Source organism: Providencia sp. PROV205, from assembly GCF_028479505.1.
Taxonomy (GTDB): domain Bacteria; phylum Pseudomonadota; class Gammaproteobacteria; order Enterobacterales; family Enterobacteriaceae; genus Providencia; species Providencia huaxiensis.
Genome location: NZ_JAMPNU010000004.1, coordinates 1 through 57,671, shown reverse-complemented (window position 1 = coordinate 57,671; position 57,671 = coordinate 1). Strand labels below are relative to the sequence as shown.

The window sequence follows — 57,671 nt, the reverse complement described above, 5'->3', positions numbered from 1 at the left end:
GTGACAGTTTATCGAGCTCCTCAATATTACTGACTATCATCCCTTCATATTCGCTAACACTGCGCGAACGCTGAAGTGTTATTTCATTTTGTACCCGGATCGCATTAATTGGGGTTCTCAGCTCATGCGCCAAGTCATCGGCAAATTGAGTAAGTTTGACAAAATCATGCTTTAACCGCTGGCGCATCGTATTCATTGATTCGCCCAACTCTTTCAACTCCTGTGGTAACTGGTCAATATCAATTGGATCATTTAATGCGTGAACGTCTGTTTTGACCGTTATCTGGCTCAATGCTTGAATGTCGGATAATCCTTTTTTCAACAGCCATAAGCTGAGTAGCCCCATCAGCAAAATTGAGAAAATAGAAATCACTACGCTTTGGATGAGATATTGAGTCAACACGCCACTACGGTCGACAGAAACTTTACCAAGAACGACATGGAGCGGCCCTATTGGGGAATTCATCGAGAAATAAACCGCAGAAATAGGGATACCTTGAGCAGTTTGCCAATGGTTAATGGCATTGATATTTAGCTGCTCAAGGTTGACTAACTGAAGAGGTTGGGAGCCCAATAACTCTTGTTTGGTAGTAACCAGTATTTTCCCTGCTGCATCAGAAATTTGGATCAAGTCTTGACGCATGTCCATCATGCTTTGGAAATACATGGGAAGTGTTTTGATATCAATACCACCAGCGATGAGCTTAGCAAGTTGCTCCGCACGGTTAACCAGTAAATTATTATCTTGTTCAGATAGTTCATTTTTGAGTGAATGATACAAAACCCATGTCACCACCCCAGCATTAGTAACCATAAGAACGATAAACAGAGAAATAAGTTTGAATCGAAGTGACTTCTTTTTCATTCTATAGGCCTATTTAAACGGTATCCCATCCCTCGAATGGTTTCGATGAGTTTAACGTCAAACTCATCATCGATTTTTTTTCTCAACCGACGGATAGCCACATCAATAATATTCGTGTCACTTTCAAAATCAATGCCCCAAACTTCGCTAGCAATTAAAGTTCTAGGTAAAATTTCATCGCAATGTAGAACGAAGAATAGCAATAAGGAAAACTCTTGCCGCGTTAAGGTGATTTTCTTTCCCGCACGCTCAACATCATGGCGAGTTAAGTCGATTTTTAAATCCGCAATAGTCATGGTGGTTGAGGCTGGTTGGTTAACTTTTAATTGGTTTTTAACCCTAGCTAATAATTCAGAAAACGAAAACGGCTTAACCAGATAGTCATTGGCACCAAGCTCTAAACCTTTAATTCTGTCATCAACGGCATCCCGCGCAGTGAGGCAAATTACCGGTATGTTTTTAGCTGTACGTAAGATTTTTAAAATTTCCCAGCCATTCATACCAGGCAGCATGATATCGAGGATCACCAACTGATAACTGTTTTCTAAGGCAAAATAGAGACCATCGCGACCATCATTAGTCACATCAACGAGAAAACCCGCTTCTTCTAACCCATTTTTGACCCACACTTGGGTTTTTAGGTGATCTTCAATTAATAGTATTCTCATGGAAACCTAACAGTGACTTTATTTGACTTAATTTCATTTCATCTTAAAGAAATTTTTCTTTTAAAGAAACGGGTAGGAATTAAACTCAACAGGAAATATCTCGACTTTTAGTCGCTTGTTATTTGTCGCAATATCTCGAACGTAGTTCTTGCTTAATTTATATGTGCTTTATACAGGGTCTAAGGGCAAGTGAATGCAACAGGCTTATATGAAGCATTCTGTTTACTAAAGGAACCTCTATTTAAACCGATTTCATCCCAACGAGCGAAACGTAATTCACTGGAACGAATAAAGACTAATAAGGTGAGTTTGACTGCAAGTTTAGTTAACGGTCTTCCCTTATAATCATCGATGCGTTGTAAGAACTCAGGTAAGCGTTTAAGTTCTAATGCAGCTCTATGGACTCGTTTACCAGTGGCAACTGCGCCAGCCATATCTTGTGCTGGGTTATAGTCGATTAAACCACTTTGTACGGCATAACGCATAATGCCAGTCACGCGCTGTTGTAAACGTGCTGCCACTTCAAGACGTCCAGACATCTCTACGGCTTTAATCGGTTCGAGGAGATCGCGGGTTTTCAATTCGGCAATATTACATTTACCAATAGCAGCAAAGATATTGTCTTCAAGGCTTTTGAGCACTCTATGGCTATGGCCTTCTGACCACTTCTTTGCGTTTTTCTCTGGGATCAATACCATTTGCTATTAACTTTCTACCCGCATCTCTTTTCTTTCTGTCTTCTGCACATAAAATATCAAGGTAAACACCAATAATTAAACCAACAGTAGGTACTTGATGTGGGTTGACCTTAGTATACTTGGGAAGACTGAAAAGTGGGGAAAAGCCTTGTAAAACTGGGATTTCAGATACAAAAAAAGACGTCGGTTGACGTCTCTTGATGTTCTTATGGTGCGAATGCCGGACTCGCAAAACAACACTAAAAACATGAAATTTAAGTAATATGTTTTTATTGTTTATTTTTATACCCGCAAATGTACCCTCAGTGTAAATTTACTGGGTATATTCATAACGCATCAACTGTAAATAAAGACTTTAATAATCATTAAAAACAAACCATTATCTAGGGTAAACTTATAAACTCATTGTAACTCTCTATAACGAAAAAGAGTAAAGTTACAAAAAGGTCAAGATACACTATAATACCACAACATATTAAACAAAAGGAATTCAGTAATGGATTGGAAAAAACTGTTATCATCAAATAGATTACGTTCTTCAATTTCATCTTTTAATTTAGAAGATGATAGAAATCAATATGAAAGTGACTTAGGCCGAGTCATATTTAGTCCTGCGCTACGAAGAATGCATGATAAAACTCAGGTTTTTCCATTAAATACAAATGATAATATTCACACTAGGCTAACTCACTCTATGGAAGTTATGTCTGTCGGATATTCGCTAGGAATTGGCGCCTGTAATAATAAAAAAATCCAAGATAAAATCAGTTCAATAAGTGATGATTTCAATAAAAACATCTACAGAATTATTCCTGTAATATTAAAAAGTAGTTGTTTACTACACGATATTGGAAACCCTCCTTTTGGTCACTTTGGTGAAACTGTAATACAAAATTATTTTAGAAAATTATTTGCAGATAATATATTTGAGGAATTATCCATTGAACAAAAAAATGATTTTATTCATTTTGATGGTAATGCACAGGGATTTAGAGTTATAACAAAACTTCAGGCACTCGATGATTTATATGGTCTTAATTTGACTTTTTCGACACTAGCATCTTATTTAAAATATCCAAATTCAGATCATCCAAATAAAGAAAAAATAGAATCAAAGAAAACTGGCGTTTTCCACTCAGAAAAAAAATACCTAGAAGAAATATATCATCATTGTGGTTTAATGGATAAATACAAAAAACCTTTGCGTCATCCTTTAAGTTATTTAATGGAGGCCGCCGATTCTATTTGTTATTCTGTTATTGATATAGAAGATGCATTTAATAAAGGAATAATTACTCTTAATAACATCCTTCAGCACTTTGAAAAAGGTACTCAAGAAACTGAAAATAATGAATCTCTAGCGTTAATGACAGAAGTTACCCTAAAAATTAAAAACACTATCGAAAAAAACTGTACAGAAAATAAAAAAATAGTTGAAATAAGAACTTATTTGATAGGTATTTTTGTTGAAAAATCACTTGAGAATTTCATCCATAATTTAGATAGAATTGAAATGGGGAAATATAATAAAGAGTTAATTGAAGATGGTAAACTAACTGAATTAACAAAAACATTACAAAGCATTGCTTGTAATATAATTTTTCCATATAGAGAAATCGTCTCTTTAGAATTAGCTGGAGATGCTGTCTTAAAAGGTTTATTCGATTATTACATTGGATTATTATTTTATAAACCTACAGGTTTCGGTAATGACAAAAAGGCTATTAGAAAAATGCAAGAAAAATATGCAAGTAAAGCTGAATCAATGATATCATCAAGTTTAGTAAATGTTGTTAAAAAAGAACATATAGAAGAATCTAAGCAAAAAATAGATATTTCCGACCTTCATATAGTTGATTTATCGACATACTTTAAGCTAAAATTGATTGTAGATTTCGTTTCTGGTATGACAGATTTATTTGCAATTAATCATTATCAAAAACTTAGTGGACAAAAAATTTAAATATTATGAAGAAAGACATCATTAATACTCAAGCAAATACGTTTAATGATTACCTAGCGGATAGGTTCCCTAAGTTCGCCAAGCAAATAATCAACGTGCTGTTGGAAGAAAAAAATGATGTTTTTCTCTTTAGTGGCATTATTAGGGATTATTTTTTATATAAAGATAAATTATCAAATTTTAACGTAAGAGATATTGATATTGTTGTATCTGATATTGATAAATTTCATTCAACTTTTAAAAATATAGTAAAATATAATAAAAACTCGTTTGGTGGCTTAAAGTTATATTTTAATGATATTAACATTGATGTCTGGCAAGCTAATTCAACATGGGGTTTAAATCGAGTCCTCCCAAAAGACAAAAACCAGTCTAATATAATAAATATACTTCCGAAAACTGTTTTCTTTAATTGCTCATCCATTCTATTTGATTTCCAAAATAAAAAATTCATCGAGAATGATGATAATAGCTTCCAGTTTTTTCTAAATAACAGAGTATTAGATATCGTTCTGGAAGATAATCCATTACCAGAGTTATGCGTTTTAAATACAATTTATTACACAAAAAAATATGATTTAAAAATTAGTTCAAAATTAGAGTGTTATGTGAAAGATAAATTTTCAAAAATAGAGATGGATAGATTTATAAAAATTCAAATAAAACATTTCAATAAATTAATATTTGAAAAAAATGAATTAGAGAACGAGGTAAAAAAACTATCTAGCCTAATAAGATAAGTTCAATACATTTATTTTTTACTCTTTTTATAATCCACAGAATATTTTAACTTAATAATATTCTGTGGTAATTTTTTATATTCAATCTCTTCTAGAAAAATGCTCATACATCTTTTCAGTCATTACCCACAGTACTTTGTTCAATTTAATATCCCCATCGATGCCATTCACTGAACGAGTGCGAGCTCGCTTGCCTTTTGCATTTCTGCCCGATAGTCCCCCTTTGATTAAATTCTCCTGCAAGTGTTGATATACCGTCCACAGATCATCTTTCTTATCCTCCCAGCGGCGAGTCTGTAATACCTGTTCTTCGGTAAAACTGGTCAACGGATGTGGTAGTTGAAGTGATGGAACCTTAAGAGATTATCGCTCCCGACACATTGTCGGGAGCGATTGTATGTTATTTCTTTTTACGTGGAGCTTTTTTACTACCGCTGGCAGCGCGTTCGGCCTTAATTTTCTCCAGCAGAGCCGCAGCACTATTTTCACCACTGATCAGTTCCGGGTTTTCTGCTCGCCATTGGGCGGTTAGTTCACCTCGGAATGCCTTCGCCAAGATAGACTGGGTGAGATTGTTGACGCGGGTTAAGGCATTGTTGACCTGTTTTTCAATAGTATCAGCGTAGGCGAAGAGTTGTTCGACGCGGCGGACAATTTCAATTTGTTCTTTTTCTGGTGGTATATTTACAGTAGCCTTTTTGACCAATTCACTTCTTATATTTTGAACAACCCCACCAACAGCTAAATTTGAGAACTGTGTTTGGAGTTCCGATGACGACAAAAGATAATAAAAATAATTTTTATCAATATTTTTAGGCAAACGTAAAATAAACCACCCATCATGAACACAGCCTTCAATTTCAACTATATACGCCCTACCAAGAGACATTGAATTTGAAAGTATAAAATCACCAGGAATTACTCTTCTAGATTGTTTAGAACCCTCTTTTGTTATTCTTTCTTTAGTTGAGCGTATATATTTCTCGCCTTCTCGCGCATCGCCTATTTTTATCCAATTAACGCCATTCTCAGAGGTGGTGATATAATTCTTAATTGGTCTTGGTGAACTGCCTCGATCTATAGTTACTAATTCTCCAAGAGTGTAAGATGTCCATATCGTATGTAAATCAGTTAATTTTCTCCATTCATCCGTCAACCTACCACTAATTGCGGCAGTCAAAACAGCCTGCCGAAAACGTTTCAGGATTTGTGGGACTTGCTCAAGACGTGCTTTGGTGCTATCTACCTGTGCCAGCAGCGTATCGAGTTTTTCAGCGATGATTTTTTGTTCTACCCATCCGGGTAAATTAATTTCCAATTCTTTGAAATATTTGAAATGGCGTGAGTAGCCTTTGTCAGGAATATTTAAAGCACACAAGCTATAGTAAGCATACCGTGGGTGAATGAAGGCTTTTGGTTTTAGTAACTTAGTCCCATCAGCGCCAGGAACAAAATCATATGTTACCCATTTTACTATTCTAGTGTGATCGCCAAATATGCATATAGGAGTATCAACTTTGATAAGCTTGCTTTTATCGTTGATGTATCCAGAGATAAAAATTTGACCTTGATCAATTACAGGATATAGTCCCTTAGACAAGCAGTCTCTGCTCTTCACTTTGTTTTTTATCGTTGATATTTGATCAAAGCAATTAATTGCTAACTTTGACAGCCAATTCTCTGGCTGTATTTTGCTATTCATTACAATACCTCACCAAACGCTTCTTTCAGCAACTGGCGCTGCGCATCGGCCTCATCCCCCGCACCCAGCTCACGCATCAAAGTATCCAGCTCTCCCAACGCCTGTACCAGCTCAGCCATCGCCTCTGCCGCTAACACATCCGGTTCTGGCAGGTTATCGGCATCGATGCTGTCCTTATCCTTTAGCCAGGAGATATCCAGCGAATCAGATTTGGCGGTACGAATCCACTCGCGGCTGAACTTGCGCCAACGGCTGGTGGCTTGGTGCTGATCAGTGTTCTTATTCTCTTCGCTATCGGCGATATCACTCTCTTCGGCATTAAAGCTCCATTCACCCTCTGTACGCGGGCTTAAGCCATGCGGATCTTCACCGTAAACGGTTTCAAACGGCTGCAGATGTTGCTCGATAAATGGCGTGCGCTTACCAAAGCTTGGCATATTGGTCCGCAGATCATACACCCAGACGTCATCTGTGCAGTTCTTATCCTGGTTAGGATTTGCCACAGTACCTTTAGTAAAGAACAGCACGTTGGTTTTTACGCCCTGAGCATAAAAAATACCTGTCGGTAGACGCAGAATGGTGTGCAAATGGCACTTGTCCATCAGGTCTCGACGGATATCGGTACCCTTGCCACCTTCAAACAACACGTTATCCGGCACAACAACTGCGGCACGACCGCCAGGATGCAATGTTTCGATAATGTGCTGCATAAAGCACAGCTGTTTGTTGCTGGTTGGATGAACAAAGGTGCGGGTAATGTTAGTCCCTGCGGCATTACCGAACGGTGGGTTGGTCATCACCACATGAGCCGGCGGCAGGTTTTCACCGTCGCTACCCAGCGTGTTACCCAAACGGATGGCACCGCCGTGATCGAGGTTGCCTTCAATATCGTGTAGCAGGCAGTTCATCAATGCCAGACGGCGGGTGCCTGGTACCAGCTCAAGGCCGATAAAGGCACGGTGGATCTGGAAATCCTGTGTATAACCGTCAAGATCGTCCAGATCGTTAGTTTGCGATTTTACGTAGCGGTCAGCTTCAATCAAAAAGCCTGCCGTGCCCGCTGCTGGATCCTGGATAATTTCACGCGGCTGTGGCTTCAGCAGATGAACGATAGTTTTAATCAATGGACGTGGGGTGAAGTACTGACCAGCGCCAGATTTTGTTTCGTTGGCGTTTTTCTGTAATAGCCCTTCGTACATATCGCCGAAGTCATCGCGAGATTTGCCATCACTGCCGTTATACCAGTCAAGTGAATCCATATTGCTGACTAGCTCAGTCAATTGTTTAGGCTGGGTGATCGTGGTATTAACGTTCTGGAATACCGCTTGTACGAGCTTCTGTTCATCTGCGCCCAAGTGGACTAGCAGGTTACGGTAGAACTGTAATTGCTCCTGACCAATACGGGATTTCAGATCATCCCAGCGATAACCCTCCGGCAGGTAATCGTCTTCCTGACCGGTCTCTTTACACATTTTCAAAAACAGCAGCGAGGCGAGCTCATTGACATAGTTTTGATAAGAAACGCCACCATCGCGCAAGTTATCACAGAGTTTCCATAACTTAGCGACCAGATCGTTATTATTCATGTTTAATTCCCTAAAAAGCAGCGGCCCTTATTTAGGACCGCAGAATATTTAATTGCCGTAGATGATAACGCGTCAAGCCAGCTGGTCCCAAATATAATCACTGAATTTGTCCAGTACGCTGTCGAGACCATAATCAAAGGCGCGTTGCAACATCACCTTGCCACCGCGACGGTGGAAATTACCGGTTTTAAACACATCGTCATCAAGCACGATTTTCTCTTTCAATGCGGTAGCTAAACGGTCAAGCCAGGCCTTCTGCTCGCTGTTCCAGTCGTTTTCACCTTTAATCCGTTCCAAAGCATGATCGACCCGTTCATCAAACGGCTTTAACGCATCGCCGACGGCTACACGACGAATATGGCCAATAAGTCTTGCGGCGATGTCCTCATTACGAGTCTCTTTCCACGCACTACGTAATGATGACTCTTCGAAGTGCTGGCGGTCAAACCATTCCTGAAGTTCAACAAGCCCTTTGCGGGTGAGATCCCTTGGGTGATTGATGACAGCCTGAAGCGCAGGCTGAGCATTAGGGGCTAGTTTGGCTTGTTCGACCAGTTCATCAAACGCCTCCAGAAAGTCCTGCGGCGTGTCGTAATCACCGTATAAGGATTTCACGCTGATCACCTCATCATCAATATCAAGGAAGATGGGTGCATCGCGCAGAGCATTAATTTCAGCCTTCAATTTTTCCAACCGGGGGATAAATCCCGGTATCTTGTTAAATACTTCTGCACTCCACTGCGGCCCCTTTTCACGCAAGCGCATTGCCAGGCTACAGAAACCGACTCCTGCAGCATCCTGACAGAGTTCATCCAGCCGGCGAATCTGCTTATCCACTGATTCACTTCGGTCACGGTTATACATTGCCAGACTGATAATACGCTGCAATTTGGCGATCAACTGTTCATGGCTGTGCTCGGCATAGCTGCGACCATCTGCTTCGGTGATTTTGTATGTTTCGGAATCAGTGATTTCGTTGACCAGCGTTTTCAATTCCACCTTCGGGCGAATAACCACTGGGCGCATCGTGTCTACACTTTCCAGAGTACTGTAGATGTCTACACAGTCAAAAATCTTGAAGCTGGTTTTATCCACTGCCGGACAAAGACGAGTCGCACGCCCTTTCATTTGCTCGTAAAGGATGCGGCTTTTTACCTTACGCATAAACACGATATTGCAGATCGACGGAATATCTACTCCAGTACTGAGCAGATCAACTGTGACGACAATATTTGGCAATCGCTCTTTATTGAAGCGTGTGATCATCGTTTGTACTTTCTTCGCATCTTTGTCGGCGTCGCCCGTGATCTTGATGATTGCATCATGTTCCAACTGCGGGTGCTGTTTTTTAAATGCTGTACGTAGCTCTTCTACTACCATATCTGCGTGGCTGTTGGTGACACAGAAGATCAGTGTTTTTTGTTGACCCGTCGGGTCCAAGTATTTAGTCAGCTCACCGCAAACTGCGCGGTTAAAAGCAGGGATAACCAGACCCCGGTTAAAATCTGCGACTTCAAAATCCTGATCGTCTGCTAGTGTGTCGTTAATCACTTCACCTTGCGGATCCAAACGCTCCACTTGTTCACCTTTCGCCAAATACACACCATCCTGAGCATTGCGGGTAGTAATTTTAATCGGTGGATCCTGATCGATAAGATAACCATCGATCACAGCAGTACGGTAGGTATAGCGATAAACAGGTTCGCCGAAGATATCGACTGTATGTATGGCTGGGGTGGCGGTAAGGGCAATTTTTACCGCATCGAAATGATCGAGAATACGACGATAGGCAGATACATAATCTAGCTGACTGCGGAACTGCAGTTCACCTTCAGTTTGTTCCTTATCGAGAACGTAGCCTCGATGCGCTTCGTCCACCACAATGCAGTCATAACGGCCCACCGGCATCGGCTCGTCTGACTGTAAAGTTCGTTTAACCAGTGATTGGACTGTTGCAACATGAATTTTGGTGCTGTCTTCAGGGAATTTATCCGTCAGACCTTTGATGTCGAAAATACTGTTAAAAGTATCCCCGTTGATGCGTGTATCTTCAAATGCCCCAAGTGCTTGTTCACCGAGTGAGCGGCGGTCAACAAGAAACAACACTCGCTTAAAGCGCTGGGACTGGATCAGTCTAAACATTAGCGCGATAGCTGTACGGGTTTTCCCAGTACCGGTTGCCATGGCCAGAAGAATTTCTTGTTGCCCTGCAACAATCGCGTTCTCTACCGCGCGAACAGCATCTTCTTGATAGTAGCGAAGCCCCAATTCACTCATACTCGGATTATCAGCAAACCATTGATTTTGCTCCTGAGGATCGCAGCCCAACATAGCCATAAGTTCTTCCGGCTGATGCCACTCTGGTAGGGCTTTTGGCATATTGGTTTGATGACGAACATCACGATACCAAATACCACTTTTTGTTTTCATTGCAGCTCGGTATTCACGCCCATTAGTCGAATAGCAGAAGGGAATTTTGAATCGCTGACTACCGCTGCTGTCCTTCCAACTAACTTCATACTCTGGAACTGCTTCGTGAACCTCATCAAGTGAATTGTTCTCAAGTAGTACTTCACGCAGGTAGGCATTATCAAAGTATTTACTATAGCGATATGATTCAGGAAGTTTGCCAGAAACATCGGTATTTTTACGTTTGGCTTCAATGACGGCAACAGGTTTGAGTCCGACAAACAATACATAATCTGCAAAGCCTGGATTACCATTTTCATCTTTACTGGTTGGCCATTCAGCAATCGCCTTATTGACACCAGGCTCAGGGCGAGCACCTTTAGAAAAGCGTAATGTTTTACTGTCAGCTTGCCATTTAGCTTTACGCAGTTGAGCATCGATCAGGAAACGACTTTCCTCTTCACTCAGATCCAGCGTGCGCTTTATTGCCTGGTTGGTTATCTCTTTATGATAAGCCTTCCGTTCCTGCTCAGTCTGCTTCGCCAGCTCTGCATTTTTTGCCGCTAGTTGTGCTTCTAAGGCAGAAACACGCGCTTTGGACTGCTCTTCTGTTTCATGCTGTTTGCCTTCGAGAATGGCAATATAGCCATTCAGCGCAATCATTTTTTGCTGCTGAGCATTTATCTCGGCCTGGCTTTGTACTTTTTCTTTCGCCTGTTGCTCCAGTTGCTGCTTGAGTACCAAAACTTCCTGATGATAGAGACTCTTCCCCCTTTCAGGCAGAACAAATACTGGAAGCCCGAAGTCATAATCTTTAGTTACCAGACGGTAGTACCAAACACTCAAACGAAAACCAAGCCGCAGGCACATCTGCGCATCATCAAGATCATTATGATATTCATGGACAGCTTGGTTACCGATACGGCGTAGCTTATGAAAAATCGAGAGTATGCTGTCATCAACGAAAGGGATCTTACCCAGTTCGCGCAGCAGGTCGTGCTGGTTATCGCAAGGAAGTATATCCAATAACATACCCAGGTGTTTGGCTGTAGCTTCGCCAAACATGCGCATTTTTATAAGTGTGGTGTTAGGGTCGTCTGGGTAGTTATTTTCTGCTGCACAGGCAATAGTATAAATGAAGTCATTAACGCCTTTCAGAAAATCGAAGTTAGATTTATTCATGCGCCTTCCATGTTCTGCTTAGTATCACAGGAAGCAAAGCAGTCAAGTCAAACTGTTAGAAAACAAAGATAAATATATCTTATCATTCACCGATTACTCGAGCAATTAATAGAAATTTTTGTGCTGAGTTACGCACCATAAATATCAAAATTAGCAAAAACTAAGGTAATGCCATATTCTTTGTCCTCTTCACCCCAAAGTGAGTATATAAACGAGATATCTCAGATTACAGTCGATAATTTTGAGTGACATAACCAACTATGTACCTACGCCACAGGCTGTACCTGCATTGCGCTATCATCGGTAATACGAGGTAAAATGAGTATACATTCATTATCGAAGCGACGTATATACTCAGATGTATACTCACTCAGAGGTTGATGTGGGTTGAGTTAGATTGACATGCATTGACTGAAAACGAGGGGAAAGCCTTGCAAACACTGGATTTCAGATACAAAAAAAGACGTCGGTTGACGTCTCTTGATGTTCTTATGGTGCCGAAGGCCGGACTCGAACCGGCACACCCGAAGGCGGTTGATTTTGAATCAACTGCGTCTACCAATTCCGCCACTCCGGCACGAAGTGATGTGTTTCTTGGAAAACGCTGTCATTATACTTGCCTTATGCCTACTGGCAACACTTATTCGTGAAGATGTTGTTTGTTCGATTAAAAAAAAAGCATATTCATTAGATTTGATAAAATCACAGGGAAAGCTTCTTTTGTTTATATATCTATTAATGAGTATGTTAACTTTTCCCAAATTATTTTTCTTATCGCGAGGCTCTCTGACTGGCGGCAGGTCATTATTTTTGTTAGTTTATCTGCAATCTAATGTCAATATTTAAGGTTTAATCATGGGTTTTGTTGGGTGGATAGCAACAGGTATCTTTATTGGCATCTTAATTGGTGTCGTCATGAAGATTTTCGCTAAGAAAAAATAATATTGGCTGAAAAGCTATTTGCAAACAATCATATCGGCTGGCTTCCAACATGAAGAAATCATTTCTAAAAGTTCTGTCTGTATCCGCATTATCTTTAGTGTTAATGGCATGTTCAAGTAAGACAGAAAAAGCACCAAAATTTCTGCAAAGTAATGATGTTGAATCCTCTGACTGGCAGGTTTTTGAGGGAGATAGAAGGACTTACGAGCGCGTCGCTAAGATTGTCGATTTATATGCTAATCGCATTTTTAATGAAAGTGATGCGCGAGGCATGGCGATTATTGTTATCGATAATAATCAGGCGCTATCGCGCTATTATGGTGAAACTGCACCGGGTAATGGTAAAAAACCGGGCCCAAATTCATTAATTCGCATTGCATCAATTACAAAATTAATGACAAGCGAAATATTAATTAAGCTCGAGCAAGATAAGAAACTGTTAATTACTGATCCGTTGCAACAGTACGCCTACCACGGTGTTAATGTTCCTGATAATGCCAGTGGGCAACCTATTCGCTTATATCATTTAGCAAGCCATACCAGTGGGTTACCTCGTGAACAACCCGGTGGGAAATGGGGACGTCCTGTTTTTATTTGGCCAACTCAAGATAACCGCTGGACATGGCTAAAAACTGGCAAGTTAGATGCAACACCGGGTACAGAAGCTTCCTACTCCAACCTTGCATATGATTTACTCGCTGATGCGATGGTTAAAGCGTCAGGGCACTCATACCCACAGTTATTTAGCCATTACGTGACTTCTCCGGCTAAGATGACAAATACCACTTACACGCCAAATAATGCTCAATGTGCCCGCTTAATGGAAGGAACGAAACCCAGCCCTTGCCATAACACACTCGCAGCAGCAGGCAGTGGTGGCGTGTATTCTACCCCTGCAGATATGCAAAAATGGATGCAACAATTTTTATCGACAGACAGTAACTTAAGAAAAGTCACCGCAGCCCGTGAACAAGGTATCTATTTCCCACGTGAAAAGCTTTTAGAAATTAAAGGGATGGATGTTGCAGGCCATGCTGATGGACTCGGCCTTGGGTGGGTGTATATGAAACCTAAAAATGGCACTCCGGGAATTTATCAGAAAACCGGTGGTGGCGGTGGGTTTAATACCTATATGGCGATGATCCCACAGCAAAACATTGGGGTATTTGTGGTAATGACCCGAAAAGATAACAGTAAATTCAGTAAATTAACGATTGGCGTTAACGAACTAGTCGCTTCATTGTCTACTAACCATGCGTATGGGAAACATTGAAGGAGTACCGCCGAAGCGTTACAAGCAATGGCGAGTTACACCCCAACCTTAAAACGTGGATTTACCCGTGTTATCACGTTAATTGCGACAACAGCCTGAGATATTCAGGCTGTTGAGGCTGTTGAGGTTGTTGACAAAGCGGGATAAAAGCGTGGTTTTTCCCACTTTGTGTTATCAGCCGAAAATCAATAATTTGATTTTCCTAGTTTATTTTAAAAACCTATTCGACTTGCAGCCAAACATTATATGTTTGGCTGCAGTCTGAACAGCCTGAGATATTCAGGCTGTTTTTAATAAATTTACTATCCATTTTTAAAATCAATTCTCTAATCTTCTCGGTAATCTTTTAGCTACTTTATCCACAACTGCAAAGCTAAAATGAGAACTAAAAATTACGCTATATCACCCAGCAGCCATCCCACTCTGGCCCATAAAACAAGTCAATCAGGATTGGCGAGCATCTTAAATGACATTAAAAACCATAAAATTAAACATCCACAACACATAGAAAATAAATCAATTAGCCCTCTATTTTCCAGTAAGTATTTAGGCGATTTTGAAATACAGGCTATCCGAGCTTATCGGCAAGAAGAGAGGCGAATTTATCGTGAAAAATGTCAGAAAGCTTTTAAATTCAAAGCCCATAATAGCCTATGCGGGGGAATGTTTTCTCTTGCTCAACAACTGGCCAATCGCAGTGGCGAAAATATTTTAGCTATTATTGATAACCCAGCAAATATGTCTATCGCCAGGAAAAAGTTATTCCAACCACAAACTGGGTTATTAACCTATATCAGCGCTCTAGGTTACGCACTGTTTGGCTAAAAAAAACGGTAGATTTTCAATTTACTACCGTTTTTTATTTTTCATTGGCCTACCGTTATTTTCGCTTAACTAGCAAAACAATACTCACTATCAAAAATAGCAGGCTCGGTAAAACAGCAGCAATGATAGGGGGAACCGAATAGACTAAACTCCAGTTACCAAACCCTTGGTTAAGTACGTAGAAGAGGAACCCCCCCACGATACCTGAAATAACACGAACACCCATAGGAACGGTACGCAGTGGCCCAAAAATAAATGAAACTGCCATTAGCATCATGACGGCTGCGGATAATGGCGCGAGTATTTTTTTCCACATACTAAGCTCATAAACAGCAGCCACTTGGCCACTCTCTTTTAAATACGAGACATATTGATACAAGCCGCGAATGGATAGCGAGTCAGCATTCAGTGAAACTATTCCCAGTTTTTCTGGGGTCAGATTAGTTTTCCAATCTACTGTTAGTCGCTGTGAACCTGTGATTTTTTTCTCACTACTTAAAATTGACTCATCCACTTGAGATAACACCCAAAGTTGATTTGTTGAGTCGTATTCGCCATTTGCGGCAAACATAACTGACTTCAACTTACGTTGATCATCAAAGCGATAAACCGATACATCTTGAATCGAGGTCGCATTATTAATCCGCTGAATATGGATAAAGTCATTGGCATCTTTTGCCCACATCCCCTCATCTGTCACCACTAATGAGTTACCCACAATTTTTTCTGCACGATAGTTTCTTGCCCACTGCTCTCCCGCAGGCGCAATCCACTCACCGATAAACATCGCAACAATGACCAATGGAACAGCCGTTTTCATCACCGATAATGCAATTTGTAAACGGGTAAAGCCGGAAGCTTGCATAACCACCAGCTCACTACGTGAAGCCAGTGCGCCTAACCCCATTAGTGCTCCCAACAATGCCGCCATTGGGAAGAAAATATCAATATCTTTTGGGACAGTTAATAAGGTGAATACACCTGCACTCAATGCCGTGTAGTCGCCATCGCCCACTTTGCGAAGCTGCTCGACAAATTTAATGATCCCTGCCAGTGAAACGAGCAGAAATAACGTCACTAAAATCGAATTTAAGATGGTTCGACCGATATACCTATCTAAAACACCAAACATCAGGCAACCCCTTTACTCAATTTAAGACGCATACGGCGCATTGGGACAGTATTCCACGCATTTAAAACTATCGCTAATATCAAATACCCCACATTTACCGCCCACATGGTATACCTTGGGTCGAGGTCGCCTTTATCGGCACTATTCCGCAATGTGCTCTGTAATAGAAAGAAAATAAGGTACAGCAGCATCGCAGGAAGCATACTCAACACCCGCCCCTGACGTGGGTTAACCTCGCTTAACGGCACAACCATCAAAGCCATGACAACAACAGAGAAAACAATCGTTAAACGCCAATGGAACTCCGCGTTTACTTCAGGCGTATTTTCAGACCACAGTTGCAACATATTCTTTTGCTCGACTCGGTCACTACGCGTTTCTGCAGTTTGGTGATCAACAATGGCTTGGTAATTAACAAAGTCCGTTATGCGAAAATCGCGCAGTAGCGCTGTTCCTTCATAACGAGTTCCTTCATTTAGAACAACGACTTGACGGCCATCAGGGTCTTCTTTCATATAGCCGCTATCAGCTACCACAACAGAAGGTCGTTGTTCATTTGCAGCACGTAACTGAGCAAGAAAAACGTTCTTGAAGTTATTCCCTTTTACATCACCGATATACAGCACATAGTTGCCATCTTTAGTGGTTTTAAATTGCCCTTCCACCATGGCTGCTAGCCCAGGGTTCGCTTTCGCATCCGCCAATACTTGCTCTTGATATTGAGATGACCATGGCAGCATCCATGTAATGTTAGCAACTGCGACCATCGCGGTAATCACCGCAAGGACTAACGCGGCTTTCACTAAAACACTTTTGCCTAAACCGCAGGCGTGCATTACCGTGATTTCACTTTCAGTATAAAGTTTACTGTAAGTCATCAAAAGCCCAAGGAATAGGCTCAAAGGCAAGATAAGCTGCGCCATTTCAGGCACACCTAACCCCAGCAAAGGAAGTACTAAGTTTGAAGGAATGTTACCCTGAACCGCTGCGCCAAGAATATCTATCGACTTCTGACTAAAAAAGATTAGCATCAATACAAAAAGTATGGCTAACTGACTTTTCAGGGTTTCCCGTACCAAATATCTAATAATGATCACGCTTATTACGCCTGTGAAAACTTGTCTTTTGGGAAGAAAATGGCTAAGTTCGTTCGATGTCTGCCATTTACTAACATATACTCTAGTTTATTGTATGGCTACAATGATATAAAAGCATTCTCTGTACTGATAGAAATATCAGAACATGCTTAATATTCGAGAAACCAGATATACCCGCCATACTTCATGGTGTATCGCAATTAACAGCATACAACGTGAGCTATTTCGCGTATAGATGGTTAGTTTAACATAAAGAGTTCATTCTCTATGAGGTAGATCATGCGAAACGCTAATTTTAGCGGGAGCATCGGCCTTTGTCTTTAAGATTCAGGAGAACGCATGGAGTTTAGTGTAAAAAGTGGTAGCCCGGAAAAACAACGCAGTGCGTGTATTGTTGTCGGAGTCTTTGAACCACGCCGTCTGTCCCCAATTGCTGAACAGCTGGACAAAATAAGTGACGGATATATCAGCGCCCTGCTGCGCCGCGGCGAACTTGAGGGTAAAGTGGGGCAATCCCTGCTACTCCATCATGTACCCAACGTTCTGTCTGAACGCATTCTACTTATCGGCTGTGGTAAAGAACGCGAATTAGATGAGCGCCAATTTAAACAAATTATTCAGAAAACAATCAGTACGTTGAATGAAACGGGCTCAATGGAAGCTGTCTGTTTCTTAACTGAATTACATGTCAAAGGCCGCAATAACTACTGGAAAGTTCGTCAAGCTGTCGAAACAGCGAAAGAATCGCTGTATGTGTTTGATCAACTGAAAAGTAATAAAACAGAACATCGCCGCCCACTGCGTAAACTGGTATTCAATGTACCAACACGCCGTGAATTAACCAGTGGTGAGCGTGCTATTTCTCACGGATTAGCTATTGCATCTGGGGTTAAAGCAGCGAAAGATTTAAGTAATATGCCGCCAAACATCTGTAATGCAGGTTATTTAGCGTCCCAAGCACGTCAATTAGCAGATATTTCAGACAGCAAACTCACCACTCGAGTCATTGGTGAAGAGCAAATGAAAGAGTTAGGAATGAACGCCTATCTCGCGGTGGGTCAAGGTTCACAAAATGAATCGCTAATGTCCATCATGGAATATAAAGGCAGTTCAGACCCTGAAAGTAAGCCAATCGTTTTACTTGGTAAAGGTCTAACCTTTGACTCTGGCGGTATTTCAATCAAGCCATCCGAAGGCATGGATGAAATGAAATACGATATGTGTGGTGCCGCAAGTGTATATGGCGTCATGCGCTTTATCACTGAGTTGCAACTGCCAATCAATGTGATTGGGGTATTAGCTGGCTGTGAAAACATGCCAGGCGGTCGCGCTTATCGTCCGGGTGACATCCTAACGACGATGTCAGGGCAAACCGTTGAAGTCCTCAATACCGATGCCGAAGGCCGTTTAGTTCTGTGTGATGCTCTCACCTATATTGAACGTTTTGAGCCTGAGCTGGTTATCGATATCGCAACCTTAACAGGGGCTTGCGTGATTGCATTAGGTAGCCACTACACCGGTTTGATGTCAAACCATAACCCACTGGCTCACGAACTGTTAAATGCATCTGAGCAAGCGGGTGACCGTGCATGGCGTTTACCATTAGCCGATGAATATTTTGACCAAATCACACCGAACTTTGCGGATTTAGCCAATACAGGTGGTCGTCCTGCGGGGGCTATCACTGCAGGCTGTTTCCTATCTCGCTTTGCCACGAAATATAACTGGGCACACCTTGATATCGCAGGGACTGCTTGGCGTTCTGGCGCAGCGAAAGGGGCAACTGGTCGCCCTGTTTCTATGCTCGCACAGTTCTTATTGAACCGTGCCGGCCTTAATGGTGATGATTAATCCCATTTAGTGATTTAGCTGTATATCACTCGTAAAAATATCCCGATGAGCAATAGCGATTCGGGATATTATTTTTTGGTTTTTGATGTCCCAAGAAAGCCATTTTGAGCCAGCTATAAAAAAGGTTATAATTCAGCATAGAAATAATCTGGCTTTCAGTCACCAAAAGAACATAACCAACAACCCTGCAAATTGAAGGGCAGCTATTTACGCTATACCCTAAATAATTCAGTTTGTAGGTAGGCGGCAAGCGGTTGAGACCTTGGGAGCATACAAAAGTATGTGACTAAGGTGAAAACGTGTAGCCAACACCCCTACAGATTGAAGTATGACGGGTATAGACGGGTATATGAAAAAAGCAATATTCTATCAACTTGAACTTCCCTCGCCGTCATCAGAACTCGATGGCCACGAATTGTTAGCTTGTGAGCTTGCGGCTCAGCTATGGCGCAGTGGAAAACGGGTTTTAATTGCTTGCGAAACACAGCAACAAGCTGAAAAAATTGATGAAGCCCTGTGGCAACGCGACCCGCACCAGTTTGTCCCGCATAATCTGGCAGGTGAAGGGCCACGTTATGGTGCTCCGATTGAAATTTGTTGGCCAGCTAAACGGGGAAATACTCCTCGTGATGTTCTGATTAATTTACAAAATCAATTCGCAGATTTTGCCACGGCTTTCCATGAAGTGGTAGACTTCGTACCTATTGATGAAACTTTAAAACAGTTGGCGCGTGAACGGTATAAAACTTACCGTAGCGTCGGCTTCAATTTGACTATGGCGGCGCCGCCAACTTACTGAATACAAAAAGACAATGGAAAAGAAACCAGATAGCCCAATGAATGAGCCTTCGCTCGATAAAACGTATAACCCCGCTGAGATTGAGCAATCTCTGTATGCTCACTGGGAGAAAAGCGGTTATTTTAAACCTAATGGGGATACCACCCAAGACAGCTTCTGCGTCGTCATTCCACCACCGAATGTCACTGGTAGCCTGCACATGGGTCACGCCTTCCAGCAAACCATCATGGATACCATGATCCGCTACCAACGTATGCAAGGTAAAAACACCTTATGGCAAACGGGGACAGACCATGCGGGTATCGCAACTCAGATGGTCGTTGAGCGTAAAATCGCAGCAGAAGAAGGTAAAAACCGCCACGACTACGGCCGCGATGCATTCATTGACAAAATCTGGGAATGGAAAGCGGAATCTGGCGGTACCATTTCACAACAAATGCGTCGTTTAGGCGACTCTGTTGATTGGGAACGTGAACGTTTCACTATGGATGAAGGCTTATCTAAAGCCGTTAAAGAAGCGTTCGTTCGCCTTTACAAAGAAAACTTAATTTATCGTGGTAAGCGCTTAGTTAACTGGGACCCGAAACTGCACACGGCAATTTCTGACTTAGAAGTTGAAAACCGTGAAGTTAAAGGCTCTATGTGGCACCTGCGTTATCCATTAGCTGATGGCGCAAAAACCGCTGAAGGCAAAGACTATTTAGTGGTCGCAACTACCCGCCCTGAAACCATGTTAGGGGATACCGGTGTCGCAGTTAACCCGGAAGATCCACGCTATAAAGATTTAATTGGCAAAGAAATTATTCTGCCAATTATCAATCGCCGTATTCCAATTGTGGGTGACGAACACGCCGACATGGAAAAAGGCACCGGTTGTGTGAAAATCACCCCTGCTCATGACTTTAATGACTATGAAGTCGGTAAACGCCATCAGTTAACCATGATTAACATGATGGACTTAGACGGTAACGTCCGTAATGAAGCGGAAGTTTTCGATACTAACGGTAACCCATCTACCGCATATAGCTGTGAAATCCCAGAAGCTTACCGCGGTATGGAACGTTTTGCGGCTCGTAAAGCTATCGTGGCAGAGTTCGAACAACTTGGCCTGCTGGTTGAAGTTAAACCACATGACTTAACTGTGCCTTACGGTGACCGTGGCGGCGTGGTTATTGAACCAATGCTGACCGACCAATGGTATGTACGTACCGAACCTTTAGCGCGTGATGCCATTAAAGCTGTTGAAGATGGCCGTATTCAATTCGTTCCACGCCAATATGAAAACATGTATTTCTCTTGGATGCGTGATATTCAAGACTGGTGTATTTCTCGCCAACTGTGGTGGGGTCATCGCATCCCTGCATGGTATGACGAAAAAGGCAATGTCTATGTGGGTCGCGATGAAGACGAAGTTCGTCGTGAAAACAATCTAAATGCGGATATCGCTCTGCGCCAAGATGATGACGTACTGGATACCTGGTTCTCTTCCGGTCTGTGGACATTCTCTACCCTAGGCTGGCCAGAAAATACCGATGCACTGAAAACTTTCCATCCAACCGATGTATTGGTCAGTGGTTTCGATATTATTTTCTTCTGGATCGCCCGTATGATCATGATGACCATGCATTTCATCAAAGATGAAAACGGTGAGCCACAAGTGCCATTTAAAACCGTCTACATGACAGGCCTGATCCGTGACGAAGAAGGCCAAAAAATGTCGAAATCCAAAGGGAACGTTATCGACCCACTGGATATGATTGACGGTATTTCTCTGGAAGACTTACTTGAAAAACGTACTGGCAACATGATGCAGCCACAACTGGCTGAGAAAATTGCTAAACGTACCCGTAAAGAGTATCCAGAAGGGATCGAAGCCCACGGTACTGATGCTCTGCGCTTTACTTTAGCAGCACTCGCATCAACAGGCCGTGATATTAACTGGGATATGAAACGTCTGTCAGGCTACCGTAACTTCTGTAATAAATTATGGAATGCGAGCCGTTTCGTTCTGATGAATACGGAAGGCCAAGACTGCGGTCAAAACGGTGGCGAAATGAGCTTCTCATTGGCTGACCGCTGGATCATGGCGCAATTTAATCAGACCGTGAAAGCTTACCGTGAAGCGTTAGATACTCACCGTTATGATATCGCAGCGGGTATTTTATATGATTTCACATGGAATGAATTCTGTGACTGGTACTTAGAGCTATCTAAGCCTGCTGTTCATAAAGGTAACGAAGCGCAAGTCCGTGCAGCGCGTTTCACCCTGATTGAAGTGCTAGAAGGTTTACTGCGCCTTGCTCACCCAATCATTCCGTTTATCACTGAAACCATCTGGCAGCGTGTGAAAGTGGTTAAAGGCATTGATGCCGATACCATTATGTTGCAAGCGTTCCCTGAGTTCGATGCGGCTAAAGTGGATGAACTTGCGCTGAGTGACCTTGAGTGGATCAAAGAAGCCATTATTGCTGTCCGTAATATTCGTGCGGAAATGAACATTTCTCCAGGTAAGCCACTGGATGTGATGCTGCGTGGTGCTTCTGCTGATGCGAAACGTCGTATCGAAGAAAACCAAAGCTTTATCAAATCAATGGCACGTTTAGAAAGCATCCGCGTACTGGCTGATGGTGAAGAAGCACCGGTTTCCGTCACTAAACTCGTTGGCGGTGCAGAGCTGCTGATCCCAATGGCTGGCTTAGTCGATAAAGACGCAGAACTGGCTCGTTTAGATAAAGAGCTGGAAAAAGTGGTGAAAGAAATCGAAACCATTGAAAGCAAGCTCGCTAACGAAGGTTTTGTGAGCCGCGCGCCTGCTGCCGTTGTTGAAAAAGAGCGTGAACGCTTAACTGCTAATATTGAAGCAAAAGCTAAAATTGAAGCGCAAAAAGTGACTATCGCCTCTTTATAATTATTAAGTAACTCATCATTTTTAAGCCCTTATCGATTCGTTGATAAGGGCTTTTTATTCGAGTATCATCAAATGACTGCGTTCGCAGTTCTCAGATTGAAGTTCCCTTCTGGTTCTCTCTACACTGAGTTGTACACAATAATAATCAAGAGTTTCACATGACAACACAAAACTACAAAATTCGTCTTATCGAACAACAAGATAACGCAGGCATTGCCGCAGTGATCCGCGAAGTTTCTGCTGAACATGGCTTAACCGCAGACAAAGGATTTGCCGTTGCAGACCCTATCTTAGATACCTTATTTGAAGTTTATAGCAAACCGCGCAGTGCTTACTGGGTGGTGGAAATGGATGGCGAAATTGTTGGCGGTGGCGGTGTTTCGCAAGTCGCAGGTGGTGATAGCCAAACAGCTGAGCTACAAAAAATGTACCTATCTTCTGTACTCAGAGGCAAAGGCCTAGCGAAGCAAATCGTACAAATGTCACTGTCGTTTGCTAAACAACAGGGCTATACCCGCTGCTATTTAGAGACAACCAAAGAGCTCCAAGCGGCCATTAAGCTGTATGAAAAATTAGGTTTTGAATTTATTGATGAGCCACTGGGTAATACTGGCCATAGTGACTGTGAAATTCGCATGTTGAAAGCGCTATAGCTATATATTTATAAGGGTAGCCTTCCTCGCTATCCTTATAAATCGGCTATATTAAAATTTTTCTGATAATAAATTTTTTATGATCCCACATTTATGACGAGAGTTTATTTCATCGCTATGGTCTTGCAAAATAATGAGTTCTCGCTCTAAATTTACTAATTTCTCTATGCTTTTTTGGACACTAATTAAATGGGTTTTAATTACTGCTTCAACTAGTTGGCAATCATCACTATTATTATCAACTAAGTCTAATAATTTCTTTATTTCTCTATGTGACATATTAAGACTACGACAATTTTTTATAAATCTTAGTCGTTTAATATGATTTTCACTATAGCTTCTATAATTGTTATCATTTCTATTAGGTGGCGTCATTAGCCCCTCTTTTTCATAGAAACGGAGGGTTTCTCTTGGAATATTAAAAAGCTTTGATATTTCACCTATTTTCATCATTTACTACCTAAAAATCACAGATAATTTCAAGTTTTAAACGATGGTAAGCCTTACCATCATTGCAAGGTCAAGAGATAGTTATCCCGTCTTTATGTGACTAAGTCTAGAATTAGTCAACTGAGTGACTGATTCTATGACTATTTTATTAAACTGTATTCATTAAATTATACATAATACCTTAGTATCTTTTCTCTCCTATATTTCGCTGGTGTTATTTTTAATTTTTTCTTAAACGCACGGGTCAGTTCTTGTTGGCTATCAAAACCATATCTAAAAGCAATATCAATAATTTTATCATCCGTTCCTTTCAAATCTTCAGATACTTTTAATAATCGACTAATCAACAAATACTGCCCTAAACTAACACCAATCGTATCTTTAAAAACACGCTGGAAATACCACTTCGAATAACCCGAACGACTAGAGATTTCTTCGATTTTCAGTGGCTTATCAACATTCATTTTTATCCACAAAATAATATCCTGTATTACATACTCTTTAATGGTGTGATGACTCATCGCTTTCATCCTTAATAAAACGATTGGTTTTATTGATAAAATGTTACATGCCCTCGAAGTCGCGTTTCACCGCTTGTTCCAATCATTTTATAACGGCTCGCACCTAATTCTTTAGCCTTTTTCTTAGCTTGCATTTCGACTGAGGATAAACTCGCATCCCCTATTGAATCCAATATTTTTTTATTAGCTCCTTCTGAGGAAGGACTTTCAACCACCGTATTTTCTGCTAATAGAGAATCAACTTTATTGTTTGAAGCTAAAGCTTGGTAGCTCATTAAACTTAAAACTAACAGCATAGTCATGTTTTTCATTGTTAATCCTTATTCAATTATGTATTTAATTTGATAATAGTTATTAAAAACCTTAAAGAAGATACAAGGTCAATAGTTTATTTTAATTTTAAGCATTACAATTAAATTTAATAAAAAAGCCATTCAACCATTAATGTATTAACTAAAAATTAATGTTATCTAATTTTTAACCTTTCACCATGTTCTTATTTCATTAAATATGTTGACCTTACAACTACTGTAACCTTTACCCTGCAAAAACATTTTTTATTAAAAATTTAAGCTAACAATTAAATCAATTAATTAGGTAAGGTTTATTATGAAAATGGTAATCGGAATATATGCCACATTTATTGTGGCTATGAATATAAGTGGCCTAGCCATCGCACAAGATACAAAGAGAGATAATCAATCAGAAACCGCTAATTCCACAATGCTTCCAAAAGTGCCTGTAGCAGAAGTTATTCAACGTGAAATTATTCCATCTTCTGAATTTACAGGTTATTTAGCATCCCCAAGAATTGTTGATTTGCGTCCTCGCGTTGGTGGGCGCATTAATTCTGTGGAAATTCCAGAAGGACAATTAGTTAAAAAAGGTGATTTACTCTTTAAAATCGATCCCCACCCCTTTCAGATCGCGCTACTCGAGGCTGAAGGAAAATTAAGCCAAGCAGAGGCTCTAGCCGCACAAGCGAAGAGAAATTACCAACGTTTAAAGAGGTTAGTCGATAAAGGGGCTGTTTCCCGTAAAGATTATGACGATGCCCTTTCTCTGCTCACAGCAAATAATGCACAAGTGAGATCCAGCAAAGCCGCCGTAGAATTTGCAAAATTAAATTTATCTTATACCCAAATTAGTTCACCGATTACGGGACGGGTTGATCGAGCATTTATTACTGAAGGCAACTTAGTGACAGGGGGGATACAAACGAAGCTACCCCTTTAACAACTATCGTGTCTATTGACCCAATATATGCTTATTTTGATATTGATGAAGCCACTTTTCATAAGCTCACGAATTTACAATCATCAACGGTAAACAATCGTGATACCACTTTACCTCCTGTGGTCATACAATTGCCAAATGAAAAAAGCACACCATATACTGGCCATCTTAATTTTATTGGTAACCAAATTGAACGAACGACTGGCACTGTAAAAGCTAGAGCTGTTATTGCAAATAAAGATGGCAAGTTGATACCCGGTGCTTTTATTCGTGCACAGCTTCCTATTGGAGAAAAAACACCTTCTATTTTAATTGATGACCAAGCCATTGGGTCTAATCAAGGACAAAATTATGTTCTCGTTCTTGATAAAAATAATAAAGCAGAATATCGCCCCGTAGAATTAGGCTCCATGGTTGATGGTCTCAGAGTCATTCATCACGGTTTATCTGCTGGTGAGAAAATTATTATTAAAGGTCTTGTAAGACCCGGTATGGAAGTCATGCCTGATTATAATAGCGGGCAAATCACGACAAATGAAGCTGAGGAGAAACAATGATGAAGTTTCCCCACTTCTTTATACAGCGCCCTATTTTCGCTATGGTTTTATCGATATTTATATTAATAGCAGGCATATTAAGCTTTTATAAGCTCCCTCTTAGCGAGTATCCATCGGTAACACCACCGACAGTACAGGTTATTGCAAGTTACCCTGGAGCCACCCCAAAGGTCATTGCTGACACTGTTGCCTCTCCTATCGAGCAAGCCGTAAATGGTGTCGAAGGTATGCTCTATATGAGTTCACAAATGTCTACCGATGGCAAGATGGTTCTCACCATTTCCTTTAGACAAGATGTTGACCCTGATATTGCTCAAATCCAAGTACAAAATTTGGTATCACGTGTGATCCCTCGTTTACCTCAAGAAGTACAGCAAATAGGAGTGACTACCGAGAAGACTTCACCAGATGTACTCATGGTCGTTCACATGTACTCACCAAATAATGTCTACGACCCCCTATTTGTTTCTAACTATGCATTACTTAATGTGCGTGATGAAATTGCAAGATTACCCGGTATAGCCAGCGCATTAGTGTGGGGAGAAGGTGAATATGCAATGCGCGCATGGATCGACCCAACAAAAATAGCTTCATTAGGGCTCACTGCAAATGATGTCGTTACTGCGATTCAAGAACAAAATATTCAAGTTGCTACAGGCTCTATCGGGCAACAACCGAACTCAATGTCCTCCTTTCAAGTCAGTATAAATGCTCTTGGGAGACTAACGACCGAGGAACAATTCGGCAATATTATTGTTCACTCTGGAAAAGATGGCCAAGCGACTTATTTAAAAGATATCGCCAGACTAGAGTTAGGGGCCGATAATTATTCACTACGTAGCTTATTGAATGGGCAAAATGCCGTTGGGTTGCAAATTGTCATGAACCCTGGAGCGAATGCATTAGACGTTGCCGAATCCGTTAGAGAAACCATGGCGCGCTTACAGACTCATTTCATCGACGGGATTGATTATAAAATCGCCTATGATCCTACAGTATTTGTTAGTGCATCGTTGAAGTCTGTTGTCATTACTCTACTTGAAGCCACTATACTCGTCGTCCTTGTTGTTGTTTTATTTTTACAAAGCTGGCGAGCCTCGATTATTCCATTGGTTGCTGTACCTGTCTCGTTAATCGGTACATTCGCCTTTATGTACCTATTTGGTTTTTCTCTAAATACTCTATCTCTATTTGGTTTAGTTATCTCAATAGGGATCGTTGTAGATGATGCAATTGTCGTTGTTGAAAATGTTGAAAGGCATATTGCAAATGGCTTGGCCCCAAAAGAAGCCGCATTTAAAGCGATGGACGAGGTGACAGGCCCCATTCTCGCTATAACCTCGGTTCTAGCCGCTGTTTTTATCCCTACCGCTTTTTTATCTGGGTTACAAGGTGAGTTCTATCGCCAGTTTTCATTAACTATTGTTATTTCAACGATTATTTCAGCTATTAACTCACTGACATTATCTCCTGCTCTAAGTGCAATTTTACTCAAACCACATGACGGTAGTGCTAAATTAGACTGGCTGACTCGTGCTATCAATGCAATATTCAGCCGTTTCTTCGCAAAGTTTAATTTATTTTTCAATGCATTATCTAACAAGTACGTTCAACTCGTACGCCGTTGTATTCGCGGAAGCTTAATTATATTAGTGCTATATCTGGGTTTTGTTGGATTAACAGCGATGGGCTTCAAAGCCGTACCGAATGGCTTTGTCCCCGCACAAGATAAATATTATTTGATTGGTGTTGCTCAACTCCCCCCAGGTTCTTCTCTCGATAGAACAGAAGCTGTTGTAAAAGAAATGTCACGCCTTGCCTTAATGGAACCGGGGGTTGAGAATGTAGTCGCTTTTCCGGGGCTATCTGTAAATGGACCAGTGAATTTACCTAACTCCGCCCTTATGTTTGCCATGCTCAAACCTTTTGATGAGCGCGATGACCCCTCTTTGTCTGCAGATGCAATAGCTGAACGATTAATGGGAAAATTCAGCCAAATACCTGACGGATTTGTTGGTATATTTCCCCCTCCTCCGGTACCTGGGCTCGGTTCAATGGGTGGTTTTAAAGTACAAATAGAAGATAGAGCTGACCTAAGCTTTGAAGCATTAGCTCAAGTTCAAGAACAAGTTCTTATGAAGGCTATGCAATCACCAGAATTAACAGGAATGATGGCAAGTTTTCAGACCAACTCCCCACAAATAGATGTCGATATTGATCGTGAAAAAGCCAAGTCTCAAGGTGTCGCATTGACTGACATTTTTGATGCTTTACAAATTAATTTGGGTTCTCTCTACGTCAATGATTTCAACCGTTTTGGTCGAACTTACCGTGTAATTGTTCAAGCGGATGCACCATTTAGAACGGATCCCAAAGATATTGAACTGATCAAGGTTCGTAATAAACATGACGAAATGATCCCCTTAAGTACTTTGGTCACTATTACTCGTACAAATGGTCCTGATCGCGTGATCCACTATAATGGTTATCCTTCCGTTGATATCACTGGAAATGCTGCACCGGGCTATACCTCCGGCCAAGCAACTGATGCAATGGAAAAAATCTTACGTGAAACATTACCTGAAGGGATGGGTTTTGAATGGACTGATTTAACCTATCAAGAACAATTGGCGGGTAACTCAGCACTTTATATTTTCCCATTGGCGGTATTATTTGCCTTCTTAATATTAGCCGCTCAATATAACAGTTGGTCGTTACCATTCTCAGTATTATTAATAGCGCCAATGGCTCTACTTTCTGCAATTACAGGGGTCTGGTTACTCGGTGGAGATAATAATATTTTCACGCAGATCGCTTTCATTGTTTTAGTGGGCCTTGCCGCGAAAAATGCTATTTTGATTGTTGAGTTTGCAATAGCACAAGAAAAACAAGAAAAGAGCCCTCTAACCGCTGTCTTAGAAGCTTCACACTTAAGGCTACGCCCTATATTAATGACATCTTTCGCTTTCATAGCCGGAGTTATTCCTCTCGTATTAGCGACGGGAGCTGGCTCAGAAATGAGACAAGCGGTAGGAATAGCAGTTTTCTTTGGGATGCTAGGTGTCACCTTCTTCGGTTTATTACTCACCCCTGTCTTTTATATGGCAATACGGCAGTTAACGTCCAAAAAATCACTCTAAAACATATTTAATTCAGTCTCGCCACTCACTAAACACCAATAGTTTAGTGAGTGGCTTAATCTAAAAAAAGAAAACACCTTACAAAACAATGAAATAAAAAATGTTATTATCAATATCGATAATAATAAAAAACACTTGACCTTACCCTTAAGGTAAAGCTTAGACTTTATCCAATAAAGCCATCCTAGAGGGTAAAATCCATGACAACAAATATATCTAACACCTCCGCCAACAGGCTGAGTTTGCCAGTAGAAGGCATGACTTGTGCATCCTGTGTCGGTCGTGTTGAAAAAGCATTAAAAGCCGTCATAAATATTGATACTGCTATAGTGAACTTAGCAACAGAACGTGCAGACATTACTTTTAAAGGTCATGTTGACCCTGATGCTGCAGTCCGAGCAATAGAGAGTTCAGGTTATAAAGTTCGTGAAGAAACAACCGAATTGGCAATTGAAGAGATGACTTGTGCATCTTGTGTCGGCCGCGTTGAAAAAGCATTATCACAAATACCTGGAGTGCTTGAGGCAAATGTTAACTTAGCCACTGAGCGCGCCCGTATTCGCCATTTATCTGGAGCTGTGGCTATCGAAGATCTAGAAGCGGCGATAGTTCAAGCAGGCTATAAGCCTCGCAGGTTGTCAGACACCACGACCAATGCAAATGACCAAGCCAATGAGCGTCGTGAAAATGAAGAGCGTTCACTGCGCCGTGCTTTATTCACTGCTGCAATTTTTACATTACCCGTATTTATAATCGAAATGGGTTCACATTTTATTCCAGGGATCCACCACTGGGTATCTGAAAACCTTGGGCAGCAACTCAATTGGTATATCCAATTTGTATTAGCCACCATCGTTCTATTCGGTCCTGGTTTACGTTTCTTCCAAAAAGGTGTTCCAGCGCTATTACGTGCAGCTCCAGACATGAACTCACTTGTTGCGGTAGGTACTGCGGCAGCTTATGGGTACTCTGTAGTCGCAACCTTTATACCGCAGGTCCTCCCAGCTGGCACGGCAAATGTGTACTTTGAAGCCGCGGTCGTTATCGTGACCTTAATTCTGCTGGGTCGTACATTAGAAGCTCGCGCAAAAGGAAAAACATCTCAAGCAATTAAACGTCTTGTCGGGTTACAAGCTAAAACAGCTCGAGTGGAGCGTGACGGCAAAATGCTTGAGATCCCTCTGGATCAAGTAATCGCCAACGATATTGTTTTCGTGCGTCCAGGTGAGAAAATTCCTGTCGATGGCGAAGTCATTGAAGGTACTTCCTATGTCGATGAGAGTATGATCACGGGAGAACCAATCCCTGTATCCAAAGACATTGGCTCTGAAGTTGTTGGCGGCACAATAAATAAAATCGGTGCATTTAGTTTCCGAGTAACGAAAACAGGTTCGAATACCGTATTAGCCCAAATTATTCGTTTAGTTGAAGAAGCACAAGGGTCAAAATTACCTATCCAAGCGTTAGTGGATAAGGTCACTATGTGGTTTGTTCCTGCTGTTATGGCGGGGGCAGTGATCACATTCTTCATTTGGCTCATTTTTGGCCCAGATCCTGCTTTAACCTTTGCACTGATTAACGCTGTTGCCGTATTAATCATCGCATGTCCATGTGCAATGGGCCTTGCAACACCGACATCCATCATGGTCGGAACTGGGCGTGCAGCTGAATTAGGCGTGCTATTTCGCAAAGGAGAAGCATTGCAAGCTCTACGTGATGTCACTGTTGTCGCACTCGATAAAACAGGAACATTGACGAAAGGCCGCCCAGAACTGACTGACTTGATCCCTGCCGATGGCTTTGAATATGATGAAGTTTTATCCTTAGTTGCCGCGATTGAAACACGCTCTGAGCACCCAATTGCAGAAGCGATTGTGAATGCAGCCAATGAGAAAGGTTTACCATTAGCAGCGATTGAAAAGTTTGAAGCCATCCCTGGATTTGGTATCTCAGCAAAAGTGGGGAGTCATACGGTTTCTGTCGGTGCAGATCGCTTTATGAAGCAACTCGGTTTGGATGTCAGTCACTTCCAACAATCAGCTCAACGCCTAGGAGAACAAGGAAAAAGTCCTCTGTACGCAGCTATTGATGGATGTTTAGCGGCAATTATCGCTGTCGCTGATCCAATTAAAGAAACAACCCCAGAAGCAATTAACGCACTACACGCTTTAGGCTTGAAAGTTGCGATGATTACTGGTGATAACGCAGCAACTGCCGCTGCTATCGCTAAACAGCTTGGAATAGATGAAATTGCAGCCGAAGTATTACCTGATGGTAAAGTTGCAGCACTAAAACAGTTCCGAATCAATGGTAATAAAGTCGCATTTGTTGGTGATGGTATCAATGATGCCCCCGCACTTGCAGAAGCTGATGTGGGATTAGCAATCGGTACAGGAACCGATGTTGCTATCGAAGCGGCAGATGTTGTACTGATGTCTGGAGACCTACGCGGTGTTGTTGACGCAATTGCATTAAGTCAAGCAACTATCCGTAACATAAAACAGAACCTATTTTGGGCATTTGCTTACAATGCACTGTTGATCCCTGTCGCTGCGGGTCTGCTCTACCCAATTAACGGTACTCTGCTTTCTCCTATTTTAGCAGCAGCGGCAATGGCACTTTCCAGCGTCTTCGTATTAGGTAACGCTTTACGCCTAAAACGCTTTCAAGCACCAATGAAAAATAGCCTCTCTTAATAAACAACTCGATAGCCAGGCTCTTCTGAGTCTGGCGACAATTTTTAGAACTGTAAGGCGGCCACTATGACACTCCCATCAAAGCCCGGTATTCTGATTTACACCACACCAGCTTGTCCTGACTGCAAATTACTCAAAGAATGGCTAGCTAGAGAACAATTTCCTTTTGAAGAAAGGGACCTTACTGATCCACAAGTTATGGCTGAGGCCAAAGCTAGGACTGGTGTGCGTGTGGCACCGATTACCCTCATTGGCGAACATATTTTTTACGGTACTTTCTCATCGCAAAAGTTGAAAATTATGGAAGTGCTTAAATTACCTAAAGAGAAAAACTAGGTATTTTATTTCTTAAATATCAAACTGTTGAGGAGATAAAATTATGAATATTGGTCAAGCAGCTAAGCTTTCTGGTATCTCAGCAAAAATGATCCGCTATTATGAACAAACAGGTTTGATCCCCAAAGCAAACCGCACTAACTCTGGATATCGTTATTACAGCCAATCTGATGTCGATAGCCTTAATCTTATTCGCCGAGCCCGAGCTCTCAGTTTTTCAACCGAACAGATTTCAGTTTTACTGTGCTTATGGCGCAATAGAGAACGTGCCAGTGCCGATGTTAAAAATATGGCACTTACCCACTTATCTGAATTAAAAAGAAAAATTAGTGAACTACAAGGTATCGCAAATGCACTCGAAGTACTTACAAAGCATTGCCATGGTAATAGTGAACCCCAATGCCCTATTATTGAAAATTTGGTTAATTCCGCTGAGCACCATGAGCCTCTAGCTAGTCAAAAAGGGCAAATAGGTAATTTTTTCACATATTCAGTGAAAAATTAATTGACCTTCCAATAGGGTAAAGCTTTATATTTATCAAAACGTTAATGATAGGAGTTAAAAATGATTAATCTGACAATACCTAAAATGGCTTGTGGTGGCTGCGCTAAATCAATCACAAAAATTATATTGGATATCGATGCTAATGCACTGGTAGAAACCGACCCATCAACCAAAAAAGTGCAAATTACCAGCAATATGGATGAAAGCATTTTCCGCACAGCACTCAGTGCAGCGGAATACCCAGCAGATCCGGAATAATAAATCGTTTATTTCGTAGACTGTTATACCTCTGGTTTCAGCTATTGAAGTTTTTTATAAAACGCCTGCTTTTGTTCATTGTTCAAAAGCAGGCAAATAAAAAGCTTACATTACCGTTTTAGTTTATCAAACTAGTGTACGCGATCTTCAGGGTCGATATCGTCACCGTCTTCGTCGTCATACTCTGCATCTGGGTCTTCAAAATACGTGCCCCAACCATCATAGTTGATGCCCATTTTCTCAGCCAGTTTCATTAATTGTTCAACCTGTGCGTCAATCAGTTCTGCATTTAATGCACTTTCACTAATCACATCACAGCACATCAGGGTTTCACCTGTCTCAATTTCGAGCTCTTCCGCATCCGTGACTTCATAGCCTAGTTTAAAAGCTTCAACAGCCGCTTTTTCTAACAGCGCAAAGTTGTCCGCAGAGAAATGATGCTCAATCGCATACAATGCATCTGGATCGCTGCCATCTTCCAGTAATTCTTCGATAATTAAGCGAGTTTCTTCGTACTGCGCATCGAGTTCAGCTTTATCTACCATATCCACACCCCTTTTGTTTCTTTGTCGCTCATCTTTCTTTGCGCCATTCTCCCATACGGTTGACAGTGAAACCATATATTTAAAGATAATTTCTTTTACATTGGGGGTTGATTTTGAATTTTTATGAATATAAATTGAATATTAATTCAAAACAAAAAGGCTGACAATTATGAATCCCCTATATAATAAACCTTTTCTAAGGTTACTTGATTTTACTTCTAGCGAAATTCATTCACTTTTAAAACTCTCTTCTTGGTTAAAATCAGAAAAAAAAGCGGGCACAGAACAGCCCCTCCTTTCAGGTAAAAACTTTGCCCTTATTTTTGAAAAAGATTCAACACGGACACGCTGTGCATTTGAAGTTGGCGCATTTGACCAAGGTGCTAGAGTCACGTATTTAGGGCCTTCCGGTAGCCAAATTGGCCATAAAGAAACCATGAAAGATACCGCTCGAGTCCTGGGCAGGATGTATGACGGTATTCAATACCGTGGATTCGCCCAAAACACGGTAGAACTCTTAGCCGCGCACTCGGGAGTGCCTGTATGGAATGGACTAACTAACGAATTCCATCCCACACAGTTATTAGCCGACCTGCTGACCATCCAAGAACACCGACCAAATACGCCATTCTCAGACATTAAATTTGCCTATTTAGGTGATGCGCGTAACAACATGGGTAATTCGATGCTAGAAGCCGCTGCACTCACAGGTTTAGATTTACGCCTTGTTGCGCCAAAAAGTTGCTGGCCAGATGAAGACTTAGTGAAAACTTGCCAAACACTAGCTCAAAAAACGGGGGCAAAAATCACACTCACAGAAGATGTCGCCGAAGGTGTAAAAGATGCTGATTTTATCTATACCGATGTGTGGGTATCGATGGGCGAAGCCAAAGAAGTATGGGCACAGCGCATTAATTTATTGAAGCCATATCAAGTGAATATGGATGTAATCAAGCTTACTGGTAACCCGAATGTGAAGTTCTTACATTGCTTACCTGCATTTCATAATGAAGACACCACATTAGGTGCTCAATTAGCTAAAGAATTCAATATGTTTGGCGGTTTAGAAGTCACGGAAGAAGTCTTTGAATCACCTTATAGCATTGTCTTTGACCAAGCAGAAAACCGCTTACACACCATCAAAGCGGTAATGGTGGCGACATTAGCGCCAGAACTTCCTATTAATGTTTTTTAAATTCCTACCCTCAACTCAACCAAATGAGTTGAGGGTAACCTATCATTATGGACGTTCACCTTTTGCCAAACGCTCATTGATACAATCAATAACCGATGGTAAATCAGCCAAAGTATCAATCACATAATGAGCACCAGCGGCATACAATTTCTCTGCAGCTTGCTGTTTCAATAAATTCACCGCATCAATCGACATCCCTTGATATTCTTCCCATGTTTTACCGAATTCATTACCCGAAACCGATAGCCCGATGCTCCACATCCCAGCATTGCGCCCTTCCTCAATACCAGGAACAGCATCATCCACTTTGATACAAGCAGAGACGGACCCCACGCCTAACTCAATGACATTCTGTAAAGCCATCCAAGGCCCCGGACGCCCACCAGCAAGTAGGTCATCACTCGCGACCCAGTAGTCGGGTTGGTAACCCAACGCCTTTGCTGCAGGAACTAATTTTTCCATCACGGCACGGGGGTAACCTGAACAAGAGCCAATCTTAATATTTTGGCTGCGTAATGTATTGATTGTGTCGACAACACCAGCGATTGGTGCTGCAAAATCGACAACCTTCGCAATTTGCAATGGCATAAAGGCCGCATAGATTTTATCAATGTCTTCACTGTTCATTGAGCGACCAAATTTTGCTGTCCACAACCTATCGACTTCTGGTAATTTTCCTAATGCTTCAATATGTTGCCATTTACCCAATCCCATAGGAATACGTGCTTGAGCCAATGTAATGTCCACATCAAACACAGATTTAAATGCTTCGATGAAAATCTGAGTAGGTGCAAAAGAGCCAAAATCTACAGTGGTTCCTGCCCAATCAAGAATAACGGCTTCAATACGGTTCATTTCTTTTCCTTATATTTCCCAGTAAATGGCTTTTTCTATTGCTAACAACAATGCATTGATGTCTTTTTCATAAACCTCACCAATGTTTCCAATGCGAAAACAGTCGCTTTGCGAGACCTTGCCCGGATAAATGACAAAGCCTTGTGATTTTAAATTTTGATAAAATTGCTTAAATTGGTAATCAGGCGAATTTGGTGAGTAAAATGCGGTGATAATCGGCGAATGGAGGCTATCTTCTAACAGTGTGGTAAAACCTAATTTACGCATACCAGACACCAACTTGTATTGATTCCCCTGATAACGTTGAAAGCGAGCTGCCACCCCGCCTTCTTGAGCTAACTCCTTGAGCGCTTGGGCAAACGCTAATACGGTATGAGTTGGAGAAGTAAATCGCCATTTACCTTGAAAATCTTCCATACAACGCCACTGCGCATATAAATCTAGCGATAATGAACGGGAACGCCCCTTACAACGTTCAAGCGCTTCGGTACGGGCGATAACAAAAGCAAACCCCGGAACCCCTTGAATACATTTATTTGCTGAACTAATTAAAAAATCAATGTTAAGCTCAGCAATATCCATGGGGACCCCGCCAAAACTACTCATTGCATCCACGATATAGCGTTTTTGATATTGCTTCGCTAATTTCGCGACTTTTTCTATCGGGTTTAAAATCCCTGTCGTGGTTTCACAGTGCACCATCGCAATATGCGTGATCGGGTTATCCTGTTGTAATATCTGCTCAATCTGCTGTAGATCAGGCAGAGACACTTCACCACAATCATAAATACAATGGGAAATTCCTAAACCTTGAACCATTTCTGCCATTCGAGCACCATAGGCGCCATTACTGATAATTAAGATTTTTTCTTTAGGGCCAATTGCACTGCCTAGAACAGCTTCAACCGCATAACTCCCACTTCCCTGCAGTAACACCGACGAATACCCTTTTTTGTCGGTTGCCAGTGCGACTAACTGTTGGCGGATGTTTTGGACAACACCTAAATTGTAATCATCATCCCATGTACAGCTATCAAACAGCATGGCTTCCTTCACCGTTTTAGACGTCGTAAGCGGCCCCGGTGTTAATAGCAAATAATTGTTGTTTGTCATTCAATTCACCTTTGGTCTATACCAGATTGCTATTATAATGATCGTAGCCCGCCCAAAAGGTCAAAGGAAAAGTGCGTGTGAAACAAAAAATTCATATAACTATGTATAATATGGCGGAAACAATAATAGGAAATAACCATGAAATTATCCGCGGATGAAACCCCACAATACCTGCTTATCAAAGCCCAATTACAGGAAAGGATTCAAAATGGCGAGCTAAAATGTGGTGATAAACTCCCTTCAGAACGCGAACTTTGTGCTATTTTCAATACCACACGCATCACTATTCGCGAAAGTTTGGCACAGTTAGAGTCTAGTGGGGCAATTTACCGCTCTGAGCGGCGCGGTTGGTTTGTCACACCTGAGCGCCTTTGGTTGGATCCAACCCAAAATACCAATTTCCATAAACTTTGCCTCGAACAAGGTCGCCAACCAAAAACAGTTTTATTGGATGGAAAAGTTATTACCGTTCCTCTCGAGGCTATGGATCCGTTAAAACTTCAATCATTTGAACAAATTTATTTACTCACCCGCCTACGTTTTGCTGATGACAGGCCCGTTTGTTACTGTGAAAACCATTGCTTACCTGCTCGCGTTCCCGAGCTACTGCGCCATGACCTCAATGGCAGCCTGACGGAGGTATACCAAACTCATTTCAATTTAATTTATACCAGTATGCATTTGTCTTTCTACCCAACGGCAATGCCGGCTCAAGCTGCGCAAGCACTGGGCGTTACGGTTGGTCGTCCAGCCCTATTGTTGCAGCGTTTAAACTATGACCAACATGGGCGAATTTTAGATTATGATGTTGAGTATTGGCGCCATGATAGTTTGCGCATCGAAGTCGATACTTTGTAAGCATTTTTGCTTATAAAAATAATTTTAGCTATTTAGCTGTATTTCATCTTTTTGTCATATAAACCCGTTAGCGTAAAAAGCATCTGGTATATACCAGAATACATTTTACCTTAACAGGAGAAAACCATGAAACGCACCTATTTAGCAGGCCTATTAATGGCAGCCTTTTGCTCTACCTCTGTTTTTGCCGCTGATGTTGTTACTGTTTACTCCGCTGATGGGCTGCACGATGGCAACAACAGCTGGTATAAAAATCAGTTTGAGGCATTCACCAAGCAAACAGGTATCAAAGTACAGTATGTTGAAAGTGGTTCAGGGGCGATAGTTGAAAGGCTCTCTAAAGAGCGTACCAATCCACAAGCGGATGTACTCATCACTGTTCCGCCATTTATCCAACGTGCAGCAAAAAACCAATTATTAGCTGAATTTATCCCCGAAGCTGCGGCTAATATTCCTAATTCAAACCACTATTACACACCGTTGGTCAATAACTACCTGACCTTTATCTATAATGCCAAACTGCTTAAATCCCCACCTGAAAACTGGAGCGCCTTACTCGATCCCCGCTTTAAAAATAAACTGCAATATTCAACCCCGGGACAAGCTGGGGACGGTACCGCAGTAATGCTACAAGTTTTCCACAGTTTTAATGGTAAAGACGCAGGGTTTGATTACCTCGGCAAATTGCAGGCTAATAACGTTGGCCCATCAGCTTCCACCGGTAAGCTCACCGCACTTGTCAATAAAGGGGAGCTTTATGTTGCTAATGGCGACTTACAAATGAATTTATCCCAAATGGCACGTAACCCTAATGTCCAAATTTTTTGGCCGAAAGATGCCAACGGGGAGCGTAGTACGCTGGTTTTACCCTATGTTATCGGCCTAGTTAACAACGCCCCCGAAACAGAAAATGGTAAAAAACTGATTAATTTCCTTTTGGATAAACCCTCACAAAGCCGTGTCAGTGAGCTTTCATGGGGCATGCCTGTTCGTTCCGATATCACCCCATCCGATAAACAATATCATACGGCTCTTCAGATGTTAGAAGGCGTGAAAACTTGGCAACCTAATTGGGATGAAGTTGAAGTTTCCCTATCCGATGATATTTCACGTTGGCAAAAAGTCACTGACGGTGAGTAACTTAAGATGTTGATGAAACGAAAAGTCACTACAGTAATGCAGCAAACCGAACACTCAGGGATCACATTAGAGTCTTTACGTGTCTCCTATCATAATAATGTCGTGCTTAAGCCCCTAGACTTAACCATCGAACCTGGGGAAATATTGGTGTTGATTGGCCCATCAGGTTCAGGGAAAACCACGGTACTGCGTGCTATTGCAGGGTTTGCACAACCTGATAGTGGGCGCATTTTACTCGGTGATACGGATATCACCCACCTTCCCCCGTACCAACGCGGGCTTGGTATGGTCGTGCAAAACTACGCACTCTTTCCCCATATGAAAGTGGAAGAGAATGTCGCATTTGGCTTGCGAGCACAAAAACAACCCAAAGCACTGATTAATGAACGAGTCGTTGAAGCCCTTAAAATTGTTGGAATGACAGATTACGCAACCCGCTATCCACACCAACTTTCTGGGGGGCAGCAACAGCGTGTTGCGATTGCTAGAGCGATTGCCGTAAGGCCGAGAGTTTTGTTACTCGACGAGCCGCTTTCCGCACTAGATGCGCAAATTCGTCATAATATGGTCGAAGAAATCGCCCGTTTACACCGCGAACTGCCTGAATTGACCATCCTTTATGTCACTCATGACCAAACTGAAGCACTCGCACTTGGTGATAAGATTGGCATCATGAAAGAGGGCTATTTAGTCGCACATGGTGAGAAAAATGCCTTATATCACCGCCCGCCCAACCGCTTTGCGGCTGAGTTTTTAGGCCGAGCCAATATTCTAGCCGCTACCGCACTTGGTTTTTCAACAAGCCCCGGGAAAGTGAATGTCAGTTGTGGTGGAACATTGCTGGAAGCCCATACATTAGGTATGAGAGCGGGTACACACAAATGGGTATGCATCCGCCCGCAACACCTCACTCTATTGCCAAATACCAATACCACTAATCAGCTACAAGCCACATTAACGTCTATTCGCTGGCAGGGGGATTTAACCCATTTAATTTGTGATGTTGCCGGGGAAACCGTGAGTGTTGCCGTTACCCATTTGGCCTCACCACCTGCAGTAGGCAATAAACTCACTTTATGGTTTTCACCTGCGGATACCGTTTTAATTGAGGAATAACATGTCACATATTAGCGTGCCAAAAGGTTCATCAATAACGATAAAGCCCATTTATTGGATATTGCCCCCATTATTGGTGCTAGTTACGCTGTTTTTTTATCCCTTATTGTTGATAGCACAGCAAGCACTGCAAAATGAGGCGGGAAAATGGGGACTGGACGCATTTTGGCAACTGATTGAGTCAAAACGCTTTATTAATGGGTTATGGAATACGCTCTATATCGCCATTTTGGCCACGTTAGGCTGCCTTGTGATAGGGAGTGTTTTATCGCTGATCTTGGTGTTTGTTCCTTTCCCTGGAAGCCGTTTTATTACTCAAGTGATTGATACTTTTATTGCTCTACCGACTTTTTTGATCACCCTCGCTTTCACCTTTATTTATGGTTCTGCTGGGCTACTCAATGGTACTTTGATGGCATTGTTTGATTTCGAGTTGCCACCCGTTGAGTTCCTTTATTCAATTCATGGCGTGATCCTAGCAGAAATTACCGTTTTTACCCCTTTGGTCATGCGTCCTCTCATGGCGGCACTGCGCCAAATAGACAAGAGCCAGCTAGAAGCCGCAAGTATTCTAGGCGCGCATCCTGCACGAGTTATCGCGAAAGTCATTTTCCCTGCGGCACTTCCCGCTCTACTAGCTGGTGGCAGCCTGTGCCTACTGTTAACCACCAATGAGTTTGGCATCGTGCTATTTATCGGGGCGAAAGGCGTCAATACCTTGCCGATGATGGTCTACAGTAAAGCGATATTAGAGTCAGATTATGCGGTGGCATGCATGATTGCCTTAATTAACATCCTGCTTTCACTCGGGTTATTTTTCCTATACAGAATAGCGACCACTCGCCTTGGGGTAAGGAATTAATTATGTTGATTTGGTCTAAAAAAGGGCGAGCCACAGCTACTATCATTGCTATCAGCTTATTTGGTTTATTATTTTTACTGCCTTTAGTGATGATTTTAATGTCGAGTTTCAGCCGACAATGGAATGGTATTTTGCCTTCAGGGTTTACTTTTGAACATTTTGTGAACGCGTTTAGTGGGCCTGCTTGGGATGCCATATTATCGAGCCTAGTGGTTGGTTTTAGCGCCAGTCTATTTGCGTTGTTTTGTGGGCTTTGGGCTGCGTTAGCATTAAGAAGACACAGCGGGAAAATACAAAAGTGGCTGAGTATCGCATTTTACCTCCCCAGCGCCATTCCTTCTGTTTCTATCGGGCTTGGGATCCTTGTGGCATTCAGCCAAGGCTATTTACAGATGAATGGTACCTTTTGGATTGTATTTAGTGCTCATTTCGTGTTGATTTCTGCCTTTACGTTTAGCAATGTTTCCACTGGCTTAGCGCGTATTTCTCCCGATATTGAAAATGTTGCTTTTAGCTTAGGCGCTTCCCCTTGGTATCGCCTCTGCCATGTGACCTTACCACTATTGATGCCATGGATGATTTCAGCATTAGCATTAAGCCTATCACTGTCCTTAGGGGAACTTGGTGCCACAATGATGTTATATCCCCCCGGTTGGGCCACTTTACCCGTATCTATTTTCAGTTTGACTGATAGAGGCAATATTGCAGATGGTTCGGCACTGACGATTGTGTTAGTTTCAGTAACATTATTCCTAATGTTTAAACTCGAAAAAATAGCAATAAAATTAGGGCAAAAATAAATACCAAGCCAGATAAAAACCCATCATGGGTTTTTATCTATTTTCTCATAACTCTAAAGTTTATTAACGATAATACACTTACATCAACACTATTATTTAATTTAAAATTAACAAACTATATTCTTAAAATTAAATTAGAAACCAATCATAAAAAAACACGCAGATTACTTAAGTAAAAAAACATAGCTATTAAAATATATAACTATTAAATAAAATATATTAGCTACGTATTTACCCCCAAACGCTTAAATATGATAAACCGCCACGGTTTAAAAAAAGAGTTTTAACTCAAATTGAAATTCAAAAGCAAGATTAAATAGTTATTTAATCTCCATCTATTTAATAGAATTAATATATTTATTAGAATATAAAACTTCTCAAAATCAATAAAAGGATTTTTATTATGCATTTGCTAAAAAAAAGTGGTTTAGCACTCTTACTGTGTGTGTCTTTACCTGCTCTATCCGCCGTTCAAAATATGCCAATCAATATCAAAGGGACGTTCTCAAACGTGACCCAGCCTTGTAATGATACCAAGCTTGAAAATACAACAAATTTTGGTGCTATCAATACATTAGAAAAAGTGGGTGATGAAACCGCATACCGTAACTCGGGTTATTTAAGTTTTTCATGCGAATTCCCTGCAGATGCGAAGCTCACTTTCGTCGCCAACAATGCGCCAAATTCACCTGAAGCATTTAAAACCTCAAGTGATGCATTTGGTGTGAAATTAAAATATAACAGCACCGAAATTAAACCTGGTCAATCTGATGATATTAAAGTAGTTAAAGGCGGAAATACTATTTACTTCTATACCAGTGTTGCTCGTTTATCCGCAAATGGCCCTAATGACTTTGGTAATCACACCTTTGATATTACTGGTAACTTAGCGATTACTTACCAGTAACAGATAGAAAAAAAGATATTCGTGGCTGAGCAAGATTATTCCTCAGCCACACAATAATGGTTTAATAATATAAAAATAGATAAAGCATGATTTATCATTTGAGAAATACTATGAATTATGTCCCCCCTTTAAAAGCATTATTACCCTTCGTATTATTATTCGGCACGGTTTCTATTTCTCAAGCGGAAACACAAAATATGCCTATTCATATTAGTGGCTCCTTTTCAGCAACAACTGCAATATGTCAAATGTCGAGTAATACAATATCGAGCTACCGTGCATTGTCCGTTGGGAGAAATGGAAATATAGGTCAAGAAATCGCACCGCATAAAATTGAGCTCAATATTGATTGCAATATGAACGCCAAAGCACAACTATCCTTTAATGCGCCATCAACGCCTTATTCGAGTAATTTATTCCAAACTTCCAGTAATGCATTCGGCGTTAAATTAAGCTGGCAAGGGGAGCCTATTTTCCCTAATGAAAGCGTTGCCATTACCATGACTCAGAATCAAAAAAATTACTATGTCGATGCAGTCTTAGTCAGAGTTGCGCCAAATGGGATTGGAGATTATGGCGAACACTCGTTTAATATTGCTGGAAACTTAGCGGTAGATTACCCATAGATACTGGCTGGTTTCTACTATCGCTCAATTTTCCGTCATCTTGTTGATTTTTCCACTTTTATCTCATCGTCTAGTTTTTGTACACAATAGAAACGTAAATGCAAAAATAAAAAAAATGTATTTTTCTTTATGCAAACGCTTGCGTCATGGAGCGAGATGCGTATAATGCGCCACAATTTGCCGGGAGAAACTATGAACGCTGCTGCTCTATTTCTTACAGAGAACACCTCCACTGCACTGCCTTCTGGCGGTCTGGACAGCCTGTTTTTCCCCTTCTTATTTATAAAAAAGCCCCTCAATGAGGGGCTTTTTTTTGGCCTATAGACCTAATATGTCTTGCTGACACAGGAGAACAACAATGCCGAACCCTTTATACCACCGCGATATCATCTCGATTAATGATTTAGACCGTTCAGACCTTGAGTTGGTACTTAACGTCGCTGCTTCATTAAAAAAACAGCCACAACCTGAGTTTCTAAAACATAAAGTCATCGCAAGTTGTTTCTTTGAAGCCTCTACACGTACACGTTTGTCATTCGAAACGGCAATCCACCGTTTAGGTGCTTCTGTTGTTGGTTTCTCTGATAGCACCAACACTTCACTCGGCAAGAAAGGCGAAACTCTGGCAGATACCATCTCTGTCATCAGCCAATACGTGGATGCAATTGTCATGCGCCACCCCCAAGAAGGTGCCGCGCGCCTTGCTAGCCAGTTTGCAGGCCAAATCCCTGTCATTAATGCAGGCGATGGATCAAACCAACATCCAACACAAACGTTACTCGACTTGTTTACTATCCAAGAAACTCAAGGCCGTTTAGAAAACCTGCAAATTGCCATGGTCGGCGACCTAAAATATGGCCGAACTGTGCATTCCTTAACCCAAGCACTGTCTAAATTTGAAGGTAATCACTTCTACTTTATTGCTCCTGAAGCGCTTTCAATGCCAAACCATATTCTGCACATCTTAGAAGAAAAAGGCGCAACCTACAGCCTGCATAATAATATTGATGAAGTGATGCCAGAGCTCGACATTCTGTATATGACCCGCGTACAAAAAGAGCGTCTCGACCCTTCTGAATACGCGAATGTTAAAGCGCAATTTATTTTAAGTGCCGCTGATCTGCATTGTGCAAAACCGAATTTAAAAGTCTTACACCCACTGCCTCGAGTTGATGAAATCGCGGTAGATGTGGATAGCACGCCATATGCTTACTATTTCCAGCAAGCAGGAAATGGGATTTATGCAAGGCAGGCATTGTTATCTCTGGTTTTAAATAAAGAATTGGCTATCTGAGGAGGAAATTACCATGACACACGACCATAAATTACAAGTTGAAGCAATCAGCCACGGTACCGTTATTGACCACATTCCTGCTCAAATTGGTTTCAAGTTACTAAAATTGTTTAAGCTAACAAAAACAGACGAACGCATCACGATTGGCTTAAATTTGCCATCAAGCAATCTAGGCAAAAAAGACATTATCAAAATTGAAAATACCTTTTTAACCCCAGAGCAAGCTAACCAATTAGCTATGTATGCCCCTGAAGCCACCGTTAATCGTATTGAAGATTACCAAGTGGTAGAAAAGCTTGAACTCACACTGCCTCACTATATCGACAACGTGTTAATTTGCCCAAATAGCAACTGTATTAGCCATAATGAGCCCGTATCAAGCAGTTTCCGTGTGAAAAAAATCGGCAAAGAAGTCGCACTCACGTGTAAATTCTGTGAAAAAGAGTTCGATAGAGACGCTGTGATCAATAACCAGTAAGTTATTTTTGCGTAGACTGCGGTGTTGTCTAGGTGCAATCCATGTTTATAATAGTGCCTAACACCCCATAAAGTTATACTCAACATCATACCAAACTACAGAAACCGCTGTGGCTTGCCATATGACGAGTATTTTCTCTTTACGTGATGAAACGGAGTAGTTATGTCATACGAAATCAATACAGAAAACGCACCAGCAGCGATCGGTCCTTACGTTCAAGGCGTAGATTTGGGTAGTATGGTTATCACATCAGGGCAAATCCCTGTTGATCCTAAAACCGGTGAAGTGCCTGAAGATATCGCAGCACAAACTCGCCAATCACTGGCTAACGTAAAAGCAATTTTAGAAAAAGCTGGCTTAAGTGCGGCTAATATCGTGAAAACAACGGTATTTGTAAAAGATTTAAATGACTTTTCGACCGTGAATGCAACCTACGAAGAATTTTTCAAACAGCATAATGCACCGTTCCCAGCTCGTTCTTGCGTTGAAGTTGCTCGCCTGCCAAAAGACGTGAAAATTGAAATCGAAGCAATCGCAGTACGTAAATAACGATTAATTCGAGCCAAACACCCCATCCTTTGAGTGGGGTGTCTTTCATTACTGTCTACCTCCGATACAGAATAAATTCCCCGTCACAGTAGTCATTTTCATGCTTTGCGAATAAAGAAAATCACATCTCTTTTTTATTTAGATCACTGATATGAATACTAGCAACTGAAAAGATTTATTTCCTCTGCGCTTTTGATATTCATACAAATTATTTTTTTCCTTGTTTTAAATCAAATAGTGGTGATCTAAAAAAAAGCAAAATCCCATATATTGTGCTTTAATTACACAAGATGACACAACATATAGTATTTATTCACATTTTATCCACAGATTAGTACCCGTGATAAACATGGCGAATAGCTGAAGTCGCATTGTGGATAACTTAACAAGGAGAATGCCCGTGGGAACGGTTGTTATAAAAAGAGATGGTTGTCAGGTCGGTTTTGACCTTCCACGAATTCAAGAAGCCGTTAAACGTGCAGCGGCTGCTGTGAATGTTAAGGATGACGATTATTGTCTTCAGGTTGCTTCTGCTGTTACAGAGCAACTTTGCAGCCGTGACCGAGTGGATATCGCTGACATTCAAGATGCAGTTGAAAACCAGCTGATGGCCGGGCCTTATAAAGACTTAGCCCGTGCTTACATTGAATATCGCCACGATAGAGACAGCGAACGTGAAAAACGCAGCCAATTGACGCATGACATTCGTGGGTTAATCGAACAAAGTAACGTCTCTTTACTCAATGAAAATGCCAATAAAGACAGTAAAGTGATCCCGACACAGCGCGATTTACTCGCGGGTATTGTCGCTAAACACTATGCAAAACAACATATTTTGCCGAGAGATGTCGTTATTGCACACGAACGAGGCGAAATTCACTATCATGACCTCGACTATGCACCTTTTTTCCCGATGTTTAACTGTATGTTAATTGACCTTGAAGGTATGTTAACGAATGGTTTTAAAATGGGAAATGCAGAAATAGAGCCACCAAAGTCTATTTCAACGGCCACTGCCGTCACAGCACAAATTATCGCCCAAGTTGCTAGCCATATATATGGCGGTACGACAATTAACCGTATTGACGAAATTTTAGCGCCATATGTCGCAATCAGCTATGAAAAGCACCTAAACGTCGCCAAAGAGTGGGGAATTGCAGATGCGGAAGGTTATGCACACAACCGTACAGATAAAGAGTGTTATGATGCTTTTCAATCCTTAGAGTATGAAGTCAATACACTTCACACCGCAAATGGCCAAACCCCTTTTGTGACCTTCGGTTTTGGCCTTGGAACGTCTAAAGAAGCGAGGCTCATTCAGCAATCAATTCTGAAAAATCGCATTGCCGGCCTTGGCAAAAACCGCAAAACAGCCGTTTTCCCGAAACTCGTATTTGCAATTAATGATGGCCTAAACCACAAATTAGGTGACCCTAATTACGACATCAAACAACTCGCTTTAGAGTGTGCGAGTAAGCGCATGTACCCTGATATTCTTAACTACGATCGCGTTGTTGATGTGACTGGGTCATTTAAAACACCTATGGGTTGCCGCAGCTTCCTTGGCGTCTATGAAGAAAATGGGCAACAAATTCATGATGGGCGCAACAATTTAGGCGTTATCAGCCTAAACTTGCCTCGCATTGCTATCGAAGCGCAAGGTAATGAAGATGCATTTTGGGCATTACTGGATGAACGTCTAGCAATTGCCAAAAAAGCCTTAATGACCCGCATTGCCCGTTTAGAAACCGTAAAAGCGCGCGTCGCGCCAATTTTGTATATGGAAGGCGCCTGCGGTGTTCGGTTAAAAGCTGACGATAACGTTGCTGAGATCTTTAAAAACGGACGTGCGTCTATTTCCTTAGGTTACATTGGATTGCATGAAACCATCAATGCGCTTTTTGGCACACAGACTCATGTCTATGATGATGAAAAATTACGTAAAAAAGCGGTCGAGATTGTCAGCCGCTTACGCCAAGCCACTGATGAGTGGAAAGCCCAAACAGGCTACGGTTTCAGCTTATACAGCACACCAAGTGAAAACTTGTGTGACCGTTTTTGCCGTATCGATACCGCTGAATTTGGGGTGATACAAGGTGTTACCGACAAAGGTTACTACACCAACAGCTTCCATTTAGATGTTGAAAAACAAGTCAATCCTTACGATAAAATTGATTTTGAAGCCTCTTATCCAGCTATCGCGAATGGTGGGTTTATCTGTTACGGCGAATATCCTAACTTACAACATAACGTTAGAGCCTTAGAGGACGTGTGGGACTACAGTTATCAACATGTGCCTTATTATGGGACTAACACTCCAATTGACGAGTGTTATGAATGCGGTTTCTCGGGTGAATTTTCTTGTACTAGCAAAGGCTTTACCTGCCCTGCTTGCGGCAATCATGACACAAATAGAGTTTCTGTCATTCGTCGAGTTTGCGGTTATTTAGGTAGCCCAGATGCCAGACCATTCAATGCAGGCAAACAGGAAGAAGTGAAGCGTCGTATCAAGCACTTAGGTAACGGCCAAATAGGTTAATGCTATGAATTATCACCAATATTATCCTGTTGATGTGGTCAATGGCCCAGGAACTCGCTGTACGCTGTTTGTCGCAGGCTGTGTTCATCAATGCCGTGGTTGCTACAACCAAAGTACATGGCGAGTGGATTCAGGCATACCATTCACCCAAGAAATGGAAGACCAAATTATCCAAGATTTGCAGGACACGCGAATCCATCGGCAAGGGCTTTCCCTTTCAGGCGGAGACCCGCTGCACCCAGCCAATTTACCTGCGGTGCTCAAGTTGGTAAAGCGCGTAAAAGCAGTTTGCCCAGATAAGGACATCTGGTTATGGACAGGATACACATTGGGTGATTTCACGCTTGAACAGCAAAAAGTGGTGAGTTTTGTCAATACCGTGATTGACGGCAAATTCGAGCAAGATTTACATGACCCGCGCTTAATTTGGCGCGGTAGCTCGAATCAGGTGATCCACAGACTGCGTTAAATTTGCCGTTCCCAATATAGTTTGGTACCAAAACCTAATTTATTATCTACCATTTTGACATTCTGCAAGTGAAGCTGCCAAACAGGCAGTTTCGCTGCTATTGCCACAGGGAAACGACGGCAGTAGAAACCGCGAGAGAGCTGTGCTTCCTCACTTTCTAATATTTTAATTTCACCTGTAAATTGAATACCTTGTATTGCATTCACAGCTTTGGTCTGTGCCGATATTGTGCCAGCAACCTGTGGGTTAGCCACCATCAATTGCCCATGTTTTGAATTTGGATCTGTCATTAAAATCAGGCACATCTTTTTCGCATCAAATGCATAGTAACAACTGGCAGGCCAGATATCATTGTTATGGTGAGCAAAAAGGGAAAAAACGTGTTGGCGGGCAATATAGCGTTGGATGTGTTTTAACGTTTGTTCAGGCGTCATAGCGGTTTCCATATAAACCCGTTCAGAACAAGCTTTCAGGGTATTCCCCTTAAGCTTGCTTAAACTGTTCTGAACGTAGGCATAAAATTCGCTATTACTATACTCTAACTAGCTGAAATATTAACCTAAATGTTTTTAGACTTATACGCCAACTAAATTCGAGTATTTATTCTAAATAATTCGAGTTGTAGCTAGGCGGCAAGTGAACGAGGCGCTAGGAGCATACATAAGTATGTGACTAGTGCGAATGAACGCGGCCAACAACGCTACGGCTCGAAGTATGACGAGTAAATATGACGAATAAATTTATTTGTAGATAGCCGCAGTACCACTCATGCTATTCTCACCGCCAGCTGAAATCACACGGAATGAAGTCGCACCAGCTTCATCAGCTTTTTTGGCCAATTGTGCGGTCAGGTCATTAACACTTACCGCACCAGTTACTGATACATAACCTGTTGCAGGTTGACTAGTATGTTGAACTTCTTCAGCGGCCATTGAACCAAATGAAACAGCACCTAAAGCTAAAGCAGCAGCAAATAATGTTGATTTTTTCATTGTACATTCCTTCTTGTAAACTTGATTTTTAGTTGGGATTTTTACTGTCCCTCTGTGATATGGATCATATTATGCGCTTTATTTTGAAAAGAGAATTAGCTAATTTTGCTATAGTTATTCAAATATTTTGAATGCCAACTTAGGTTGAGGTTACAAATTTGTGACAGTTTCATATCATTTTTTATTTAAATTTTAATATGTTATAAATATCTTACTTAACGAATATATTCGTTGTAACCTTATATTTTCTTCTTATAAATCAGCACAGAATGATAAAAAAAACTCTAGAAAAAAAACAATTAAAACAAAGTGATTGGTATCTTTACTTAGTAAGAGAGAAAAATAACGCTTTGTATTGTGGTATCACCACCGATGTACAACGTCGTTTTGAGCAACATAAGGCAGGAACAGGGGCAAAAGCATTGAAAGGAAAAATGCCACTAGAACTGGTATTTTCTTGTTTTATTGGTTCTCGCTCAGCCGCATCAAAAATAGAATATCAAGTTAAGCAACTGAATAAAAAGACAAAAGAAAGGCTGGTCATTGACCAGCCTGATGACCTAGTTAACTACTTAGCTAACTATAAGTTATTGAAGTGTGAAGGGTAAGTCACTAAACCTTGATGTTCCCCAATCTCGCCATTTTCTAAGCCACAAACCAAAAAGTGGGCTTGTTGTTCAGGCCATTGGCAACTTATACCGTGGGTTGCAGCTGGTTCAAAACCGAAACGTGAATAGTAGCGTTCATCGCCCAGTACAACGACCGCACCGTAACCAAACTCATTGAGGCTATCTAACCCTTCATAGACCAGTTTTTCTGCAATTCTTTGGCCTTGATGCGCTTTATTTACCGCTAATGGTGCAAGACCTACCCATTGTACGTCTTCCTCGTTAACGTCCACTGGCGTGAAGCCAACATAGCCGATCACTTCACCATCATCATTTGTTGCCACAACACCGAGCGTTAGCAAACCATCTTCACGTAAATGTTGAACAAGGTTAGCTTCCGCTTCAGTTGGAAAGGTTTCTCGCAATAATTTATCAATACCCATTGCGTCGACAGGGATTTCAACTCGGATTAGCATGATGTTAACACAGGCGATTTATGCTCTGCGTCCTCGCTTTCATGCACGGTTTTAATCACATCGGCCAATTGTAGCAAAGCAAAACGCAGTGGAGCTGGCATGTTTTCAAGCTCGAAAGCATCCATTAAATTCTTCACATAGAGGCCGAGTTCGGTATCCCCTTCAATCACCAGCCTACGCTGGAAAAAGAGTGTGTCAGGGTCTTCTTTACGTGCAGCAATCAGTACCAGATCATTCGCATTACCACTCACGCTAACATCCGCTTCTGCATGCTGTTTTACGGAGAGTTGGCCACCCTGCAAACTGATAAACCAGACTAACGCTAAGTCACGAACCTCAACTTTTAGCCATTTGTCTTCAAGAAAATCCAGCTCCCCTTCCTTCACTGACTCACGAAATTGCCAGCTTAACAACTGTTCAAGGACCTGACGCTGCAGTGCGAATGGGGTCACTTTCAAAGGCAGTTTTAAAAATGAAGGGCCTTTTGTGATGAGTTGAGAACGAATTTTACTTAACACAGTACTGACTCCCGTAGTAATTGTCTGCCCGTTTTCGTGTAACTACTTAACAACAGTAGCAGCTCGAATTATTTAGGGTAACATATTGCATATTTAGATGGTTAAATTTTCAACGCTAATAACTCCATTTTTTGAAGTCATTAACCTAACATTTGACTCATGATGAGTTATCTTGCCAAAAAATGATATTATTGGTTTGATCCTATATCAACTTTTGCCCATCCAGCCAATAATTATTTCTCACATCCCTTTGATAAAAACTATCTCTAATTACCTATTTTCTCCAATAAATATTCAAAAATCAGTCAAAAATAATTCATATTCCATATTTATAAAACTTATTCTCTGACATTTGGTGAAGTCTCTTTATTACCCACCAGCCTCCTTATTTCCTTAACGACCTTAATTAACGAATACTGATATCCATTAACAATTTCTCTGCTCTAAATCAAAATCTATAACAGTTCTGTTGACTAGAATGTCAGCTGTTAAATTTTATACAGGGATAGGACAATGGAATTACTCTGCCCCGCAGGGAATTTGCCCGCTTTAAAAGCGGCTGTCGATAACGGTGCTGATGCCGTTTATATTGGATTAAAGAATGATACCAATGCGCGCCATTTCGCAGGGCTTAATTTTACGGAAAAAAAACTGCACGAAGCAGAGCGCTATATTCATAACCGTAAACGTAAATTACATATTGCGATTAATACGTTTGCGCATCCTAATGGTTACGAACGTTGGCAAAACTCCGTCGATCTTGCAGCAGATCTCGGTGCCGATGCGTTGATCTTAGCCGATATCGCAATGTTAGAGTACGCTGCAAATAAATACCCGCATATTGAAAGACATGTTTCAGTTCAAGCCTCTGCCACCAATACAGAAGCCATTCGCTTTTATCAACGCAATTTCGATGTGCATCGCGTCGTACTTCCTCGCGTTTTATCTATTCATCAAGTCAAACAACTGGCTAGAAATAGCCCTGTACCACTTGAGGTATTCGCCTTTGGTAGCCTGTGCATTATGGCAGAAGGACGTTGCTACCTTTCTTCTTATCTTACTGGTGAGTCACCAAATACCGTAGGTGCATGTTCCCCAGCACGTTTTGTTCGCTGGCAACAAACAGAAGAAGGAATGGAATCTCGCTTAAATAATGTGTTGATAGACCGTTACCAAAAAGATGAAAATGCAGGCTATCCAACGCTATGTAAAGGACGTTATCTTGTCGATGAACAGAAATACCATGTCCTGGAAGAGCCCACCAGCCTCAATACTATTGAATTATTACCTGAGTTGATGGCAGCGAATATTGCTTCTGTCAAAATTGAAGGCCGCCAGCGTAGCCCCGCTTACGTAACGGAAGTGACCCGTATTTGGCGACAAGCCATCGACCGCTACAAATCCAACCCTAATCACTTTGTCACCGACCCGAAATGGCTAAAAGCATTAGGTGGGCTTTCTGAAGGAAGCCAAACTACATTAGGCGCCTATCACCGTAAATGGCAGTAATTTAAAAGGTAAATATCATGCAGTACTCGTTAGGATCTGTTCTTTATTATTGGCCAAAACAGACGCTGGAAGATTTTTATCAACACGCCATGCAAAGTGATGCCGATATTATTTATCTCGGTGAGACGGTGTGCAGTAAGCGTCGAGAAATGAAGCCCAATGACTGGATAGAACTCGCCCAGCAGCTCGCTAAAAGTGGCAAACAAATTGTCCTGAGCACCCTTGCTCTCCTTCAAGCACCTTCAGAACTTAAAGAGATCAGCAAGTTAGTTGATAATGGTGAGTTTCTCGTTGAAGCCCATGATTTTGGTGTGATCAACATGTTAGCCGAAAGAAACCTGCCTTTTGTCGCGGGCCACGGTTTGAATTGCTACAACGCGCAAACCTTAAATATTCTCTTACGCCAAGGCATGGTGCGCTGGTGTATGCCTGTAGAGCTTTCTCGAGATTGGTTAGTCAATTTACTTAACCAGTGCGATGATATCGGCATTCGTGGCAAATTTGATGTTGAGGTCATGAGCTATGGGCACTTGCCACTTGCCTATTCCGCGCGCTGTTTTACTGCACGCTCTGAAAATAAGCAAAAAGACGAGTGTGAAACTTGTTGTATTAATTACCCCCAAGGGCGCAAAGTGCTCTCCCAGGAGCAACAGCAAGTGTTTACGTTGAATGGCATTCAAACGCTCAGTGGCGCTTGCTATAACCTCGGCAATGACCTGCATTCAATGCATGAGCTTGTGGATATTGTGCGCATTTCCCCTGAAGGTATTGGATCCCTTGAGATAATCAAGCAGTTTAAAGCCAATGAAAGTGGGGATATTCCGCTAAATATCGCCAATCAAAACTGCAATGGCTATTGGCGGCAAATTGCAGGGTTGTTGCTAGTGCCTTGATATACAATAGGTAATGAGCTCGAACTATAGCTCATTACCTTAACCAAATAATTCACTGTGCGAACCAATATCAACGAAAGTGATTAAATTACCTTTATCTGACAAGCGATAAACCAGTAAGAAATCACCACCAATATGAAGCTCCCTAGCTCCTTGCCATTCATGACCTTCTAATTCATGGTCAAGATATTCTTTTGGTATTATTTTTTGAGAAAACAGTATTTCCATAACGAGAACAGCCGCATTCATATCCCTACGGCCCGCTCGGTTATATCGTTCCCATGACTTCTTAAACGTTGGTGTATAAGCAACCTGCCTTGGTTGCTTAGCTCGCTTATTACTTGGCTTCTGAGTCAACTTTGCTTAACTCCACCATCATTTCGTTAATTGAATCGTAGTGCTGCTCAATAGCTTTAGCTTCTTTCAACGCTAGTGTAGTTTTCAGCGAAGGTTGCTTACGTTTGATTTCAAAGGGAACTCTTTGCTCTTGAACTACTTGCTCTAAAAACAAACGAATAGCTGCGCTAATAGTCAAACCACAATCTTGTAATACACTCGTGGCTTCCGCTTTTAATTGTTCATCAATTCGACTACGAACATCTGTTGTTTTCAATAGTGTTGACATATCATCCCTCCACACATATCAAACGTAGCTACATTGTGACTACATTGTGGTTGAGTTTAGCATTTGTCGATTAATTAGTCATTATTTCTTTAGGCCGCCTTTTCTAATAGACAATAAACACGATTAAATATTAATGCCGATGCCTGCGCCAACGGTTAAACATATGGCTAATATGACGTAGTTCGCCATCTCGGAGCATACCGATGAATACCCCAATGACCGTATAAATAACCCCTAAAATCAGCATCATCACGATATCCATCAGGACATCGCTAAACGGTAGCCCCATTTGATTAAGACCTGCCATGGCATTCGTGGCCCATGTTGATGGCAATGCTGAAGCAATCATACGTACCCAATCAGGCATCGCTTGCAGTGGCCAAATCGTTCCTGACATGTAAAACACAGGGGTCGTAATGAATGCCAAAGTTAAATAAATCATTTCAACGCTGCGCAAACATTCTGTCACTAACTTGCCAAGCCCCAGAACAGCCAATAGGAATGGAAACGTGAACATCCAAATCACGTACAGTGGCGCTTCTTGCCGATACCCCAATACCCACGGCCAAAGGGCAAAAAATACGGTAGATAAAAATAACCAAATCGGAATTAAAGCAGATAACGCCCCTAAATAAACGGCTAATGGCGGTTTTCCTTTAGGTGTAGAACGCACCGCGATACTAACTCGCACACAGGCAATCAGCAGGGAGTGCTGCAATAACATCACCAAAAGGCCAGGAAACACGATCGCTGCAAAGCTGATCCCTGGGTTATACAATGGCTCAGTTTCACTGCGAATAGGGGTAATAATCACTTTTGCTTGCTCTTGGCTATAGCCTGCTTTAGTGAGTAACTGGGTGTTATAGGCATTGAGCAGTGTTTGATAGGCTTTTGATAACTCTTGCTGAATTTGCCCACTCGCTAGCCGGTTGGTCCCATCACCATACACTGGCACAGTGATATTTTTACCGCTCAGTAAGTGTTGTTGAAAATCCGTTGGAATAATAATTATCGCAAATAGCTTTCTCGCAATCATATCCTGCCGCGCTTGAGCAAGGTTGTCATAACTCTGCAATTGCACTTTTGGTGTCGCATCGAGATCATGGATTAGCTCACGGCTTGCCGTGCTGTGGTCCATATCAATCACTGCAACAGGTAAATCCCAAAGAACAGGCTTTGCATAAACTAAGCTCATAACACATAGAGAAACCAATAATAATAACCACATCGGTTTTTCCAGCATCCCCAGCAGCACTTTACGAAAGGTTGCAAAATAGATGGACATCAGACAGCCCCCACTTGGTTTTCTAACCGTTTTATTAATCGCTTACGGATTAAAAAGCCAATCACAAAGGGGTAAATCAATAAGAATAGACACACTTGAACGATGCGAGAAAAGGAAATCTCCCGCAAGAAAATATCAAACATAGCATTTAATGTATGAGTAAGTGGTTCAATATTCGAAATAATTTGCGCAGGCAATATCATTGATAGCTCCGGTACCGCCATACCCGAAAAGGCCAAAGCGATACTCACCAACATCCCTATCAAGCTATATGCCATGATGGCACTTGAGGTAAAACTAAACAGTAATAAGCCGATACTTTGTGCTGCTATCACATAGAAAAACCCTAATACAATCATATATAACGGGTTCCCAACCACTTTAGCATCAAAGATAGTGACCAATGCCGCAATCTCTACAGAAAGTAATATACTGAAAAATAAGGTGTAAGGAGCTAGCTTCCCGAGCAGCGCCATGATAAACGGTTTAACACTTTGTAAGGTGGAACCCCGTGACATCGTATAGATTGTTGCGGTAACAACAAACAGCTGCAGCATATGAATAGTTGCGGCAAATTGTTGATAATAAATATAACTACCACTCGGGTTGAATAAGCTGTCATAAGAGAGTGTCACTTGAGCTAACGGTGGCAATGCCTTTCCCATTGACTTCGCCATTTCTTGGCGATACTTCGCATTCAGCTCTGCCACCAGCCCACTAAAATCTTGAATGGCATAACTGCCTGATGCATAAAAGAGTGCATTATAATACATACGAAGTTCAGGCTGACGACCCCGTAAGACATCTTCTTCAAAGTTATGAGGAATATACAATAACGCGTAATCTTTTGAACTACCGAGTCGTTTTAATGATGTACTGAGATTGTCATCAATGGTTTTCACATCCGCATGTGGGCCCGCGTCGAGGTCACGAATAATCTGCCGAGACACCGGGCTATGGTTATTATCCACCACAGAAACGGGCAAATCCATTAATGTCCCCTCTGAGAAGTTAGCACTAACTAACGTAAACAGCATTAATGGAAACAGCCAACTTAACCAATGAAAAACAGGGCTACGAATAGCCATTTGGGTTTCACGGCTAAAGGCGTGCTCAAAACCGTGCCAAGCGAACTTAAATTTCATGGCAACACCTTTTACTTATCCCAGTGCCATAACACACTCATGCCAGGCCTTAGCCCTTCAATCGGCTCTACAGGATATAAGCGAATTTCAAATGTTTTTAAATCGAAGTCACCGGTTGCACGTGTCGCTCGTTTTGTCGCATAGTCACCTTTCGGTGCAATATAGCGAACCTCAGCTTCAATCAACTTGTTCCCCAAGGCAGGTACATCCAGCTGCACTTTGTCGCCTTTTTTTACATCAACTAAAATATCTTCACGCAAGTTATAGACAAAATAAGCTTGCGGTAGACGTATTAATGAAACTAGAGGACTTCCGGCATTAAATAGCTCACCAATTTCTGCTGGGATAGGTCCTACCTCCCCATCTACAGGGGCTTTAACTTGCAAATCATCAACCTGTACTTGCAATTCAGCCAATTTCTGTTCTGCCTGATTAAGTGCGGCTTCATATTGATGGCGTAATTCAATACGGTCACCATTCTGGCCTTCTTCTAATCGGGCTTTTGCCCCTTGTACTTGCGAAAATGCCACTTCTTTGGCCTTACGTGCGTTATCTAACTCATTCGCTGAAACATACCCTTTGTTTTTTAAATTACTCAAACGTGCATATTCACGAGATGCATTTTGATACTGGGAGTTGGATTGCGCCAAGGTGGCCTGAAGATCACGAATAGTTTCTTCGCGAGTACCATTAATAGAGAGCTCTAGCTGTGCTTTTGCTTGGTCTCTTGCGGCTTTTGATGCTTCATATTGCGCTTGCAGCTCAGGGCTTTCTAATGTTAATAAGAGTTGCCCTTGTTTTACGTCATCACCTCGCTCAATATGACGCTCAATCACCCGCCCTTTTGCTTTCGACGTGACGATGACTTCAGGTGCATCCACTTCCCCCTGCAACAATAAATATTGGTTATGAGAATGAAAAAGTGCCGCTGCTGCGATTAAGATAAGCATCAGCAAAATCAGTGCTATTGTTCTTTTTTTCATTATTTATGTGAACCTTAAATAATAACGGGGGAAACTATCATCCCTAGAGTATGACAAGAAAGTTAAATACAGTGTTAATAAATTCGTGCGCAAGATCACGAAAAGGTAGGACATTGATTAATATTGAAACGATTTTGGCCTTATGTCAAATAATGATGAACGTACTTTTCTCAAATGTCGATTACTTAACCAATGGCTTACGGTATAATAGCCAGCCAAATAAAAACTAATAAAAGATAGTTAACGTGAATAACCCTCCCCCAATTCAGCGCTAAAAAGTAATTCGGTGAGATAGAAAA

General features: G+C 41.5%; 53 protein-coding genes, 1 tRNA gene and 4 pseudogenes (1 of these 58 running past the window's edge). 32 read left to right on the top strand and 26 right to left on the bottom strand.

Going from position 1 to position 57,671, the window contains the following annotated elements:
• The 3 genes and pseudogenes from PR800_RS04075 to PR800_RS04065 form a co-directional block, all read right to left on the bottom strand.
• Positions 1-865: the 5' portion of a heavy metal sensor histidine kinase gene (locus PR800_RS04075; RefSeq protein WP_272530266.1), read on the bottom strand. Its footprint begins 500 nt before the window's first position; only the first 865 of its 1,365 coding nucleotides appear in the window; the start codon lies at positions 863-865; its stop codon lies beyond the left edge, outside the window.
• Positions 862-1,533, bottom strand: coding sequence for a heavy metal response regulator transcription factor (locus PR800_RS04070; protein WP_102138149.1), 672 nt, complete (start codon positions 1,531-1,533; stop codon positions 862-864). Before PR800_RS04070 ends, PR800_RS04075 begins: the two co-directional genes overlap by 4 nt.
• A 248-nt stretch (positions 1,534-1,781) precedes the next feature.
• Positions 1,782-2,310: pseudogene (locus tag PR800_RS04065) on the bottom strand (tyrosine-type recombinase/integrase); the annotation flags it as partial.
• A gap of 417 nt (positions 2,311-2,727) precedes the next feature.
• Between PR800_RS04065 and dgt the strand changes: the two are divergent.
• Positions 2,728-4,194, top strand: coding sequence for a dGTP triphosphohydrolase (gene dgt, locus PR800_RS04060; protein WP_272530265.1), 1,467 nt, complete (start codon positions 2,728-2,730; stop codon positions 4,192-4,194).
• Between the two features lie 5 nt (positions 4,195-4,199).
• Positions 4,200-4,934 (top strand): hypothetical protein, encoded by a 735-nt coding sequence (locus PR800_RS04055; RefSeq protein ID WP_210848275.1) that lies wholly within the window; start codon positions 4,200-4,202, stop codon positions 4,932-4,934.
• An 81-nt stretch (positions 4,935-5,015) separates the two neighbouring features.
• Here PR800_RS04055 and PR800_RS04050 read toward each other — a convergent pair.
• The 6 genes and pseudogenes from PR800_RS04050 to PR800_RS04030 all read right to left on the bottom strand — a co-directional run.
• A pseudogene (locus PR800_RS04050) lies at positions 5,016-5,249 on the bottom strand (DUF932 domain-containing protein); the annotation flags it as partial.
• 85 nt (positions 5,250-5,334) lie between these two features.
• Positions 5,335-6,228: pseudogene (locus tag PR800_RS04045) on the bottom strand (restriction endonuclease subunit S); the annotation flags it as partial.
• Positions 6,205-6,636, bottom strand: a pseudogene (locus PR800_RS19650) (restriction endonuclease subunit S); the annotation flags it as partial. The pseudogenes PR800_RS19650 and PR800_RS04045, both read right to left, overlap by 24 nt.
• Positions 6,636-8,222 (bottom strand): N-6 DNA methylase, encoded by a 1,587-nt coding sequence (locus PR800_RS04040; protein ID WP_210848277.1) that lies wholly within the window; start codon positions 8,220-8,222, stop codon positions 6,636-6,638. The gene PR800_RS04040 and the pseudogene PR800_RS19650, both read right to left, overlap by 1 nt.
• A gap of 72 nt (positions 8,223-8,294) precedes the next feature.
• On the bottom strand, positions 8,295-11,813 hold the full coding sequence (gene hsdR / locus PR800_RS04035) for a type I restriction-modification system endonuclease (protein ID WP_210848278.1): 3,519 nt from the start codon (positions 11,811-11,813) through the stop codon (positions 8,295-8,297).
• Between the two features lie 492 nt (positions 11,814-12,305).
• Positions 12,306-12,390, bottom strand: a tRNA-Leu gene (locus tag PR800_RS04030).
• Positions 12,391-12,804: 414 nt separating this feature from the next.
• Between PR800_RS04030 and ampH the strand changes: the two genes are divergently transcribed.
• Both ampH and PR800_RS04020 read left to right on the top strand, forming a co-directional pair.
• Positions 12,805-14,028, top strand: coding sequence for a D-alanyl-D-alanine-carboxypeptidase/endopeptidase AmpH (gene ampH, locus PR800_RS04025; RefSeq protein WP_102138165.1), 1,224 nt, complete (start codon positions 12,805-12,807; stop codon positions 14,026-14,028).
• 378 nt (positions 14,029-14,406) lie between these two features.
• Entirely contained in the window at positions 14,407-14,853 is a 447-nt protein-coding gene (locus PR800_RS04020) for a hypothetical protein (protein WP_210848279.1), read from the top strand.
• Positions 14,854-14,908: 55 nt separating this feature from the next.
• On the opposite strand, the gene lptG is transcribed toward PR800_RS04020, so the two are convergent.
• The gene (lptG, locus tag PR800_RS04015) at positions 14,909-15,985 is read right to left on the bottom strand and encodes an LPS export ABC transporter permease LptG (RefSeq protein ID WP_166264052.1); all 1,077 of its coding nucleotides are present in this window, start codon (positions 15,983-15,985) and stop codon (positions 14,909-14,911) included.
• Complete coding sequence (lptF, locus tag PR800_RS04010) at positions 15,985-17,082, bottom strand: LPS export ABC transporter permease LptF (protein ID WP_102138168.1); 1,098 nt, start codon at positions 17,080-17,082, stop codon at positions 15,985-15,987. The genes lptG and lptF overlap by 1 nt, the downstream gene beginning before the upstream one ends.
• 339 nt (positions 17,083-17,421) lie before the next feature.
• Here lptF and pepA point away from each other — a divergent pair, with 339 nt between their 5' ends.
• The 4 genes from pepA to PR800_RS03990 all read left to right on the top strand — a co-directional run bounded on the left by pepA (position 17,422) and on the right by PR800_RS03990 (position 23,293).
• Positions 17,422-18,933, top strand: coding sequence for a leucyl aminopeptidase (gene pepA / locus PR800_RS04005; protein ID WP_102138169.1), 1,512 nt, complete (start codon positions 17,422-17,424; stop codon positions 18,931-18,933).
• A 349-nt stretch (positions 18,934-19,282) separates the two neighbouring features.
• On the top strand, positions 19,283-19,732 hold the full coding sequence (locus PR800_RS04000; protein ID WP_102138261.1) for a DNA polymerase III subunit chi: 450 nt from the start codon (positions 19,283-19,285) through the stop codon (positions 19,730-19,732).
• 37 nt (positions 19,733-19,769) lie between these two features.
• A complete protein-coding gene (locus PR800_RS03995) occupies positions 19,770-22,640 on the top strand; it encodes a valine--tRNA ligase (protein ID WP_181490177.1) in 2,871 nt (956 codons plus the stop codon).
• A 158-nt stretch (positions 22,641-22,798) separates the two neighbouring features.
• A complete protein-coding gene (locus PR800_RS03990) occupies positions 22,799-23,293 on the top strand; it encodes a GNAT family N-acetyltransferase (protein WP_272530262.1) in 495 nt (164 codons plus the stop codon).
• Positions 23,294-23,344: 51 nt separating this feature from the next.
• Here PR800_RS03990 and PR800_RS03985 read toward each other — a convergent pair whose 3' ends face one another.
• The 3 genes from PR800_RS03985 to PR800_RS03975 form a co-directional block, all read right to left on the bottom strand.
• Positions 23,345-23,746, bottom strand: coding sequence for a MerR family transcriptional regulator (locus PR800_RS03985; RefSeq protein WP_229597490.1), 402 nt, complete (start codon positions 23,744-23,746; stop codon positions 23,345-23,347).
• 164 nt (positions 23,747-23,910) lie between these two features.
• The gene (locus tag PR800_RS03980; RefSeq protein ID WP_195697841.1) at positions 23,911-24,264 is read right to left on the bottom strand and encodes a helix-turn-helix domain-containing protein; all 354 of its coding nucleotides are present in this window, start codon (positions 24,262-24,264) and stop codon (positions 23,911-23,913) included.
• A 29-nt stretch (positions 24,265-24,293) separates the two neighbouring features.
• The gene (locus tag PR800_RS03975; RefSeq protein WP_272530260.1) at positions 24,294-24,575 is read right to left on the bottom strand and encodes a DUF1471 domain-containing protein; all 282 of its coding nucleotides are present in this window, start codon (positions 24,573-24,575) and stop codon (positions 24,294-24,296) included.
• Positions 24,576-24,873: 298 nt separating this feature from the next.
• On the opposite strand from PR800_RS03975, the gene PR800_RS03970 reads away from it, so the two are divergent.
• The 7 genes from PR800_RS03970 (at position 24,874) to PR800_RS03940 (ending at position 32,992) form a co-directional block, all read left to right on the top strand.
• Positions 24,874-25,500: an efflux RND transporter periplasmic adaptor subunit gene (locus PR800_RS03970; protein WP_272530259.1), complete on the top strand. Its 627-nt coding sequence runs from the start codon at positions 24,874-24,876 to the stop codon at positions 25,498-25,500.
• Positions 25,501-25,508: 8 nt separating this feature from the next.
• Positions 25,509-26,057, top strand: a complete 549-nt coding sequence (locus PR800_RS03965) for an efflux RND transporter periplasmic adaptor subunit (RefSeq protein ID WP_272530257.1) — start codon at positions 25,509-25,511, stop codon at positions 26,055-26,057.
• The gene (locus tag PR800_RS03960) at positions 26,057-29,197 is read left to right on the top strand and encodes an efflux RND transporter permease subunit (protein WP_231068284.1); all 3,141 of its coding nucleotides are present in this window, start codon (positions 26,057-26,059) and stop codon (positions 29,195-29,197) included. The genes PR800_RS03965 and PR800_RS03960 overlap by 1 nt, the downstream gene beginning before the upstream one ends.
• A 200-nt stretch (positions 29,198-29,397) precedes the next feature.
• Positions 29,398-31,893 (top strand): heavy metal translocating P-type ATPase, encoded by a 2,496-nt coding sequence (locus tag PR800_RS03955; RefSeq protein WP_272530256.1) that lies wholly within the window; start codon positions 29,398-29,400, stop codon positions 31,891-31,893.
• A gap of 66 nt (positions 31,894-31,959) precedes the next feature.
• On the top strand, positions 31,960-32,229 hold the full coding sequence (locus PR800_RS03950) for a glutaredoxin family protein (RefSeq protein WP_195697845.1): 270 nt from the start codon (positions 31,960-31,962) through the stop codon (positions 32,227-32,229).
• Positions 32,230-32,272: 43 nt separating this feature from the next.
• The gene (gene cueR / locus PR800_RS03945; RefSeq protein WP_195697846.1) at positions 32,273-32,734 is read left to right on the top strand and encodes a Cu(I)-responsive transcriptional regulator; all 462 of its coding nucleotides are present in this window, start codon (positions 32,273-32,275) and stop codon (positions 32,732-32,734) included.
• Between the two features lie 60 nt (positions 32,735-32,794).
• Positions 32,795-32,992, top strand: a complete 198-nt coding sequence (locus PR800_RS03940) for a heavy-metal-associated domain-containing protein (RefSeq protein ID WP_195697847.1) — start codon at positions 32,795-32,797, stop codon at positions 32,990-32,992.
• Positions 32,993-33,123: 131 nt separating this feature from the next.
• On the opposite strand, the gene rraB is transcribed toward PR800_RS03940, so the two are convergent.
• A complete protein-coding gene (rraB, locus tag PR800_RS03935) occupies positions 33,124-33,537 on the bottom strand; it encodes a ribonuclease E inhibitor RraB (RefSeq protein ID WP_004907524.1) in 414 nt (137 codons plus the stop codon).
• A 169-nt stretch (positions 33,538-33,706) separates the two neighbouring features.
• Between rraB and argF the strand changes: the two genes are divergently transcribed.
• A complete protein-coding gene (gene argF / locus PR800_RS03930; protein ID WP_272530253.1) occupies positions 33,707-34,732 on the top strand; it encodes an ornithine carbamoyltransferase in 1,026 nt (341 codons plus the stop codon).
• Between the two features lie 45 nt (positions 34,733-34,777).
• On the opposite strand, the gene phnX is transcribed toward argF, so the two are convergent.
• Both phnX and phnW read right to left on the bottom strand, forming a co-directional pair.
• The gene (phnX, locus tag PR800_RS03925; protein WP_166264032.1) at positions 34,778-35,587 is read right to left on the bottom strand and encodes a phosphonoacetaldehyde hydrolase; all 810 of its coding nucleotides are present in this window, start codon (positions 35,585-35,587) and stop codon (positions 34,778-34,780) included.
• Between the two features lie 9 nt (positions 35,588-35,596).
• A complete protein-coding gene (phnW, locus tag PR800_RS03920) occupies positions 35,597-36,700 on the bottom strand; it encodes a 2-aminoethylphosphonate--pyruvate transaminase (protein ID WP_166264030.1) in 1,104 nt (367 codons plus the stop codon).
• Positions 36,701-36,838: 138 nt separating this feature from the next.
• On the opposite strand from phnW, the gene phnR reads away from it, so the two are divergent.
• The 13 genes from phnR (at position 36,839) to nrdG (ending at position 48,338) form a co-directional block, all read left to right on the top strand.
• Positions 36,839-37,558: a phosphonate utilization transcriptional regulator PhnR gene (phnR, locus tag PR800_RS03915; RefSeq protein ID WP_102138182.1), complete on the top strand. Its 720-nt coding sequence runs from the start codon at positions 36,839-36,841 to the stop codon at positions 37,556-37,558.
• A 126-nt stretch (positions 37,559-37,684) separates the two neighbouring features.
• A complete protein-coding gene (locus PR800_RS03910; RefSeq protein WP_102138183.1) occupies positions 37,685-38,698 on the top strand; it encodes a 2-aminoethylphosphonate ABC transporter substrate-binding protein in 1,014 nt (337 codons plus the stop codon).
• A 6-nt stretch (positions 38,699-38,704) separates the two neighbouring features.
• Positions 38,705-39,814 carry a 2-aminoethylphosphonate ABC transport system ATP-binding subunit PhnT gene (gene phnT, locus PR800_RS03905; RefSeq protein WP_206276054.1) on the top strand — a complete coding sequence of 370 codons (1,110 nt, stop codon included), beginning with the start codon at positions 38,705-38,707 and terminating at the stop codon, positions 39,812-39,814.
• 1 nt (position 39,815) lies between these two features.
• Positions 39,816-40,676 (top strand): 2-aminoethylphosphonate ABC transporter permease subunit, encoded by an 861-nt coding sequence (phnU, locus tag PR800_RS03900; protein ID WP_195697853.1) that lies wholly within the window; start codon positions 39,816-39,818, stop codon positions 40,674-40,676.
• Between the two features lie 2 nt (positions 40,677-40,678).
• Positions 40,679-41,476, top strand: a complete 798-nt coding sequence (gene phnV, locus PR800_RS03895) for a 2-aminoethylphosphonate ABC transport system, membrane component PhnV (protein ID WP_102138186.1) — start codon at positions 40,679-40,681, stop codon at positions 41,474-41,476.
• Between the two features lie 403 nt (positions 41,477-41,879).
• On the top strand, positions 41,880-42,383 hold the full coding sequence (locus PR800_RS03890) for a fimbrial protein (protein WP_102138187.1): 504 nt from the start codon (positions 41,880-41,882) through the stop codon (positions 42,381-42,383).
• A gap of 110 nt (positions 42,384-42,493) precedes the next feature.
• Entirely contained in the window at positions 42,494-43,009 is a 516-nt protein-coding gene (locus tag PR800_RS03885; RefSeq protein ID WP_272530247.1) for a hypothetical protein, read from the top strand.
• A 192-nt stretch (positions 43,010-43,201) separates the two neighbouring features.
• A complete protein-coding gene (locus tag PR800_RS03880; protein ID WP_256372920.1) occupies positions 43,202-43,333 on the top strand; it encodes a hypothetical protein in 132 nt (43 codons plus the stop codon).
• Between the two features lie 34 nt (positions 43,334-43,367).
• The gene (pyrB, locus tag PR800_RS03875; RefSeq protein ID WP_166264020.1) at positions 43,368-44,303 is read left to right on the top strand and encodes an aspartate carbamoyltransferase; all 936 of its coding nucleotides are present in this window, start codon (positions 43,368-43,370) and stop codon (positions 44,301-44,303) included.
• A 13-nt stretch (positions 44,304-44,316) separates the two neighbouring features.
• The gene (gene pyrI / locus PR800_RS03870; protein ID WP_102138191.1) at positions 44,317-44,781 is read left to right on the top strand and encodes an aspartate carbamoyltransferase regulatory subunit; all 465 of its coding nucleotides are present in this window, start codon (positions 44,317-44,319) and stop codon (positions 44,779-44,781) included.
• Positions 44,782-44,943: 162 nt separating this feature from the next.
• The gene (gene ridA, locus PR800_RS03865; RefSeq protein WP_166264018.1) at positions 44,944-45,330 is read left to right on the top strand and encodes a 2-iminobutanoate/2-iminopropanoate deaminase; all 387 of its coding nucleotides are present in this window, start codon (positions 44,944-44,946) and stop codon (positions 45,328-45,330) included.
• Positions 45,331-45,730: 400 nt separating this feature from the next.
• The gene (nrdD, locus tag PR800_RS03860; RefSeq protein WP_272530245.1) at positions 45,731-47,869 is read left to right on the top strand and encodes an anaerobic ribonucleoside-triphosphate reductase; all 2,139 of its coding nucleotides are present in this window, start codon (positions 45,731-45,733) and stop codon (positions 47,867-47,869) included.
• Between the two features lie 4 nt (positions 47,870-47,873).
• Positions 47,874-48,338 (top strand): anaerobic ribonucleoside-triphosphate reductase-activating protein, encoded by a 465-nt coding sequence (gene nrdG / locus PR800_RS03855; protein WP_166264014.1) that lies wholly within the window; start codon positions 47,874-47,876, stop codon positions 48,336-48,338.
• On the opposite strand, the gene PR800_RS03850 is transcribed toward nrdG, so the two are convergent.
• Both PR800_RS03850 and bhsA read right to left on the bottom strand, forming a co-directional pair.
• Positions 48,335-48,772 carry a YhbP family protein gene (locus PR800_RS03850; RefSeq protein ID WP_102138262.1) on the bottom strand — a complete coding sequence of 146 codons (438 nt, stop codon included), beginning with the start codon at positions 48,770-48,772 and terminating at the stop codon, positions 48,335-48,337. The genes nrdG and PR800_RS03850 overlap by 4 nt on opposite strands.
• Before the next feature lie 306 nt (positions 48,773-49,078).
• Positions 49,079-49,330: a multiple stress resistance protein BhsA gene (gene bhsA / locus PR800_RS03845; RefSeq protein ID WP_102138194.1), complete on the bottom strand. Its 252-nt coding sequence runs from the start codon at positions 49,328-49,330 to the stop codon at positions 49,079-49,081.
• Positions 49,331-49,599: 269 nt separating this feature from the next.
• Here bhsA and PR800_RS03840 point away from each other — a divergent pair, with 269 nt between their 5' ends.
• Entirely contained in the window at positions 49,600-49,938 is a 339-nt protein-coding gene (locus PR800_RS03840) for a GIY-YIG nuclease family protein (RefSeq protein ID WP_102138195.1), read from the top strand.
• Here the strand turns inward: PR800_RS03840 and PR800_RS03835 are convergent.
• Together PR800_RS03835 and ubiT are read right to left on the bottom strand one after the other, a co-directional pair.
• The gene (locus tag PR800_RS03835) at positions 49,911-50,414 is read right to left on the bottom strand and encodes a GNAT family N-acetyltransferase (RefSeq protein WP_102138196.1); all 504 of its coding nucleotides are present in this window, start codon (positions 50,412-50,414) and stop codon (positions 49,911-49,913) included. The genes PR800_RS03840 and PR800_RS03835 overlap by 28 nt on opposite strands.
• The gene (gene ubiT, locus PR800_RS03830; protein ID WP_102138197.1) at positions 50,408-50,932 is read right to left on the bottom strand and encodes a ubiquinone anaerobic biosynthesis accessory factor UbiT; all 525 of its coding nucleotides are present in this window, start codon (positions 50,930-50,932) and stop codon (positions 50,408-50,410) included. Before ubiT ends, PR800_RS03835 begins: the two co-directional genes overlap by 7 nt.
• A 513-nt stretch (positions 50,933-51,445) precedes the next feature.
• Between ubiT and ubiU the strand changes: the two genes are divergently transcribed.
• Complete coding sequence (gene ubiU / locus PR800_RS03825) at positions 51,446-52,441, top strand: ubiquinone anaerobic biosynthesis protein UbiU (protein ID WP_102138198.1); 996 nt, start codon at positions 51,446-51,448, stop codon at positions 52,439-52,441.
• A gap of 17 nt (positions 52,442-52,458) precedes the next feature.
• The gene (locus PR800_RS03820) at positions 52,459-53,334 is read left to right on the top strand and encodes a U32 family peptidase (RefSeq protein ID WP_102138199.1); all 876 of its coding nucleotides are present in this window, start codon (positions 52,459-52,461) and stop codon (positions 53,332-53,334) included.
• Between the two features lie 39 nt (positions 53,335-53,373).
• On the opposite strand, the gene PR800_RS03815 is transcribed toward PR800_RS03820, so the two are convergent.
• The 5 genes from PR800_RS03815 to PR800_RS03795 form a co-directional block, all read right to left on the bottom strand.
• On the bottom strand, positions 53,374-53,691 hold the full coding sequence (locus PR800_RS03815) for a type II toxin-antitoxin system YafQ family toxin (protein WP_004905874.1): 318 nt from the start codon (positions 53,689-53,691) through the stop codon (positions 53,374-53,376).
• Positions 53,672-53,959: a type II toxin-antitoxin system RelB/DinJ family antitoxin gene (locus PR800_RS03810; protein ID WP_004905876.1), complete on the bottom strand. Its 288-nt coding sequence runs from the start codon at positions 53,957-53,959 to the stop codon at positions 53,672-53,674. The genes PR800_RS03815 and PR800_RS03810 overlap by 20 nt, the downstream gene beginning before the upstream one ends.
• A gap of 130 nt (positions 53,960-54,089) precedes the next feature.
• Positions 54,090-55,244 (bottom strand): ABC transporter permease, encoded by a 1,155-nt coding sequence (locus PR800_RS03805; RefSeq protein ID WP_272530243.1) that lies wholly within the window; start codon positions 55,242-55,244, stop codon positions 54,090-54,092.
• Entirely contained in the window at positions 55,244-56,389 is a 1,146-nt protein-coding gene (locus PR800_RS03800; protein ID WP_272530241.1) for an ABC transporter permease, read from the bottom strand. The genes PR800_RS03805 and PR800_RS03800 overlap by 1 nt, the downstream gene beginning before the upstream one ends.
• An 11-nt stretch (positions 56,390-56,400) precedes the next feature.
• Positions 56,401-57,372, bottom strand: a complete 972-nt coding sequence (locus tag PR800_RS03795; protein ID WP_102138203.1) for an HlyD family secretion protein — start codon at positions 57,370-57,372, stop codon at positions 56,401-56,403.
• Between the last annotated feature and the right edge of the window lie 299 nt (positions 57,373-57,671).

Coding starts and splice junctions, on each gene's coding strand:
- phnR (WP_102138182.1), top strand. CDS start 36,839: ATGAAATTATCCGCGGATGAAACCCCACAATACCTGCTTATCAAAGCC.
- PR800_RS04040 (WP_210848277.1), bottom strand. CDS start 8,222: ATGAATAATAACGATCTGGTCGCTAAGTTATGGAAACTCTGTGATAAC.
- phnU (WP_195697853.1), top strand. CDS start 39,816: ATGTCACATATTAGCGTGCCAAAAGGTTCATCAATAACGATAAAGCCC.
- phnX (WP_166264032.1), bottom strand. CDS start 35,587: ATGAACCGTATTGAAGCCGTTATTCTTGATTGGGCAGGAACCACTGTA.
- phnT (WP_206276054.1), top strand. CDS start 38,705: ATGTTGATGAAACGAAAAGTCACTACAGTAATGCAGCAAACCGAACAC.
- PR800_RS03800 (WP_272530241.1), bottom strand. CDS start 56,389: ATGAAATTTAAGTTCGCTTGGCACGGTTTTGAGCACGCCTTTAGCCGT.
- ubiU (WP_102138198.1), top strand. CDS start 51,446: ATGGAATTACTCTGCCCCGCAGGGAATTTGCCCGCTTTAAAAGCGGCT.
- pyrI (WP_102138191.1), top strand. CDS start 44,317: ATGACACACGACCATAAATTACAAGTTGAAGCAATCAGCCACGGTACC.
- pyrB (WP_166264020.1), top strand. CDS start 43,368: ATGCCGAACCCTTTATACCACCGCGATATCATCTCGATTAATGATTTA.
- argF (WP_272530253.1), top strand. CDS start 33,707: ATGAATCCCCTATATAATAAACCTTTTCTAAGGTTACTTGATTTTACT.
- PR800_RS03975 (WP_272530260.1), bottom strand. CDS start 24,575: ATGAAAAACATGACTATGCTGTTAGTTTTAAGTTTAATGAGCTACCAA.
- PR800_RS03985 (WP_229597490.1), bottom strand. CDS start 23,746: ATGATGAAAATAGGTGAAATATCAAAGCTTTTTAATATTCCAAGAGAA.
- hsdR (WP_210848278.1), bottom strand. CDS start 11,813: ATGAATAAATCTAACTTCGATTTTCTGAAAGGCGTTAATGACTTCATT.
- PR800_RS03910 (WP_102138183.1), top strand. CDS start 37,685: ATGAAACGCACCTATTTAGCAGGCCTATTAATGGCAGCCTTTTGCTCT.
- cueR (WP_195697846.1), top strand. CDS start 32,273: ATGAATATTGGTCAAGCAGCTAAGCTTTCTGGTATCTCAGCAAAAATG.
- PR800_RS04020 (WP_210848279.1), top strand. CDS start 14,407: ATGAGAACTAAAAATTACGCTATATCACCCAGCAGCCATCCCACTCTG.
- PR800_RS04070 (WP_102138149.1), bottom strand. CDS start 1,533: ATGAGAATACTATTAATTGAAGATCACCTAAAAACCCAAGTGTGGGTC.
- PR800_RS03880 (WP_256372920.1), top strand. CDS start 43,202: ATGAACGCTGCTGCTCTATTTCTTACAGAGAACACCTCCACTGCACTG.
- PR800_RS04000 (WP_102138261.1), top strand. CDS start 19,283: ATGAAAAAAGCAATATTCTATCAACTTGAACTTCCCTCGCCGTCATCA.
- PR800_RS04055 (WP_210848275.1), top strand. CDS start 4,200: ATGAAGAAAGACATCATTAATACTCAAGCAAATACGTTTAATGATTAC.
- bhsA (WP_102138194.1), bottom strand. CDS start 49,330: ATGAAAAAATCAACATTATTTGCTGCTGCTTTAGCTTTAGGTGCTGTT.
- PR800_RS03820 (WP_102138199.1), top strand. CDS start 52,459: ATGCAGTACTCGTTAGGATCTGTTCTTTATTATTGGCCAAAACAGACG.
- PR800_RS03805 (WP_272530243.1), bottom strand. CDS start 55,244: ATGTCCATCTATTTTGCAACCTTTCGTAAAGTGCTGCTGGGGATGCTG.
- pepA (WP_102138169.1), top strand. CDS start 17,422: ATGGAGTTTAGTGTAAAAAGTGGTAGCCCGGAAAAACAACGCAGTGCG.
- PR800_RS03885 (WP_272530247.1), top strand. CDS start 42,494: ATGAATTATGTCCCCCCTTTAAAAGCATTATTACCCTTCGTATTATTA.
- lptG (WP_166264052.1), bottom strand. CDS start 15,985: ATGTTTGGTGTTTTAGATAGGTATATCGGTCGAACCATCTTAAATTCG.
- PR800_RS03970 (WP_272530259.1), top strand. CDS start 24,874: ATGAAAATGGTAATCGGAATATATGCCACATTTATTGTGGCTATGAAT.
- phnV (WP_102138186.1), top strand. CDS start 40,679: ATGTTGATTTGGTCTAAAAAAGGGCGAGCCACAGCTACTATCATTGCT.
- PR800_RS03980 (WP_195697841.1), bottom strand. CDS start 24,264: ATGAGTCATCACACCATTAAAGAGTATGTAATACAGGATATTATTTTG.
- nrdG (WP_166264014.1), top strand. CDS start 47,874: ATGAATTATCACCAATATTATCCTGTTGATGTGGTCAATGGCCCAGGA.
- PR800_RS03890 (WP_102138187.1), top strand. CDS start 41,880: ATGCATTTGCTAAAAAAAAGTGGTTTAGCACTCTTACTGTGTGTGTCT.
- ridA (WP_166264018.1), top strand. CDS start 44,944: ATGTCATACGAAATCAATACAGAAAACGCACCAGCAGCGATCGGTCCT.
- PR800_RS03990 (WP_272530262.1), top strand. CDS start 22,799: ATGACAACACAAAACTACAAAATTCGTCTTATCGAACAACAAGATAAC.
- PR800_RS03810 (WP_004905876.1), bottom strand. CDS start 53,959: ATGTCAACACTATTGAAAACAACAGATGTTCGTAGTCGAATTGATGAA.
- phnW (WP_166264030.1), bottom strand. CDS start 36,700: ATGACAAACAACAATTATTTGCTATTAACACCGGGGCCGCTTACGACG.
- PR800_RS03840 (WP_102138195.1), top strand. CDS start 49,600: ATGATAAAAAAAACTCTAGAAAAAAAACAATTAAAACAAAGTGATTGG.
- ampH (WP_102138165.1), top strand. CDS start 12,805: ATGAAGAAATCATTTCTAAAAGTTCTGTCTGTATCCGCATTATCTTTA.
- PR800_RS03955 (WP_272530256.1), top strand. CDS start 29,398: ATGACAACAAATATATCTAACACCTCCGCCAACAGGCTGAGTTTGCCA.
- PR800_RS03995 (WP_181490177.1), top strand. CDS start 19,770: ATGAATGAGCCTTCGCTCGATAAAACGTATAACCCCGCTGAGATTGAG.
- PR800_RS03795 (WP_102138203.1), bottom strand. CDS start 57,372: ATGAAAAAAAGAACAATAGCACTGATTTTGCTGATGCTTATCTTAATC.
- rraB (WP_004907524.1), bottom strand. CDS start 33,537: ATGGTAGATAAAGCTGAACTCGATGCGCAGTACGAAGAAACTCGCTTA.
- dgt (WP_272530265.1), top strand. CDS start 2,728: ATGGATTGGAAAAAACTGTTATCATCAAATAGATTACGTTCTTCAATT.
- PR800_RS03950 (WP_195697845.1), top strand. CDS start 31,960: ATGACACTCCCATCAAAGCCCGGTATTCTGATTTACACCACACCAGCT.
- PR800_RS03940 (WP_195697847.1), top strand. CDS start 32,795: ATGATTAATCTGACAATACCTAAAATGGCTTGTGGTGGCTGCGCTAAA.
- PR800_RS03835 (WP_102138196.1), bottom strand. CDS start 50,414: ATGCTAATCCGAGTTGAAATCCCTGTCGACGCAATGGGTATTGATAAA.
- PR800_RS03960 (WP_231068284.1), top strand. CDS start 26,057: ATGAAGTTTCCCCACTTCTTTATACAGCGCCCTATTTTCGCTATGGTT.
- PR800_RS03850 (WP_102138262.1), bottom strand. CDS start 48,772: ATGACGCCTGAACAAACGTTAAAACACATCCAACGCTATATTGCCCGC.